48 protein-coding genes, 1 pseudogene and 1 riboswitch (2 of these 50 only partly in view) are annotated in these 56,805 nt (G+C 63.7%); of the genes and pseudogenes, 29 read left to right on the top strand and 20 right to left on the bottom strand.

Annotated elements, in window-relative coordinates; genetic code table 11:
• On the top strand, positions 1-747 hold the 3' portion of the coding sequence (gene tilS, locus NKH02_RS10350) for a tRNA lysidine(34) synthetase TilS (RefSeq protein ID WP_352878414.1). 627 nt of this gene lie to the left of the window's left edge; only the last 747 of its 1,374 coding nucleotides appear in the window; its start codon lies beyond the left edge, outside the window; it ends in the stop codon at positions 745-747.
• 124 nt (positions 748-871) lie between these two features.
• Positions 872-2,800 carry an ATP-dependent zinc metalloprotease FtsH gene (gene ftsH, locus NKH02_RS10345; RefSeq protein WP_352864859.1) on the top strand — a complete coding sequence of 643 codons (1,929 nt, stop codon included), beginning with the start codon at positions 872-874 and terminating at the stop codon, positions 2,798-2,800.
• Between the two features lie 454 nt (positions 2,801-3,254).
• Here ftsH and NKH02_RS10340 read toward each other — a convergent pair whose 3' ends face one another.
• Positions 3,255-4,118 carry a hypothetical protein gene (locus NKH02_RS10340; protein ID WP_352878411.1) on the bottom strand — a complete coding sequence of 288 codons (864 nt, stop codon included), beginning with the start codon at positions 4,116-4,118 and terminating at the stop codon, positions 3,255-3,257.
• 367 nt (positions 4,119-4,485) lie between these two features.
• On the opposite strand from NKH02_RS10340, the gene glmM reads away from it, so the two are divergent.
• The 5 genes from glmM (at position 4,486) to serA (ending at position 11,053) form a co-directional block, all read left to right on the top strand.
• Complete coding sequence (glmM, locus tag NKH02_RS10335; protein ID WP_352878408.1) at positions 4,486-5,838, top strand: phosphoglucosamine mutase; 1,353 nt, start codon at positions 4,486-4,488, stop codon at positions 5,836-5,838.
• A gap of 254 nt (positions 5,839-6,092) precedes the next feature.
• Positions 6,093-6,929 carry an outer membrane protein gene (locus NKH02_RS10330; protein WP_352864854.1) on the top strand — a complete coding sequence of 279 codons (837 nt, stop codon included), beginning with the start codon at positions 6,093-6,095 and terminating at the stop codon, positions 6,927-6,929.
• A gap of 208 nt (positions 6,930-7,137) precedes the next feature.
• A complete protein-coding gene (locus NKH02_RS10325; protein ID WP_352864852.1) occupies positions 7,138-7,902 on the top strand; it encodes an outer membrane protein in 765 nt (254 codons plus the stop codon).
• 200 nt (positions 7,903-8,102) lie between these two features.
• Positions 8,103-9,278 (top strand): phosphoserine transaminase, encoded by a 1,176-nt coding sequence (locus NKH02_RS10320; RefSeq protein WP_352878406.1) that lies wholly within the window; start codon positions 8,103-8,105, stop codon positions 9,276-9,278.
• A gap of 176 nt (positions 9,279-9,454) precedes the next feature.
• On the top strand, positions 9,455-11,053 hold the full coding sequence (serA, locus tag NKH02_RS10315; protein WP_352878403.1) for a phosphoglycerate dehydrogenase: 1,599 nt from the start codon (positions 9,455-9,457) through the stop codon (positions 11,051-11,053).
• Between the two features lie 55 nt (positions 11,054-11,108).
• On the opposite strand, the gene NKH02_RS10310 is transcribed toward serA, so the two are convergent.
• A complete protein-coding gene (locus tag NKH02_RS10310; protein WP_352878400.1) occupies positions 11,109-12,020 on the bottom strand; it encodes a DMT family transporter in 912 nt (303 codons plus the stop codon).
• A 206-nt stretch (positions 12,021-12,226) separates the two neighbouring features.
• On the opposite strand from NKH02_RS10310, the gene NKH02_RS10305 reads away from it, so the two are divergent.
• Both NKH02_RS10305 and NKH02_RS10300 read left to right on the top strand, forming a co-directional pair.
• Positions 12,227-13,525, top strand: a complete 1,299-nt coding sequence (locus NKH02_RS10305) for an adenylosuccinate synthase (protein ID WP_352864843.1) — start codon at positions 12,227-12,229, stop codon at positions 13,523-13,525.
• A 75-nt stretch (positions 13,526-13,600) separates the two neighbouring features.
• Positions 13,601-15,250 carry a hypothetical protein gene (locus NKH02_RS10300; RefSeq protein WP_352878398.1) on the top strand — a complete coding sequence of 550 codons (1,650 nt, stop codon included), beginning with the start codon at positions 13,601-13,603 and terminating at the stop codon, positions 15,248-15,250.
• A 21-nt stretch (positions 15,251-15,271) separates the two neighbouring features.
• Here the strand turns inward: NKH02_RS10300 and NKH02_RS10295 are convergent, their stop codons facing one another.
• Genes NKH02_RS10295 through NKH02_RS10285 form a run of 3 tightly spaced genes read right to left on the bottom strand, consistent with a single transcriptional unit; the run spans position 15,272 to position 18,078 of the window.
• Positions 15,272-15,556 carry a type II toxin-antitoxin system CcdA family antitoxin gene (locus NKH02_RS10295; protein ID WP_352878395.1) on the bottom strand — a complete coding sequence of 95 codons (285 nt, stop codon included), beginning with the start codon at positions 15,554-15,556 and terminating at the stop codon, positions 15,272-15,274.
• Positions 15,557-15,611: 55 nt separating this feature from the next.
• A complete protein-coding gene (locus NKH02_RS10290) occupies positions 15,612-17,432 on the bottom strand; it encodes an ABC-F family ATP-binding cassette domain-containing protein (RefSeq protein ID WP_352878392.1) in 1,821 nt (606 codons plus the stop codon).
• Position 17,433: 1 nt separating this feature from the next.
• Entirely contained in the window at positions 17,434-18,078 is a 645-nt protein-coding gene (locus tag NKH02_RS10285) for a thiamine diphosphokinase (RefSeq protein WP_352864835.1), read from the bottom strand.
• Positions 18,079-18,165: 87 nt separating this feature from the next.
• Positions 18,166-18,280: riboswitch (TPP riboswitch) on the top strand.
• Between the two features lie 43 nt (positions 18,281-18,323).
• Here NKH02_RS10285 and thiB point away from each other — a divergent pair.
• The 4 genes from thiB (at position 18,324) to NKH02_RS10265 (ending at position 23,681) form a co-directional block, all read left to right on the top strand.
• Positions 18,324-19,322: a thiamine ABC transporter substrate binding subunit gene (gene thiB / locus NKH02_RS10280; protein WP_352878389.1), complete on the top strand. Its 999-nt coding sequence runs from the start codon at positions 18,324-18,326 to the stop codon at positions 19,320-19,322.
• Positions 19,323-19,562: 240 nt separating this feature from the next.
• The gene (gene thiP / locus NKH02_RS10275; protein WP_352878386.1) at positions 19,563-21,182 is read left to right on the top strand and encodes a thiamine/thiamine pyrophosphate ABC transporter permease; all 1,620 of its coding nucleotides are present in this window, start codon (positions 19,563-19,565) and stop codon (positions 21,180-21,182) included.
• Positions 21,175-21,951, top strand: a complete 777-nt coding sequence (thiQ, locus tag NKH02_RS10270) for a thiamine ABC transporter ATP-binding protein (protein WP_352878383.1) — start codon at positions 21,175-21,177, stop codon at positions 21,949-21,951. The genes thiP and thiQ overlap by 8 nt, the downstream gene beginning before the upstream one ends.
• Positions 21,952-22,211: 260 nt before the next feature.
• Positions 22,212-23,681 carry a M48 family metalloprotease gene (locus NKH02_RS10265; protein ID WP_352878381.1) on the top strand — a complete coding sequence of 490 codons (1,470 nt, stop codon included), beginning with the start codon at positions 22,212-22,214 and terminating at the stop codon, positions 23,679-23,681.
• A gap of 40 nt (positions 23,682-23,721) precedes the next feature.
• Here NKH02_RS10265 and NKH02_RS10260 read toward each other — a convergent pair whose 3' ends face one another.
• Positions 23,722-24,585: an RNA polymerase factor sigma-32 gene (locus tag NKH02_RS10260; protein WP_352864824.1), complete on the bottom strand. Its 864-nt coding sequence runs from the start codon at positions 24,583-24,585 to the stop codon at positions 23,722-23,724.
• Between the two features lie 324 nt (positions 24,586-24,909).
• On the opposite strand from NKH02_RS10260, the pseudogene NKH02_RS10255 reads away from it, so the two are divergent.
• The 3 genes and pseudogenes from NKH02_RS10255 (at position 24,910) to NKH02_RS10245 (ending at position 27,271) form a co-directional block, all read left to right on the top strand.
• Positions 24,910-25,682, top strand: a pseudogene (locus NKH02_RS10255) (amino acid ABC transporter substrate-binding protein).
• Between the two features lie 138 nt (positions 25,683-25,820).
• Positions 25,821-26,501 carry an amino acid ABC transporter permease gene (locus NKH02_RS10250; RefSeq protein ID WP_352864818.1) on the top strand — a complete coding sequence of 227 codons (681 nt, stop codon included), beginning with the start codon at positions 25,821-25,823 and terminating at the stop codon, positions 26,499-26,501.
• Complete coding sequence (locus NKH02_RS10245; RefSeq protein ID WP_352864815.1) at positions 26,498-27,271, top strand: amino acid ABC transporter ATP-binding protein; 774 nt, start codon at positions 26,498-26,500, stop codon at positions 27,269-27,271. The genes NKH02_RS10250 and NKH02_RS10245 overlap by 4 nt, the downstream gene beginning before the upstream one ends.
• A gap of 87 nt (positions 27,272-27,358) precedes the next feature.
• Here the strand turns inward: NKH02_RS10245 and NKH02_RS10240 are convergent, their stop codons facing one another.
• From NKH02_RS10240 to NKH02_RS10215, 6 genes are all read right to left on the bottom strand, one after another.
• Complete coding sequence (locus NKH02_RS10240; RefSeq protein ID WP_013529179.1) at positions 27,359-27,940, bottom strand: CarD family transcriptional regulator; 582 nt, start codon at positions 27,938-27,940, stop codon at positions 27,359-27,361.
• A gap of 365 nt (positions 27,941-28,305) precedes the next feature.
• A complete protein-coding gene (gene fdxA, locus NKH02_RS10235) occupies positions 28,306-28,644 on the bottom strand; it encodes a ferredoxin FdxA (RefSeq protein ID WP_352864812.1) in 339 nt (112 codons plus the stop codon).
• Between the two features lie 234 nt (positions 28,645-28,878).
• Entirely contained in the window at positions 28,879-29,265 is a 387-nt protein-coding gene (locus NKH02_RS10230) for an RNA-binding S4 domain-containing protein (protein ID WP_352864810.1), read from the bottom strand.
• 15 nt (positions 29,266-29,280) lie between these two features.
• Positions 29,281-32,715: a helicase-related protein gene (locus NKH02_RS10225; protein WP_352864807.1), complete on the bottom strand. Its 3,435-nt coding sequence runs from the start codon at positions 32,713-32,715 to the stop codon at positions 29,281-29,283.
• Positions 32,716-33,436: 721 nt separating this feature from the next.
• Complete coding sequence (phbB, locus tag NKH02_RS10220; RefSeq protein ID WP_352864805.1) at positions 33,437-34,162, bottom strand: acetoacetyl-CoA reductase; 726 nt, start codon at positions 34,160-34,162, stop codon at positions 33,437-33,439.
• Between the two features lie 116 nt (positions 34,163-34,278).
• Complete coding sequence (locus NKH02_RS10215) at positions 34,279-35,463, bottom strand: acetyl-CoA C-acetyltransferase (protein WP_352864803.1); 1,185 nt, start codon at positions 35,461-35,463, stop codon at positions 34,279-34,281.
• A 309-nt stretch (positions 35,464-35,772) separates the two neighbouring features.
• On the opposite strand from NKH02_RS10215, the gene phaR reads away from it, so the two are divergent.
• Positions 35,773-36,384: a polyhydroxyalkanoate synthesis repressor PhaR gene (gene phaR / locus NKH02_RS10210; RefSeq protein ID WP_352864801.1), complete on the top strand. Its 612-nt coding sequence runs from the start codon at positions 35,773-35,775 to the stop codon at positions 36,382-36,384.
• A gap of 88 nt (positions 36,385-36,472) precedes the next feature.
• On the opposite strand, the gene NKH02_RS10205 is transcribed toward phaR, so the two are convergent.
• Positions 36,473-37,612, bottom strand: a complete 1,140-nt coding sequence (locus tag NKH02_RS10205; protein WP_352878378.1) for a citrate/2-methylcitrate synthase — start codon at positions 37,610-37,612, stop codon at positions 36,473-36,475.
• Positions 37,613-37,704: 92 nt separating this feature from the next.
• On the opposite strand from NKH02_RS10205, the gene NKH02_RS10200 reads away from it, so the two are divergent.
• The 3 genes from NKH02_RS10200 to NKH02_RS10190 all read left to right on the top strand — a co-directional run bounded on the left by NKH02_RS10200 (position 37,705) and on the right by NKH02_RS10190 (position 40,972).
• On the top strand, positions 37,705-38,793 hold the full coding sequence (locus NKH02_RS10200) for a citrate synthase/methylcitrate synthase (RefSeq protein ID WP_352878375.1): 1,089 nt from the start codon (positions 37,705-37,707) through the stop codon (positions 38,791-38,793).
• 207 nt (positions 38,794-39,000) lie between these two features.
• Positions 39,001-39,792, top strand: a complete 792-nt coding sequence (locus NKH02_RS10195) for a 3-hydroxybutyrate dehydrogenase (RefSeq protein ID WP_352878470.1) — start codon at positions 39,001-39,003, stop codon at positions 39,790-39,792.
• A 49-nt stretch (positions 39,793-39,841) separates the two neighbouring features.
• Positions 39,842-40,972 (top strand): patatin-like phospholipase family protein, encoded by a 1,131-nt coding sequence (locus NKH02_RS10190; protein ID WP_352864794.1) that lies wholly within the window; start codon positions 39,842-39,844, stop codon positions 40,970-40,972.
• Between the two features lie 33 nt (positions 40,973-41,005).
• On the opposite strand, the gene NKH02_RS10185 is transcribed toward NKH02_RS10190, so the two are convergent.
• Entirely contained in the window at positions 41,006-41,602 is a 597-nt protein-coding gene (locus tag NKH02_RS10185; RefSeq protein WP_352878373.1) for a helix-turn-helix domain-containing protein, read from the bottom strand.
• A 115-nt stretch (positions 41,603-41,717) separates the two neighbouring features.
• Here NKH02_RS10185 and NKH02_RS10180 point away from each other — a divergent pair, with 115 nt between their 5' ends.
• The 6 genes from NKH02_RS10180 to NKH02_RS10155 all read left to right on the top strand — a co-directional run bounded on the left by NKH02_RS10180 (position 41,718) and on the right by NKH02_RS10155 (position 49,902).
• Complete coding sequence (locus tag NKH02_RS10180) at positions 41,718-42,179, top strand: (2Fe-2S)-binding protein (RefSeq protein WP_352878371.1); 462 nt, start codon at positions 41,718-41,720, stop codon at positions 42,177-42,179.
• A gap of 2 nt (positions 42,180-42,181) precedes the next feature.
• A complete protein-coding gene (locus NKH02_RS10175; RefSeq protein WP_352878368.1) occupies positions 42,182-44,455 on the top strand; it encodes a xanthine dehydrogenase family protein molybdopterin-binding subunit in 2,274 nt (757 codons plus the stop codon).
• Complete coding sequence (locus NKH02_RS10170; RefSeq protein WP_352878365.1) at positions 44,452-45,060, top strand: hypothetical protein; 609 nt, start codon at positions 44,452-44,454, stop codon at positions 45,058-45,060. Before NKH02_RS10175 ends, NKH02_RS10170 begins: the two co-directional genes overlap by 4 nt.
• A gap of 155 nt (positions 45,061-45,215) precedes the next feature.
• Complete coding sequence (locus NKH02_RS10165; RefSeq protein WP_352864780.1) at positions 45,216-46,391, top strand: efflux RND transporter periplasmic adaptor subunit; 1,176 nt, start codon at positions 45,216-45,218, stop codon at positions 46,389-46,391.
• A 76-nt stretch (positions 46,392-46,467) separates the two neighbouring features.
• Entirely contained in the window at positions 46,468-49,647 is a 3,180-nt protein-coding gene (locus NKH02_RS10160) for an efflux RND transporter permease subunit (protein WP_352878363.1), read from the top strand.
• Positions 49,648-49,743: 96 nt separating this feature from the next.
• Positions 49,744-49,902 carry a DUF3309 family protein gene (locus NKH02_RS10155; RefSeq protein WP_032908138.1) on the top strand — a complete coding sequence of 53 codons (159 nt, stop codon included), beginning with the start codon at positions 49,744-49,746 and terminating at the stop codon, positions 49,900-49,902.
• A 68-nt stretch (positions 49,903-49,970) separates the two neighbouring features.
• Here the strand turns inward: NKH02_RS10155 and NKH02_RS10150 are convergent, their stop codons facing one another.
• Both NKH02_RS10150 and NKH02_RS10145 read right to left on the bottom strand, forming a co-directional pair.
• Complete coding sequence (locus tag NKH02_RS10150; protein WP_352878361.1) at positions 49,971-50,930, bottom strand: SDR family oxidoreductase; 960 nt, start codon at positions 50,928-50,930, stop codon at positions 49,971-49,973.
• Between the two features lie 69 nt (positions 50,931-50,999).
• Positions 51,000-51,209 (bottom strand): DUF680 domain-containing protein, encoded by a 210-nt coding sequence (locus NKH02_RS10145; RefSeq protein WP_352864773.1) that lies wholly within the window; start codon positions 51,207-51,209, stop codon positions 51,000-51,002.
• Between the two features lie 114 nt (positions 51,210-51,323).
• On the opposite strand from NKH02_RS10145, the gene NKH02_RS10140 reads away from it, so the two are divergent.
• A complete protein-coding gene (locus NKH02_RS10140) occupies positions 51,324-52,232 on the top strand; it encodes a LysR family transcriptional regulator (RefSeq protein WP_352864771.1) in 909 nt (302 codons plus the stop codon).
• On the opposite strand, the gene NKH02_RS10135 is transcribed toward NKH02_RS10140, so the two are convergent.
• The 3 genes from NKH02_RS10135 to NKH02_RS10125 form a co-directional block, all read right to left on the bottom strand.
• A complete protein-coding gene (locus NKH02_RS10135; RefSeq protein WP_352878358.1) occupies positions 52,196-53,371 on the bottom strand; it encodes an MFS transporter in 1,176 nt (391 codons plus the stop codon). The two genes, NKH02_RS10140 and NKH02_RS10135, sit on opposite strands and share 37 nt — an antisense overlap.
• 99 nt (positions 53,372-53,470) lie before the next feature.
• The gene (locus NKH02_RS10130) at positions 53,471-53,779 is read right to left on the bottom strand and encodes a DUF1244 domain-containing protein (protein WP_352864767.1); all 309 of its coding nucleotides are present in this window, start codon (positions 53,777-53,779) and stop codon (positions 53,471-53,473) included.
• A 10-nt stretch (positions 53,780-53,789) separates the two neighbouring features.
• Positions 53,790-54,587, bottom strand: coding sequence for an N-formylglutamate amidohydrolase (locus NKH02_RS10125; protein ID WP_352864765.1), 798 nt, complete (start codon positions 54,585-54,587; stop codon positions 53,790-53,792).
• A 286-nt stretch (positions 54,588-54,873) separates the two neighbouring features.
• Here NKH02_RS10125 and NKH02_RS10120 point away from each other — a divergent pair, with 286 nt between their 5' ends.
• Positions 54,874-55,320, top strand: coding sequence for a DUF1036 domain-containing protein (locus NKH02_RS10120; RefSeq protein WP_352865123.1), 447 nt, complete (start codon positions 54,874-54,876; stop codon positions 55,318-55,320).
• Positions 55,317-56,753 carry a pyruvate kinase gene (pyk, locus tag NKH02_RS10115; RefSeq protein WP_352864763.1) on the top strand — a complete coding sequence of 479 codons (1,437 nt, stop codon included), beginning with the start codon at positions 55,317-55,319 and terminating at the stop codon, positions 56,751-56,753. Before NKH02_RS10120 ends, pyk begins: the two co-directional genes overlap by 4 nt.
• 27 nt (positions 56,754-56,780) lie before the next feature.
• On the opposite strand, the gene NKH02_RS10110 is transcribed toward pyk, so the two are convergent.
• Positions 56,781-56,805, bottom strand: partial view of an alpha/beta fold hydrolase gene (locus NKH02_RS10110; protein WP_352878356.1) — the end only. The gene runs 1,043 nt beyond the window's last position; the window shows 25 of its 1,068 coding nt (coding positions 1,044-1,068); its start codon lies off the right edge, out of view; its stop codon occupies positions 56,781-56,783.

Genomic DNA, 56,805 nt, shown 5'->3' with positions numbered 1-56,805 from the left:
GCTATGCTCGCCGGCCGGGACGGCGTGCGGCGCATCGATGATGCGCTGGCGCTGGCCGCGCACGAGGGCAAGGCGCGCCGGCAGCTTGGCCTCGCAGCCGCGGACTTGATCCGCCGTTTCGCGGCTCAGCCTGGGGCGGGGCTCGTTCGTCTCGATCCGGGTTTTTTGAGCACCGGTGACGATCGGGCAGCCGTCTATGCGTTGCGCATCCTGCTGGCCACCACCGGCGGGATCCCCTTCCTGCCGGATCAGGCCCGCGGCGAGGCGCTGTTCGGCCGGCTCAAGGCCGGATTTCTTTGCGCCACATTGTCGCGGACGGTTGTCGATTTCCGGCGCGCCGGCATCTTCCTGCGGCGCGAGGCGCGCGGCTTGCCCGCAGCAGCTGCCGCCGACAGCACCCTGTGGGATGGTCGCCGGCACATCACATTGAACGACAGCAGCGGCGCATTGTTGATTGCCCCGTTCGGTACGGCGGCGGCGAAGCGGCTGGCAATGGGCGACGGAAAAATCCCGCCGAGCCTAATGCGCGCCGCACTCGCCGCCGAGCCGGCATTGTGGCGATCCGGTGAATGCCTTGGATTGCCCGGGCATGGAACCGTGTCCGCGACGGTTGAAGCGCGGCCGGTCGTTGCGCCCTTCGCCCGCTTTCTGCCGTCCTTCGACCTGGCGCCGGCGCGGGCCGTCGCCGGGCTGATTGGCGCTGCCCCGGTCCCGCCCTTGCCTTTCCGCGGCCACAGTGCCGGTTGATGGTGGGCGAAAGCTTAACCCCGACGTGCTGTTATGCTTGGCAAGGGGAGGTGCTCTCCCTATGTTAGGCGCAAGTTTCCTCTCATGACGCGTGTCCGCCCCGCGGACGCCAACGGGACAATTGATGAATCCGAACTATCGCAACCTCGCGCTCTGGGCGATCATAGCGGTCCTGCTCATCGCCCTGTTCAATCTGTTCCAGACGCCGCAGACGCGAGGGGCCTCCAGCGATGTGCCGTATTCGCAGTTCCTGCAGGACGTCGCGGCGGGCCGGGTCAAGACGGTGACCATCGCCGGAGCCCGCATCACCGGCACCTACACCGACAATGCCAGCGGCTTCCAGACCTATTCGCCCGGCGATCCGTCGCTGGTCTCGCGGCTGCAGGACAAGAACGTCACCATCAATGCGCGGCCTGAGAGTGACGGCTCCAATTCGCTGTTCGGCTATCTGATCTCATGGCTGCCGATGATCCTCATCCTCGGCGTCTGGATATTCTTCATGCGCCAGATGCAGTCCGGCTCCGGGCGCGCCATGGGTTTCGGCAAGTCGAAGGCCAAGCTGCTCACCGAAGCGCATGGCCGCGTCACCTTCCAGGATGTCGCCGGCGTCGACGAAGCCAAGCAAGATCTGGAAGAGATCGTCGAGTTCCTGCGCGATCCGCAGAAGTTCCAGCGGCTCGGCGGCAAGATTCCGCGCGGTGTGCTGCTTGTCGGTCCTCCGGGAACCGGCAAGACGCTGCTCGCCCGTTCGGTCGCCGGCGAAGCCAATGTGCCGTTCTTCACAATTTCCGGTTCGGACTTCGTCGAGATGTTCGTCGGCGTCGGTGCAAGCCGCGTCCGCGACATGTTCGACCAGGCCAAGAAGAATGCGCCCTGCATAATCTTCATCGACGAAATCGACGCCGTCGGCCGCCATCGCGGCGCTGGCCTCGGCGGCGGCAATGACGAACGCGAGCAGACGCTGAACCAGCTGCTGGTCGAAATGGATGGCTTCGAATCAAACGAAAGCATCATCCTGATCGCCGCCACCAACCGTCCCGACGTGCTCGATCCGGCACTGCTCAGGCCAGGCCGCTTCGACCGCCAGGTCGTGGTGCCGAACCCCGACATCGTCGGCCGCGAGAAGATCCTCAAGGTGCATGTGCGCAACGTGCCGCTGGCACCCAATGTCGACCTCAAGGTGATCGCGCGCGGTACGCCCGGCTTCTCCGGTGCCGACCTGATGAATCTCGTCAACGAGTCCGCGCTGATGGCGGCACGCCGCAACAAGCGCCTCGTCACCATGGCCGAATTCGAGGACGCCAAGGACAAGATCATGATGGGCGCCGAGCGTCGTTCGTCGGCCATGACGCAGGCCGAGAAGGAGCTCACCGCCTACCATGAGGCCGGTCATGCCATTCTCGCGCTCAACGTGCCGTCGGCCGACCCGCTGCACAAGGCCACCATCATCCCGCGTGGCCGGGCGCTCGGCATGGTCATGCAGTTGCCGGAAGGCGACCGCTATTCGATGAGCTACAAATACATGATCTCGCGTCTCGCCATCATGATGGGTGGCCGTGTCGCCGAGGAGTTCAAGTTCGGTAAGGAAAACATCACCTCGGGCGCCTCCTCGGACATCGAGCAGGCGACCAAGCTGGCCCGCGCCATGGTCACGCGCTGGGGTTTTTCCGACAAGCTTGGCCATGTCGCTTACGGCGACAACCAGGAGGAAGTGTTCCTCGGCCATTCAGTGGCGCGCACGCAGAACGTCTCGGAAGAGACCGCGCAGATCATCGACGCCGAAGTGCGCCGCCTGATCGACGAGGCCTATTCGACGGCGAAGTCCATCCTGACCAAGAAGAAGAAGGAATGGATCGCGTTGGCGCAAGGCCTGCTGGAATACGAGACGCTGTCCGGCGAGGAGATCAAGCAGTTGATCGCCGGCCACAAGCCCGCGCGCGACCTCGGCGACGACACGCCGCCAAGCCGGGGCTCGGCCGTGCCGAAGTCCGGCGGCCGGCGCAAGAAGGGACCGGAGCCGGAAGGCGGCATGGAACCGCAGCCATCGAGCTGAGTTCGACAAGAAATTGATTTTAGAAACGCCGCGGCATGGTCCGCGGCGTTTTTTTGCTTGGAGGCTTTGCCGCTCGTCTGCCTAGCTTAAAGGTGGGCCAATTGTTGAAGCCGGCGCTGCCCCTCATCTGCCTGCCGGCATCTTCTCCCCGTATAGTGACTGTGTAGTGACGGAGAGAAGTGCGCCGCCTCCCGGCGATTTCGCCAATCACCTGCGTTGCCAGGATGGCGCCGGCGTTGCGGTCAGCTACTTTCTCCCCGCCACTATACGGGGAGTTGAGGGAGTGGTCCGCGAAGCGGACGAAAAGCCAATTGCTTGGCTTTTCGAACGACGAATGCCCGGCAAGGCAATGGGCGGCGCCATCGAGCGCGAATGGCCCGCCCGGCATTTGACAAGAAAAAAGCCCGCGAACCTTGGGCTCGCGGGCTTTTTCTTGTTCAGATGTTGTTGTCGTTCAGCTCTTCAGCTTGGCGTTGCACAGGCTGTAGAAGCCGCCCCCCTTCTGGATCCACTTGAGGCCACCAAGCGCATTGGCGTCCTTGAGGGCATAGTACTGGTCGAGGCAAGTATGCATGCGGCCCTTGCCAGGGGTCTCGCTGGAATATTTCGGCGAGATCGCTGACGGGAACGTGACGCCCTTGGGTGCAACCGTGGTCGGTTTCGCCGGCTCCTTGGTGTAGCTCGCCTCGTCGGCGGCTGGTACGGTGTCGTCATCCGACGCGCTGGCGCCGCACTCGGTCTTGCGGAAGTCGTTCCACTTCATGCCTTTCAGCGTGTCGGCTGTCTTGGCAGCCTGATACTTGGTGCTGCATTCGGCCATGCTCAGACCCTTGCCGCCACTGTCGGCGGGAGCCGCGGCAGCCTTGGTGGTTGCCGGCTTGGCGGCAGCGGCGGATGCACCGGCGGCGCATTCGGACTTGCGGAAGTCGTTCCACTTCATGCCGTTCAGGGTGCCGGCGGCCTTTGCCGCCTGGTACTTGGCGCTGCATTCCTTCGCCGTCAGACCCTTGGCCGTGCTGTCGTCGGCCGTAGCGGCCGCCTTGGCCGGCTTCGTCTCGGCAGCCTTCTTGGTGTCGGCGGTTGCCTTTGTGTCGGCTGCCTTTGTGTCGGTTGCCTTGGTGTCGGTCTTGGCCGCTGCGTCGGTGCCGCACTGGGCCTTGCGGAACTGGTTCCAGGTCGCCCCGGCGAGTGTCCCCGCATCCTTGGCGGCGTTGTATTTCGTGCTGCACTCGGCCATCGTCAGTGCGTTGGCTGGCGCGGCCAGAAACAAGGTCGCGACGGCGAGGCCGGTCAAAGTAGCAAGTCGGTGGATGAGCATAGCGTTTCTCCGTTGCGGCAGCCCATGATACGTCCCGACGAATCAATAACGCTCAACGGCCGGTTGCGCCAGATGCTAAGTAGCGTATATATCGGCGAAAGCTGGGGCTTTGCCGATAAGGTGATGAAATCGTTGTTCGTTGCCGGCTTCAAAGCAAGATTTTCCAGGTGCATCCGCGCTGAAAGTCTCGCATGACTGGTATATTCAGCATGGCAGTCTCAGCATGCCAGGTTGCAGTCATGTTGTGTGCAGTGCACAACAAGGATTTTCTAAGGATTGGTAACATATAATCACACAATGTGATCAAGGCGCCCCGGCCAATTGTGGCATGACGTGCTGGGGAAGAACGTTAAGGAATTGGGCTAGCATGGCAGGGAATTATTTCGGCACGGACGGCATTCGCGGGCGCGCCAACAAGTTTCCGATGACCGCGGAAATCGCGATGCGGGTCGGCATGGCCGCCGGCCTCTCCTTCCAGCGCGGCAGCCACCGTCATCGTGTCGTGCTCGGCAAGGACACCAGGCTTTCCGGCTATATGATCGAGAATGCCATGGTCGCCGGTCTTTGTGCCGCCGGCATGGACGTGTTCCTGCTCGGCCCGATCCCGACTCCGGCGGTCGCCATGCTGGTGCGTTCGCTGCGCGCCGATATCGGCGTCATGATCTCGGCTTCGCACAATCCCTATTACGACAACGGCATCAAGCTGTTCGGACCCGACGGCTACAAGCTCTCCGACGAGATCGAGGAGCGCATCGAGAGCATGCTCGACAAGGATATCGAACTGGCGCTCGCCGATTCCGACGGGCTTGGCCGCGCCAAGCGCGTCGACGGCGTGCATGACCGCTACATCGAATTCGCCAAGCGCACCTTGCCGCGCTCGATGTCACTCTCGGGCTTGAGGATCGTCGTCGATTGCGCCAATGGCGCGGCCTACAAGGTGGCGCCCGAGGTGCTGTGGGAACTGGGCGCCGAAGTCGTCGCCATCAATGTCGAGCCCAACGGCTTCAACATCAACAAGGAATGCGGCTCGACCCATCCCGCCGGTCTGCAGAAGAAGGTGCACGAAGTGCGCGCCGACATCGGTATCGCGCTCGATGGCGATGCCGATCGCGTCGTCATTGTCGATGAGAACGGTGCGATCGTCGATGGCGACCAGATCATGGCGCTGATCGCCGAATCCTGGCACCAGAGCGGGCGGCTCGCCGGCGGCGGCGTCGTTTCGACGGTCATGTCCAATCTCGGCCTCGAGCGCTTCCTCGGCGACATGAAGCTGCAATTGCACCGCACCAAGGTCGGCGACCGTTATGTCGTCGAGCATATGCGCGCGCATGGGCTGAATGTCGGCGGCGAACAATCCGGCCATATCGTGCTGTCGGACTTCTCGACCACCGGCGATGGCCTCGTTTCGGCGCTGCAGGTGCTGGCCTGCATCAAGCGGCAGGGGCGGCCGGTCAGCGAACTGTCGAAGAAGTTCGAACCGGTGCCGCAGCTCCTGAAGAACGTCCATATTTCCGGCGGCAAGCCGCTTGAGGAAGCGCCAGTCAAGGCGGCCATCGAAGACGCCCGCCACCGCCTCGGCAAGGCCGGGCGGCTGGTTATTCGGCCCTCCGGCACGGAACCGCTGATCCGCGTCATGGCCGAGGGCGACGACCCGCAACTGGTCGAGTCCATCGTCAATGGGATCGTTGAGGTTATCTCCGAAACGCGCAGCGCAGCTTAATCACAAGCCCGCCCGCGAGGGTGCCGCACACATATCTTCACCAGCTCGAGCCCGCCCTTCCTGCGGGCTTTTTTGGACGGTCCGGCAGTCGATTCCGGCATCCTGAAGCCGCTCCACCATGCCTCGAACTTTCGGGATTCGTGGTTAAGCAACAGGGTTAAACGCCCTTTAACCTTTGCACTTCATTATCCACGACTGAAAAGCAATTGCATTCGGACACGATAGCCGTTCCGAACTTCTCAGGGGTGACAAGCATGTTCAATACAGCCAGAAAGGTCCTGCTCGCCTTACTATTTGCAGGCCTGGCAGGACCGCTGTTCGCGGCCGACCTGCCGGAACCGGTGGTCGAGGAAGCTCCGCCTCCGGCCGTCTACGAGCAGCCGGTCGAAGTCGGCGGCTGGTACATCCGCGGTGACATCGACTATCACAAGTCGACCCTGCGCGGCATCGACTATATGACCTATACCGTCGATCCCTGTAACTGTACGGTCACGCCCGGCACCAGAAGCTTCGATTTCGGCAAGCTCAAGGGCGGCTTCTCGCTCGGTGCCGGCGTCGGCTACAAGATCAACGACTACTTCCGCACCGATCTGACTGCCGACTATTGGTTCAAGTCGAACTTCAACGGCGGCACGTCGGATATCAACGGGACTTCGACCGAAGTGTCGAAAATGAGCGCCCTGCTGCTGCTTGCCAATGCCTATGTCGATCTCGGCACCTATAGTGGCATCACGCCCTACGTCGGCGCCGGCATCGGCGGTGCGCGCGTCAAGTGGGATACTGTCTACGACCCGAACACCACCGAGACCAACCCGGGAGCCTCCAACTGGCGCTTCGCCTACGCTCTGATGGCCGGCGCTTCCTACTGCCTGACCGACAAAATCATCCTCGACGCGGGCTATCGCTTCAGCCACATCCAGGGCGGCCGCATGTTCGAATGGGATGTCAGCAGCTCCGGACCCGGCTTCGATCGCGGCATCAACACACACGAAGTGCGCGGCGGCCTGCGCTATCAGTTCGGTGGCAACAACGGTTGCGCCGCGCCGGTCGTGGCCTACCAGCCCGAACCCGAGCCGATCTACACCAAGTAACACCAGCATTACCTGAAATTCTCGCGAACCGCCCGGCATCAGCCGGGCGGTTTTCGTTTGCACCGCCCCGATGAGACCCTGCCGGAAATGAATTCGCTAACGCTCTGTTAGCCTTAACCGGCACTTAACCACTATGGTTAACAATGCTTCCTGAAACGATGGCTGCCGTTGCTATTCCTGGCGGCGCCAAATTCGGGAGTCGGGGACCATGAAAATCATTTCGCGTATGACGCTGGCACTTGGCGCCTTAGCCCTCTTGCCGCTGACGCCCGTGCACGCCGCCGACTACGACCCGCCGATCTATGTCGACCAGGCGCCCGATTATGTGCCGGTCGAGGTCGGCTCCGGCTGGTATCTGCGCGGCGATGTCTCGTACCTGGCGCAGAAGAGCTTCAGGAACGACAATTTCGCCTTCACGCCGGCAAGCTTCAGCGACAAGGAAGACCCCATCTTTGCCAGCATCGGCTTCGGCTACCATTTCAACGACTATCTGCGCGCCGATCTCAATCTGGGCTATCTGCCCGGCAACAAGATCGGCGTCGGCTATGACGATTCAGCGACTGCGGCAGAGCCGACCGTGGCATCGGCGTCCCTGAAGAACTACGCCTTCTCGGGCATGCTCAATGGCTATGTCGATCTTGGCACCTATGTCGGGATCACGCCTTATCTCGGCGCCGGTATCGGTGTCGTCCGCAGCAAGCGCAGCCTCTCGGCTAGCTACTTCACCGACAACAGCGATCCCAGCGATGATTTCGTACTGAATGACAGCAAGACCCAGTACTCCCTGGCCTATACGCTGAATGCCGGCCTTGCCTATCAGGTGACGAAGAACGTTTCCGTCGATCTGGGCTATCAGTATTTCTCCGCCCCGGATGCCGAATATGTGACAGCCGAAAGCCTGACCTCCTATCCGATCAAAAAGGGGATCAGCAACCACCAGGTCAAGCTCGGGCTGCGCTACGATCTCTGGTAGGCGCCGCGAGCACGAGGATCAGGACGGCGGATCTTCGGGTCCGCCGTTTGCGTTTGAAGTCACGCCATCCTGATCACAGATCGCCAGTATCCCGCCAGCGACAAAAACTTTCCTCTTGACGCCCGAAGCCTGAACGCATATCGCCGTCCGTGGGCCACCCCTCCCCAACGAGGGGCCACTATCTGGAAGGATAGACCACGATGACGACGCATACGAAGCCCGGACTCCGTCCGGCAAACCCCAATTTTTCCTCAGGTCCCTGCGCAAAGCGCCCCGGCTGGTCGGTCGAGGCGCTGAACAATGCCGCGCTCGGCCGTTCCCACCGCGCCAGGATCGGCAAGGCCAAGCTCGAACAGGCGATCGAGCTGACGCGGGAAATTCTCCAGGTCCCGGCGGACTACCGCATCGGCATCGTACCGGCGTCGGACACCGGCGCGGTCGAGATGGCGCTGTGGTCGCTGCTCGGCGAGCGCGGCGTCGACATGGTCGCCTGGGAGAGCTTTGGCTCCGGCTGGGTCACCGACGTGGTCAAGCAATTGAAGCTCGCCGATGTGCGCAAGATCGAAGCCGGCTACGGCGAACTGCCCGTCCTCACAAAGATCGATTTCGACCGCGATGTGGTCTTCACCTGGAATGGCACCACGTCCGGCGTGCGCGTGCCGAATGGCGATTTCATTCCCGCGGATCGCAAGGGCCTGACCATCTGCGACGCGACTTCGGCCGCCTTCGCACAGAGGCTCGATTTCGAAAAACTCGATGTCGTCACCTTCTCCTGGCAGAAGGTGCTGGGCGGCGAGGGCGCGCACGGCATGCTGATCCTGTCACCCCGCGCGGTCGAGCGGCTGGAGATCTATAAGCCTTCATGGCCGCTGCCGAAAATCTTCCGCCTGACCTCGGGCGGCAAGTTGATCGAAGGCATCTTCAAGGGCGAGACCATCAACACGCCGTCGATGCTGTGCGTCGAGGACTATCTCGATGCGCTCAACTGGGCGAAGTCGATCGGCGGCCTCGAAGGGCTGATCGCCAGGGCGGATGCCAATGCGGCCGTCCTCGATCGCTTTGTCGCCAAGTCCTCATGGCTCGGTCATCTCGCCGTCCAGCCGGCGACGCGGTCGAACACGTCCGTGTGTCTGTCCTTCACCGATCCGGATGTGTCCGCGCTCGACGCCGATGGGCAAGCGGCCTTCGCCAAGGGCTTGGTCTCCACGCTCGACAAGGAAGGTGTCGCCTACGACATCGGCGCCTATCGTGACGCACCGCCCGGCCTGCGCGTCTGGTGCGGCGCGACCGTCGAGACGTCGGATCTCGAAGCATTGCTGCCCTGGCTCGACTGGGCCTTCGCCGCGCAGAAGGCGTCGCTTAAAGCGGCTGCCTAATCCCTCCCCCTTGAGGGGAGGGGTGGCCCGAATGGCCGGGTGGGGTCCTCTCCACCCAGCTCCACGTTACCAACATCAACAGATTAGGCCGCGTCCGGCCGTACCGATCCCACCCCGGCGCTTCGCGCCGACCCTCCCCTCAAGCGGGAGGGACGCCAATCGCAAAGGACCAAACTATGCCCCGCGTTCTCGTCTCGGACAAACTTTCTCCCACCGCCGTGCAGATATTCAAGGATCGTGGCGTCGAGGTCGACTATCTGCCCGATCTCGGCAAGGACAAGGAAAAGCTGCTCGAAGTGATCGGCCAGTATGATGGCCTCGCCATCCGCTCGGCGACCAAGGTCACCGAAAAGTTGATCAACGCCGCCACGAAACTCAAAGTCGTCGGCCGCGCCGGCATCGGCGTCGACAATGTCGACATCCCGGCGGCGAGCCGCAAGGGCATCATCGTGATGAACACGCCCTTCGGCAATTCGATCACGACAGCCGAACATGCGGTGGCGATGATCTTCGCGCTTGCCCGCCAGATCCCGGAAGCCAACGCTTCGACCCATGCCGGCAAATGGGAGAAGAACCGCTTCATGGGCGTCGAGATCACCGGCAAGACGCTGGGCGTGATCGGCTGCGGCAACATCGGCTCGATCGTCGCGACGCGCGGCGTCGGGTTGAAGATGCATGTCATCGCCTTCGACCCGTTCCTATCGGACAAACGCGCCGAGGAACTCGGCGTCGACAAGGTCGAGCTGGACGAGCTTTTCGCCCGCGCCGACTTCATCACGCTGCATACGCCGCTGACCGACAAGACGCGCAACATCATCGACGCCGCGGCCATCTCCAAGATGAAGAACGGTGTGCGCATCATCAACTGCGCCCGCGGCGGGCTGATCGTCGAAGCCGATCTGGTCGCGGCGCTGAAGAGCGGCAAGGTGGCGGGCGCGGGCGTCGACGTGTTCGAGGTCGAGCCGGCCGAGCAGAATGCGTTGTTCGGCATGGAGAATGTGGTGGCGACGCCGCATCTCGGCGCCTCGACGGCGGAAGCGCAAGAGAATGTTGCGCTGCAGGTCGCCGAACAGATGGCCGACTATCTGATCAAGGGTGCCGTCTCCAATGCCATCAACATGCCGTCGATCACCGCCGAGGAAGCCCCGCGGCTGAAGCCCTTCGTCAAGCTCGCCGAAGTGCTCGGCGCCTTTGTCGGCCAGGTCACAGAAGACCCGATCAAGGAGGTCGAGATCCTGTTCGACGGCTCGACGGCGACAATGAATACCCGCGCGCTGATCAGTGCCGCGCTTGCCGGGCTGATCCGGCCGCAGGTCTCCGACGTCAACATGGTGTCGGCGCCGATCATGGTGAAGGAGCGCGGCATCATCGTTGCCGAGGTCAAGCGCGACAAGTCGGGCGTGTTCGACGGCTACATCAAGCTGACGGTGACGACCGAGCACAAGACGCGCTCGATCGCCGGGACCTGCTTCTCCGATGGCAAGCCGCGCTTCATCCAGATCAAGGGCATCAATCTCGATGCCGAGGTCGGCCAGCACATGCTCTACACGACCAATGCCGACGCGCCGGGCATCATCGGCCTGCTCGGCACCGTCTGCGGCGAGAACGGCGTCAACATCGCCAACTTCCAGCTTGGCCGCAACCGGCCGGGCGGCGATGCCATCGCGCTGCTCTATCTCGACGCGCCGTTCCCGGAGGCCGTGCTGGAAAAGGTCAAGGCGCACAAGTCGATCGATTCGGCCAAGCGGCTGCAGTTCGACATCAACGCGATGTGACCCAGGAGTTGCTGTGAAAGATCGAAGGGCGCGGCCTGGGCCGCGCCTTTTGTGTTCAGCGTGTCCTGGCTGATGGCAGGTTCGCTGCCTTGCGCCCGCTGTATTCGGCAAGCCCGATGCCGCCCAGCACGAGCACCAAAGCCAGTGCCTGGTAGAGCTGGAACGTCTCGCCGACGATCAGCACCGACAGCAGCGTGCCGAAGATCGGCACCAGATTGATGAACAGGCCGGCGCGGTTGGCGCCGATCAGCTCGTTGCCCCTGATGTAAAAGATCTGCGAGATGACCGAGGCGCCGATCGCGGTATAGACGATGACCGCCCAGCCGCGCGCGTCGGGCACGATGACCGTGCCGGCGGCGATCTCCCACAGGAAGAAAGGCACCGAGGTGACGAGAGCGGCGACCGACAGGGCGAGCATCAGGCTCTGCCAATGCATCATCGGTTTCAGCCGCAGCCCGACCGAATAGCCGCTGTAGAGAAACACGGCGGCCAGCATTATGGCGTCGCCGAAATTGAGCTCCAGCGTCAACAGCCGGCGCGGGTCGCCGTGGCAGGCGGTCAGGATCACGCCGGCGATGGTCAGCACGACGCCGACAATCTGCGCCCAGTTCACGCGCAGGCGGAAGAAGACGAAATTGGCCGTCATGATCAGAATCGGCATCGCCGCCTGTTCGATCGAGACGTTGATCGCAGTCGTATAGTTGAGGGCCGTGTAGAAGATGGTGTTGAACAGGGTGAAACCGCTGGCACCGAGGGCCGAGAGGATGAGCCAGTGCTTGCGCACCACCGGCCAGTCCTTGCGTATCGTCTTCCAGCCGATCGGCAGCATGATCGCCACGGCCAGCACCCAGCGCAGGAAGACGAGCGTCATCGGCGAGACGTGATCGACCGCCAGCTTGCCGGCCACCGAGTTGCCGCCCCACAGCAAGGTGGTGAGCAGCAGGACTATGTAGGCGCTTCGATACATCGCGGGATTCCGGCCGCGGGCCGCGGTGTTTGTCGGCCTATTGCCCCCGTGCGTCCAAGTAAATGATGTCAAAGCCGAAAATTGTTGTGCCTCAGGGCATTTTCGGCGGCAAAGAAAGGTCGCACTCGCGAGGTCTTGACGTTATAGAGGCCTGTCGTTTCGAACCATATTCAAGCCGCTTGGCGGCGTCTCAAGGGAAAAGAAACATGGCCAATGTGGTGGTCGTCGGCTCGCAGTGGGGCGATGAAGGCAAGGGCAAGATCGTCGACTGGCTGTCGGAGCGCGCCGATGTCGTGGTGCGTTTCCAAGGCGGCCACAATGCCGGCCATACGCTGGTCGTCGATGGCAAGGTCTACAAATTGTCTTTGCTTCCGTCGGGCGTCGTGCGCCAGGGCAAGCTGTCCATCATCGGCAATGGCGTCGTTTTCGACCCGCACGCTTTCGTCGCCGAAGTGGCCAAGCTCAAGGCTCAAGGTGTCGAAGTGGCGCCGGATCGCCTGAAAATAGCCGAAAACACAGCGCTTATCCTGTCCCTGCATCGGGAACTGGACGGATTCCGCGAGGACGCAGCTTCCAATTCCGGAACGAAGATTGGCACGACCCGTCGTGGCATCGGCCCCGCCTACGAGGACAAGGTGGGCCGGCGTGCGGTCAGGGTGATGGATTTGGCGGATTTGGAAACGCTGCCCTTGAAGGTCGATAGGCTGCTGACGCACCACAATGCGCTGCGTCGCGGGCTCGGCCACGCGGAAGTCACACATGATGCGATCATGCAGGAGCTGACTTCGGTCGCGCACGAGATCTTGCCCTATATGGACCGGGTATGGAAAATCCTCGACGACAAGCGCCGGGCTGGCGAGCGCATCCTGTTCGAGGGCGCGCAAGGCACACTGCTCGATATTGACCATGGCACCTATCCGTTCGTCACCTCGTCGAACACGGTCGCCGGGCAGGCGGCTGCCGGCTCCGGTGTCGGCCCGGGCGCCATCGGCTATGTGTTGGGCATCACCAAGGCTTACACGACGCGCGTCGGCGAAGGTCCGTTTCCGACCGAGCAGAAGAACGAGATCGGCGAATTCCTCGGCACGCGCGGACATGAATTCGGCGTCGTCACCGGCCGCAAACGCCGCTGCGGCTGGTTCGACGCCGTGCTGGTGCGCCAGGCCGTCGCCGTCAACGGCATCAAGGGCATCGCGCTGACCAAGCTCGACGTGCTCGACGGGCTGGACGAGATCAAGGTCTGCACCGGCTATCGCCTCGACGGCGAGATGATCGACTATCTGCCGGCCAGCCAGGGCGCGCAGGCGCGTGTCGAACCGGTCTACGAGACGCTGGAGGGCTGGAAAGGCACCACCGCCGGCGCGCGCAGCTGGAACGATCTGCCGGCCCAGGCGGTCAAATATGTCCGCTACATCGAGGAGCTGATCGGTGCCCCGGTCGCGCTCCTTTCCACCAGCCCGGAACGGGACGACACGATACTTGTGACCGATCCGTTTCAAGACTAGTTTCTGAAGCCTTTCCGGGCATCGCGGCTGATCTGCGGGGGCCGGCGCGGAAACAAAATACAGGTCGACTGAAGCATGGCAGATTTCGTTTTTGTTCTGAAGAAAGCGATAAACGGTCTCGGCGATCAGTCGCCAGGGATGCGGGCGAAGGTCTACGAAAAGGCCCGCTCCACGATCGCAGCGAAGATTGCCCAGCGCGATCCGCCGCTTTCGCCGGAGGATGTCGCCAAGCAGAAACGTGGTCTGGAAGATGCCATTGCGAGTGTCGAGCGGGACTATGCCAGGAGCGAGCCGGAGACCGACCCGCTCGCGGAACTGGAAAACATCTTTTCCTCGATCGATCGCAACAAGAACCAGCCGAGCCACACACGGCAACCGGCGAAGGCGGAACCGGCCTGGCCGGCACCGCCCGCGGCCAAGCCTGAACCTTATCAATCCGCGCCCACACCTGCCGCCAAGGTCGAGCCAAGCTGGCAAAGGCCAACGCCGGGGCCTGCCCAGCCGGCTCGCGCCGACACGCCTCTTGCAGCGATGGACGCCGAGGAGGCGGACGACGGTGTCGATGTCTTTTCCAGCAACGAAGAGCCGGTGTCGGACACTTTCCAGCGCCGGCGCCCGGCGGAGCGCAAGCGCAGCTATGGCGGGCTGATCGCCGCCGTCGTCGCGCTTCTGGTCATCGCCGGTGGCGGCTACGGCATCTGGCTGAACAAGGACGCCTTCGACAAGATGCTCGGGCTCGACGGCACCAAGGTCGCGACAAAGACCGAACCCGTGAAGCCGGCACCTGCCAAGCCAGCAACCGATGCCGCTGCGCCGCCGCCGGCGCCGGCAGCTGGCGGCACGGAAGCCGAAAGCACGAAATTCACCCAGCGGCTGACGCCGCAAGGCAGTGAAGTCGACCCCGGCCCGGCCGGCGGACAAAGCGGCATCGGCGAAGGCGAATCGGTCGCCGCGCTGACCACGCCGCCCTCGGCGACCAACGCGCCGCCGATTTCCGCACCGACCGCCGGCACTCCTCCCGCGGCTACGCCTCCGGCGGCAGGTGCCGCCCCCGCAACGCCGCCTGCCAACGGAGCCCCGGCGGCGCCGGCCAATGCCGCCGCCACTCCGCCAGCACCGGCGGGTGCCGCGCCGGCGGCCCCAGCCACCGCGCCCGCGGAAACCGCGCTGCCGGTCGGCCAGAAGGCGATCTTCTACGAGGAGCGCACCAGCACCGCACAGGGTTCGGCGGAGCCGGGCAACATCGTCTGGTCGCTGGTACAGGAATCGCCCGGTGGCGACCTGCCGCCGGAGCCGGCGATCCGCGCCGAGGCGACCATTCCCGGCAAGGACATCCAGTTGCGCATGACCATCCGCCGCAACACCGACCAGACACTGCCGGCCAGCCATATCATCGAGATGATCTTCCTGACGCCGGACGGCTTTGAAGGCGGTGGCGTCGACAACATCCTGCGCGTCGCCATGAAGGGTTCGGAACAGGATGCCGGCAGCCCGCTGATCGGTATTCCGGCCAAGATCGCCGACGGCTTCTTCCTCGTCGCGCTAAACGACACCAAGGCCGACGAAGACGCCAACATGACCTTGCTGCGCGGCCAGGACTGGATCGACGTGCCGGTCGTCTACAAGACCGGGCGGCGGGCATTGCTGACCATGGAAAAAGGCATTCCCGGCGAGAAGGTGTTCGACGAGGCGATCAAAGCCTGGCAGGCGAAGACGGCGGGCTGAGAAGGGCGCCGTTGGCGCCTCTCAAAAGTCTGTCAGGAGTCTGGATAGGGTCGGTAGCGCCGCGTCAAACAGCCTATGTTTTGCCAACGGAAGTCCGTTGCGCCTGACATAAGCATTGGAGCTTTCGATGGCTTCCTTGTTTTCTTCTTGCCATTGATGCGTCTTTTCCGCAGCAATCGCTTTGGCGATACTCACCTCTGCGGCGCCGGAGAGGTTGACGTCCAACGCTTTGGCGTCTTCGATCAACTGTGAGCTGATGGATATGCTCACTGATTTTCGCTGAGGTTTCGGCTTTGGCTGAAGCATGGAGTTCGCCTCCTTTTATGCGTCCAATATAGATGCATAAAACTTGCACACACCACTACCCCTCCATTTCTTCGCGCAGCATCTCCAGTTCCAGCCATTCCTCCTCCAGCGCTGCCAGCGTGGCGCGCTCCTTGTCGAGGGCGGCGATGGTCTTCTGGAAGGAAGCCGGATCGCGCTCGTAATAGGCCGGATCGGCGATGTTGTTTTCAAGCCTCGAGATCGACGCCATCACCGCTTCGATTTTCTTGGGCAGCGATTCCAGCGCGAACTTCTGCTTGAACGACAGTTTTTTCGGCGGCCCCTTTGGCGCGGCTGCCTCGCTCCTACCCGGTGCCGACGCTTCGCCATTTTCGGCTTTCGCGCGCGCCTTACGGTCGTCGAGCCTGGTGCCGCCGCGTTGCGCCAGCATGTCGGAATAACCGCCGGCATATTCGATCCAGCGGCCGTCACCATCCGGCGCGATCAGGCTGGTCACGGTGCGGTCGAGGAAATCACGGTCGTGGCTGACCAGGATGACCGTTCCGGCAAACCCGGCGACCAGTTCTTGCAGCAGTTCCAGCGTCTCCATGTCGAGATCGTTGGTCGGCTCATCGAGCACCAGCAGGTTTGCCGGTCGGGCCAGCACGCGCGCCAGCAAGAGCCGCGCTCGCTCGCCGCCGGACAGCTCGCGCACCGGCGTGCGCGCCTGTTCCGGCTTGAACAGGAAATCCTTCATGTAGGAGACGACATGGCGCTGCTCGCCATTGATGACCAGGTTCTCGCCGCGCCCGTCGGTGAGATACTGCGCCAGTGTCTCCTGCGGGTCGACGGCCTCGCGCTTCTGGTCGAGCGTGGCGATCTCCAGATTGGTGCCGAGCCGCACCGAACCGGCGTCGGGCTTCATCTCGCCGGTCAGCATCTTCAAGAGCGTCGTCTTGCCGGCGCCGTTCGGCCCGACCAGACCGACCCGATCGCCGCGCTGGATGCGGGTCGAAAACCCCTTGACCACGGTGAGATCGCCGAAACTCTTCTCGATGTTCTTGGCCTCGATCACCAGCTTGCCGGATTCGGCGGCGTCGCTCGCCACCATGGTGGCCGAGCCTTCGGCGCCGCGATGTCCGCGAAAACGCTGGCGCATGGTTTGCAACTCGCCCAGCCGGCGCATGTTGCGCTTGCGCCGCGCCGTCACGCCGTAGCGCAGCCAGTGCTCCTCGCGCACGATCTGGCGGCCAAGCTTGTGCTGCTCGCGTTCTTCCTCTTCCAGCACCAGGTCGCGCCATTCCTCGAAATGGCCAAAACCCTTGTCCAGCCTGCGCGTCTGGCCGCGATCGAGCCAGACGGTGGCGCGCGATACACGCTCGAGAAAGCGGCGGTCGTGCGAGATGACGATCAGTGCCGATGAGGTGCGGACGAGCTCCTCTTCCAGCCATTCGATCACCGAGAGGTCGAGATGATTGGTCGGCTCGTCGAGCAGCAGGATGTCGGGTTCGGGCGCCATGACGCGGGCAAGGGCCGCGCGCCTTGCCTCGCCGCCGGACAGGTCGTTCGGCCGCTCCTCACCCGAGAGGCCGAGATGCTCCATCAGATAGCTGGCGCGGTACGGGTCGTCGGCGGGTCCGAGTCCGGCCTCGACATAGGCGCGGACACTGGCAAAACCCTCCATGTCGGGCATCTGCGGCAAATAGCGGACGGTCGCCGAAGGCTGGCGGAACACCTCGCCGTCCTGCGGCTCGATCAGGCCGGCGGCGATCTTCAGCAGCGTCGACTTGCCCGACCCGTTGCGGCCGACCAGCGCGATCTTGTCGCCGGCAGAAGCGGTCAAGGCGGCGCCATCGAGTAGCGGCGTGCCACCGAAGGTCAGTTTTATCCCGTCGAGGTTGAGAAGGGGCGGGGCCATGTCAGCTTTCAGGTAAGGGAAAAGGATGAGCGAGCAGCATCGCGCGGCCGTGGCCGAGCGCGATTTCGAGGCGGCCCTTGACCTCATTGGAAATGGTCAGCGACGAACCGAACGCCACCTTGACGTGATTCAGTGGCCATTTGGCGCCATTGACGGTCAGGCCGGCGAGTTCGGAAAAGCCGAGCACCGAAAACAGCGTGCCGTCGGCATAGTCGAAACCGGCCCTGCCGTGGAGCAGGGGAACGCCCTCCTGGGCGCCGCTGGTCAGCAGCACCTCCGTTCCGGCCTCGGCAAGGCGCAGGGCAAGCGCAAGATGCAGGAAAGCGTGGTCGGCGCGCTTGCCGCCGAAGGCGCCGGCGAGCACCAGGCTGGTCGCGCCGAGCTCCAGTGCGGCTGCGATGGCCAGTTCGCCATCGGTTTGGTCCTTTTCCGCCGAGAAGGTCCGGCGGGGGACAGTGGCGAGATTTTCCGGCAGGTTGGCCGGCACGGAATCGAAATCCCCCACCCACAGTTCCGGGACTAGGCCGAGCAGCCGCGCATGGCCGATGCCGGCGTCGGCGGCAATCACGCGGGAGCCTTCGACCTGGCGGTCGAGCCGTGGCGTGCGGATGAGGTCGCCGCCAAGCAGGATGGTGAATGTGCTCATATCGTGTGGCCCTTACCAGCCTGGCACCGGAAACGGAAGGCGGCAAACTCCCACTTGCGTGAGGGATCGGCCGGGCCTATGTGTCGAAACGCTCTAACGGGGTGCCGGACGCGATCTTCGCGGACCGGCTGAGAGGCAGTCTCGCCAACCCGCTGAACCTGATCCGGTTTGTACCGGCGGAGGGATTAGACGTTTCGGACAGTCCGACGCCTCAATTCCTTTCAATTCGAACGAAGGAGGCGCCGATGCGCACGCTTTTATACGCTCTTGTCTCAGCCATGACCGTGGTCTTGTCCGGGCCGGCCTTGGCCAAGGACAAACTCACCGTCTACACATATGAGAGTTTCACCGCGGACTGGGGTCCGGGTCCGGTGGTGAAGAAGGAATTCGAGGCCGAATGCGGCTGCGATGTGGAGTTCGTCTCGGTCGCCGATGGCGTCGCGCTGCTCAACCGCGTCAAGCTGGAAGGCGCATCAACGAAGGCCGATATCGTGCTTGGCCTCGACACAAACCTTACCGCCGATGCCAAGGCCACCGGCCTGTTCGCGCCGCATGGCGCGGTGGCGGATGCCACTGTGCCGGGTGGCTGGAGCGACGACACTTTTGTCCCCTTTGACTACGGTTACTTCGCTGTCGTCTATGACACGGAGAAGCTGAAGAGCCCGCCGAAGAGCCTGAAAGAACTGGTAGAAGGCAGCGCCGACGACAAGATCGTCATCCAGGATCCGCGCACCTCGACGCCGGGCCTCGGCCTGCTGTTGTGGGTCAAGTCGGTCTATGGCGACAAGGCGCCGGAAGCCTGGGCCAAGCTGAAGGCGAAAGTGCTGACCGTGACGCCGGGCTGGAGCGAGGCCTACGGCCTGTTCACCAAGGGCGAGGCGCCGATGGTGCTGTCCTACACGACGTCGCCGGCCTACCACATGGTGGCGGAAAACACCGAGCGCTACCAGGCGGCCTCCTTCGAGGAGGGCGAGTACCTGCAGATCGAGGTGGCGGGCATCACCACGACAGGGGCGAAAAACCCACTGGCTGAGAAGTTCATGGCCTTCATGACCGGACCGAAGTTCCAGGATGCCATCCCGGAGACCAACTGGATGTTCCCGGCAGGGAAGACCGACAAGCCGCTCAACCCGGCCTTTGACAAACTGGTCAAGCCGACCAAGACCTTGCTGTTCAGCCCCGAAGAGGTCGCCACCAACCGCAAGGCCTGGGTAGATGAGTGGCTGACGGTGATGAGCAAGTAATTTGGTCCTATGATCGAAAGATGAGTGCCCTACGGCGCCCCCCTCTGTCCTGCTGGACATCTCCCCCACACGGGGGGAGATTGGCTGTCGTCGGCGATTTCGCCAATCGCCAACGTTGCTGGAATGAGCGAGGCGCGGAAACTGCCAATCTCCCCCCTTGTGGGGGAGATGTCCGGCAGGACAGAGGGGGGCGCGAAGGAACGCGGCCTTCGCTAAGAACCTCAAGTCAGGTGGTCCAGCGTGCAACGCGCGTCTGACCCCCGCATCAGCGCCGGCATCCTCGCGCTCGCCGCAATCGCGCTGCTCATCGGTGGCGCGTTTGCCGGCCTGCTTTTCGAAGGCGGCCACGACCTCTCGGGCGCCTGGGCAGCCTTCGATCCCTATCTGCTGCGCGTCGTGCGCTTCACGCTCTGGCAAGCGGCATTGTCGACGCTCCTCTCCGTCGTCCCTGCGCTGTTTGTCGCGCGGGCGATGTCGCGGCATCCACGCTTCCTTGGCCGCGCCTTCATACTGCAGATCTTCGCCATACCGTTGGCGCTGCCGGCCATCGTCGCGGCACTCGGCGTGCTGGCGCTTTATGGCCGCGCCGGCTATTTCGCTGGCGTGTTCACGGTGATCGGCGGTGGAAGCTGGCCGGGCATCTACGGCCTGTCGGGCATTCTCGTCGCCCATGTCTTCTTCAACCTGCCGCTGGCGACAAGGCTGTTCCTCGAGTCGCTGCAGACTATACCGGCCGACCAATGGCGGCTGGCGAGCCAGCTCGGCATTGCAGCGCGGCCGGCGTTCAGGCTGATCGAATGGCCAACGCTGCGTGCGGCATTGCCGGGTGTCGCCGGGCTAGTCTTCATGCTCTGCATCACATCCTTCACCATTGTGCTGACGCTCGGTGGCGGGCCGGCAGCGACGACGCTGGAGGTCGGCATCTACCAGGCGCTGCGCTTCGATTTCGATCCCGCGCGGGCGGTGACGCTGACGCTGCTGCAGATCGCCCTGACCTTTATCGTGGTGCTGGCACTGACGCGGCTGGGCGCCAATGTGGTCGGCGACACCAACCTGCCGGTTGCGCAACGCCGCTACCTCTCGGTCAAGAGGAGCGAGACCTGGCTGAACGCCATGCTCATCGTCTTGGCGCTGCTGTTCGTCGTCGGGCCGATGGCGGCGACGGTGACGGCCGGGTTGGGTGCCGATCTCGGCCGGCTGGCCGGCGAGGCCACCGTGCGGCAGGCGGCTCTGACCAGTGCGGGGCTGGCCTTCCTGTCCGCACTGCTCTCGGTGATGCTATCGCTGGCGTTGACCGTGGCGCGCCGGGCGCTGGCGTTGAACCGCTCGGCTGGCCCCCGGACAATGCTTGAGCATGCCACCGATACAGGCGCCGGCTTCGTCCTGGTCGTGCCGCCCATCGTCGTCGGCGCCGGCTGGTTCCTGTTGCTGCGCCATGTCGGCGATGTCTTCGCCATCGCCCCGGTCATGGTCGTCACCGTCAACGCGGTGATGGCGATGCCGTTCGCCCTACGGGCCGTCCGTCCCGCCTATGATGCGGCGAGCGAGCGTCACGAACGGCTCTGTGCACAGCTCGGCATTGCGGGCTGGAACCGGTTGGTGCTGGTCGACTGGCCGTCGCTGCGTCGGCCGCTCGCCACCGCCTTCGCTTTCGCCATGGCCCTGTCGCTCGGCGATCTCGGCGTCATTGCCTTGTTCGGCAGCGATTCCGTGCAGACATTGCCCTACCTTCTCCTGGCGCGCATGGGCAGCTACCGCACCGAGGATGCCGCCGGCCTGGCACTGCTGCTCGGCCTCGTCTGCCTCGCCCTGATCGTGGCGGCGCACTCGCTGGGAAGGGAGAGGATCCGGGATGCTTGATGGAAAGGCCAGCGGGCTTGAAAAAGGCGCGCCGGTGCGGCTGGACAAGGTGGCGTTCAGCTACGGCGAGACGCCGCTGGTCTTCGATGTCGAGTTCGCCACGTCGAAGATCACCGCGATCATGGGGCCGAGCGGGTCGGGCAAGTCGACGCTGCTCAATCTGGTCGCCGGCTTCGAGATGCCACAGTCGGGCCGCGTGCTGATCGGCGGCGCCGATGTCAGCGCCGAGCCGGCCTCGGTGCGCCCGGTATCGATGGTGTTCCAGGAGAACAACCTCTTCGCCCATCTTTCCGTCGAGCAGAATGTCGGGCTCGGCCGCTCGCCAGCCTTGCGGCTGACCGAAACGGACCGCGCCGCGATCGCCGAGGCGCTTGCGCGAACCGGCCTTGGGGGCAAGGAAAAGCGCCTGCCGCGCGAACTTTCCGGCGGGGAGCGCCAGCGCGTCGCATTGGCCCGCGTTCTGGTGCGCGACCGGCCGGTGCTGCTGCTCGACGAACCCTTCGCCTCGCTCGGGCCCGCTTTGCGCGACGACATGCTGGATATGGTCGCCGCCGTTCATGCCGAGCGGAGCATGACGGTGCTGTTTGTCACCCACCAGCCTGAAGACGCCCGCCGTATCGGCGAACACATAGTGTTTCTCGACAACGGGTTGGTGGCGGCAGTCGGCAAAGCGGATGATTTCTTCACCGGGGCTGGTCCGGAAGCGTTCCGGCGCTATATGGGCGCGAGTGGCGGTGTATCACGAGATATTGCCCGGAAGCGGACATAATTTACGGTCAAACCGACTCCAGGCGATGTGGCGCTTGCTTGCCATGACTGGAGGAGTGTGGCTAGGTCCGCCCTACTGGTCCGGCACAGGCCGTGATTTGCCTGCAGCATCCGCCGCTCGTGCCCTAAGGGACGGGCAACGGATGCTGCAGCCGTTTGAGATAGCGCATGACATGTTCCGAAAATCGCCCCCGGTTTTCGTGGTCATGCGCCGGGACCCGAAAGGAAGCCGTTCTGGCGATCGGCGTTGATAGACTACGAATGAATCCGCTGGCGCGTTTTCTTGCGTTGGCCGGCTTTGCCGTGGCGCTGGCGAGCTGCCAGATGTTCATGCCGCCGGAAGTACAGGAGTCCGGCTTCCAGCCTTCCGACAAGCCGATCACGGTCGACAATGTCGGCGCCAACAACAAGCTCGCCGAACTGGCCAAGGCGCAGCACCCGCGCATTCTGGCGACTTATGGCGGTGAATATTCCGATCCCAAGCTTGAGCGCATGGTCGCCAAGGTGGTCGGCAATTTGACCGTGGTGTCGGCCAACCCGACGCAGACCTATCGCATCACCATCCTGAATTCGCCCAACGTCAACGCCTTCGCGCTGCCGGGCGGCTATCTCTACATCACCCGCGGCCTGCTGGCGCTGGCCAATGATTCGGCGGAGCTTGCCGCTGTCATCGCGCATGAGATGGGCCACGTCACCGCCAATCACGGCCTGCAGCGACAGCAACTCGAGGCCGAGGAAGGCCTGGCGACCAAGGTGGTTTCCGATGTGCTCGGCGGCAGCCCGACCGCCAAGGCGGCGCTGATTCGGGGCAAGCTGAGGCTGGCGCAGTTCTCGCGCAACCAGGAGCTGGAAGCCGACGCCATCGGCATCAAATCGATCGGCGAAGCCGGTTACGATCCTTTCGCCGCCGGCCGCTTCCTGCAGTCGATGTCGGCCTATACGGACTTCCGTTCGATCAGCGGCGCCACCGACGCCAGCCTCGACTTCCTGGCCACGCACCCCAACACGCCGCAGCGCATCGATCTGGCGCAGCGCCTTGCCCGCCAATTCGGCGCGCCCGGCGTCGGTACGCGCGATCGCGATTCCTTCCTCGCCGGCATAGACGGCCTGCTCTATGGCGACACGCCCGAGGAAGGCTATGTGCGCGGCGAAACCTTCATGCATCCGGGCCTCGGCGTATCCTTCTCGGTGCCGCAGGGCTTCATCATCGACAATTCGGCCGCCGCGGTGACCGCAACCGGCCCCGGCGATATGGCGATCCGCTTCGACGGCGTCTCGATCGACAAGAACCGCGCGCTCACCGACTATATCCGCAGCGGCTGGGTGGCCGGCCTCGACGACAGCAGCGTGAGGCAGGAGACGATCAACGGCAACGAGGCGGCGACCGCGCATGCCGGCGCCGAAGGCTGGCAGTTCGACATTGCCGTGATCCGTGCCGGTGGCCAGGTCTACAGGCTGCTGACCGCGGCACCTTCGGCCAGCACCACGTTGGACACCGTGGCGCGTTCGGTCAGCGGCTCGTTCAGGATCCTCAGTGCTGCCGAAAAGGCTGCTTTGAAGCCACTGCACATCCGCGTCGTCACCGTCCAACCGGGCCAGACGATGGGTTCGCTTTCGGCCCAGATGGTTGGCGTCGACCGCAAGCTCGACCTGTTCCGCGTGCTAAATGCGCTGTCGCCGGGTGCCGCGGTTTCCGCCGGCGACAAGGTCAAGATCGTCACCGACAAGTAAGAGCCAGCCGGAAATTCATCCGCTGGACGTCTGTTGCGGATCAGGCGGCGGTCGCCATGAACTCCGGGTTCTGTTTCACCAGCGCGACCTTGAGCTTTTCCATGGCGCGGGCCTCGATCTGGCGGACACGTTCCTTGGAGATGCCGAGGGTTTCGCCGAGCGCTTCGAGTGTCGCGCCCTCGTCGTTCAGCCGACGTTCCTCGATGATCCGGAGCTCCCGCGCGTTGAGCGCGCGTAGCGCCTCCCTAAGCCAGAGCGAGCGGCGCGCGACATCGATCTTGTCGCCGACGATCTCGTCGGGCAGCGGATCGTCCGAGACCAGGAAATCCATGCGCTCGGTCGAACCCGCATCGTCGGCAACCGGCATGTTGAGCGAGGAGTCGGGCGCCGACAGCCGCGAATCCATCATCGCCACATCGGCTTCGGAGACGCCGAGTGCCTCCGACACTTCGCGGTAAAGCGTTGCGTTGGACAGCGGCTCGGTGCCATTCGCCAGTCGCGCGCGCAGACGCCGCAGGTTGAAGAACAGCGCCTTCTGCGCCGAACTGGTGCCGCCGCGCACGATCGACCAGTTGCGCAGGATGTAGTCCTGCATCGAGGCGCGGATCCACCACGTCGCATAGGTCGAAAACCGCACCTCGCGCTCCGGCTCGAAGCGGGCAGCGGCTTCAAGCAGGCCGACGTGGCCCTCCTGGATCAGATCGCCGAGCGGCAGGCCGTAGTGGCGGAATTTGGAAGCCATGGAAATGACCAGCCGCATATGGGCGACGGTGATGCTGTGCAACGCGTTCTGGTCGTTGTCCTCTTTCCAGAGCAATGCCAGCCGGTGCTCTTCGTCACGTTCGAGGTAGGGAGCCTTCATTGCCGCGCGGACCATGATCCGTCCTGCCGTGTCTTCCATCATGAGGCGCTCCCTGGGCGATGCGGATGACTTTGCAAACTCGGCTGGCGCCCGGGTTGAAATGGCGGCGTCGTGCCCTAGAACAGCCAGAACGTGCGGTGTGCGGGAATGGTTCCCTGGTTGTTGCCAGGCGGATCGTGTTGCTCGAACCATGTCCGCACGGGCGGGTAACGACTTCGAGTGCCGCCAAGAAACGCCATTTCGAGAATCTGATTTCAGAAATGTGCCATTTTTGAAATCATGTTCCTTATTTTTTCCGGTTGCATCTGTCAGTTTCCAGCTCTCACAACGTGCCGGATATCAGGCCAAGGACGGGATCACAGAAAAATGAAATGGCTCAAGTCGCTCATCGTCGCCGGAACGCTGCAGGCTCTGGCCGTCACCGCGGGCCATGCCGGCGCAATCTCGACCAGATCAAGCATGCCGGGGTGATCAAGGTCGGTACGGAAGGCACCTATGCGCCATTCACCTATCATGACACTTCCGGCGCGCTGGTCGGCTTCGATGTCGAGATCGCCAAGGCGATCGGCGACAAGCTCGGTGTCGAGGTGGAGTTCCTCGAAGGCAAGTGGGACGGGCTGATCGCCGGCCTCGACGCCAATCGCTATGACGCTGTGATCAACGAAGTCGGCATCACCGACGCCCGCAAGGCCAAGTACGATTTCTCCGATCCCTACATCGCCTCCAAGGCGGTGCTGATCGTGCGCGGCGACAATACCGACATCAAGACGTTCGCCGATCTCAAGGGCAAGAAGTCGGCGCAGTCGCTGACCTCGAATTTCGGCAAGCTGGCCGAGGCGAACGGCGCCGAATTGGTCGGCACCGATGGCTTCGACCAGTCGATCCAGCTGCTTTTGACCGGCCGTGCCGACGCCACCATCAATGACAGCCTGTCGTTCCTCGACTTCAAGAAGCACAAGCCCGACGCCAATGTAAAGATTGCCGCGCAAGAAGAAAACGCCGACTATTCCGGCGTCATCGTGCGCAAGGGCGATCCGGAACTTGTTGCGGCGATCAACAAGGCACTGGCCGACATAAAGGCCGACGGCACCTATCAGAAGATCGCAGACACCTATTTCGGCCAGGACGTTTCGAAGTAATCCTGTGAGGCGGGCCGGTCTCCCGGCCCACCAGACATATCAAGCGGCGGACCGTCTTTGACCGGCCGCCGCTTTTGTCGTGATATGTCCGACGCATTCACGCCTCGATGAGCCGCCTCGACCATTGGAGAATCTTACGTGACGCACTGGCTGCAACTGATGCTGGAGTCGCTGTCTTCGCTGTTGTGGGCGGCGCTGATCTTCACCGTGCCGCTGACGCTGTTGTCCTTCGCTCTCGGCTTGACGGTCGGCCTGGGTGCCGCGCTCGCCCGGCTGTTTGGACCGAAGCCCCTGGTCGCGCTGGTGCGCTTCTATGTCTGGATTTTTCGCGGCACGCCGCTCCTGGTTCAGCTGTTCCTGATCTTCTACGGCCTGCCGTCGGTCGGCATCCTGCTCGACGCCTTCACGGCGGCGTTGATCGGCTTCACGCTCAACATCGGCGCCTACACGTCGGAAATCATCCGCGCTGCGATAGGCTCGGTGCCGAAGGGCCAGTGGGAGGCAGCCCATTCGATCGGCATGACTTGGAGCCAGGCGATGCGGCGCACGATTCTCCCACAAGCGGGCCGCGTCGCGGTGCCGCCGCTCTCCAATACTTTCATCTCGCTGGTCAAGGATACGTCGCTGGCGGCCGCGATAACCGTGCCGGAAATGTTCCAGGCGGCGCAGCGCATCGTCGCCACCACCTATGAGCCGCTGATCCTCTATGTCGAGGCGGCGATCCTCTATCTGGCGATGAGTTCGGTGCTGTCAGCCTTGCAGACGCGGCTGGAAACCCGGCTCAACCGCTATGGCGGCTTCCTGGAGGCGCGCTCATGATCGGCCTCACCAACATCGAGAAACGCTTCGGCGACAATCTTGTGCTGAAGGGCGTGACGGTCACCATTGCCGAAGGCAGCGTCACGGCGCTGGTCGGGCCGTCGGGCGGGGGAAAAAGCACTCTTCTGCGCTGCATCAACCTCTTGGAGATCCCGACCTCGGGCACGGTGCGCATCGGTGACGAGGCGCTGGAATTCCACCCCGGCGGCAGGGTTCCGTCCAGGGATATCCAGCGCCTGCGGCTGCAGACCGGCATGGTGTTCCAGAACTTCCAGCTGTTTCCGCATCGCACCGCGATCGAAAATGTCATGGAAGGGCTGGTGACGGTGCTGAAATGGCCGCCGGAGAGGGCACGCCAGCGGGCGCTCGCCCTGCTGGAAAAAGTAGGGATGGTGCACAAGGCGGATGCCTGGCCGGCGACACTGTCGGGCGGCCAGCAGCAGCGCGTGGCGATCGCTCGTGCCTTGGCGCCGTCGCCGAAAGTGCTGCTCTGCGACGAGCCGACCTCGGCGCTTGACCCGGAACTGGCGCAAGAGGTGGTCGACGTGCTCGGCAAGCTCGCCAGCGAAGGCACGACCATGGTGATGGCGACGCATGACCTGCGCCTCGCCTCCAAGATCGCCCAGGAAGTGGTGTTCCTCGATGCCGGCGTCATTGTCGAGAAGGGGCCGGCGGAGGTGCTGTTCGGCAATCCGGAGCACCAGCGGACCAAGCGGTTCATTGCGACGCTGAAGCAGGAGGCGATGAAGGAAGCTGGCGGCGAGCCGTAAGCGCGGTCCTCGCTTCAGCCTTATCCTCCCAAAAGCAAAAAACCCGGCGCAAGGCCGGGTTTTTCATGAATTTAAAGGCGGAAAAGCTCAGGCAGCTTCTTCCTGCTCGGCTTCCTCATTGTCGGCCTTGGCGCCACGCTTAGGGCCCTTGTTGAGGTTGACCTCGATCAGGCGCACGGCTTCGGTTTCCGACATGCGGTTGACGGCCGCGATCTCGCGGGCCATGCGGTCGAGCGCCGCCTCGTAGAGCTGGCGTTCGGAATAGGACTGCTCCGGCTGGTTGTCGGCGCGATAGAGGTCGCGCACAACTTCCGAGATCGAGATCAGGTCGCCGGAATTGATCTTCGCATCATATTCCTGGGCGCGGCGCGACCACATGGTGCGCTTGACGCGGGCGCGGCCCTGCACGACCTTCAGCGCGCGCTCGACATAATCCTCTTCCGACAGCTTGCGCATACCGATGGAGGTCGCCTTGGCGACCGGCACCTTCAGGCGCATCTTGTCCTTCGAGAAGTCGATGACGAATAGTTCCAGCTTATGTCCAGCAACTTCCTGCTCGTCGATCGACACGATCTGGCCGACCCCGTGCGCCGGATAGACGATGTACTCGCCGGTCTTGAAACCGTGACGCGCAGCGGTGGACTTCTTCTGCGGGGTGATCGTAGCCATTACGCCCTGAACTCCTTGTTGTGGTACCGGCGTCCTGCCGGCCCGAACTCGCGCGATCGGGGGAGCCGATCGTTTGCCGCACAACAGATGACCCATCGGAAAAACCGGACCGGCAAACGCAATATTGCGGCCGCCTGGCCCAGATCGCTCTGGTCCGAATGGGATTTTCACCTTTCAGTGATTTGGGGCGTCTGCGCCATAAATCGACGTTGTGTCACCGGCATGTTTGGTTGATGTAACACAAAAAGTCGGAAGAATCAAGGTTTTGCTGCATAAGCGAAGGCCACAGGTCAGCGCCGCCTGTCAAGGCGGTTATTGTGACGTGCTTCTTACCCTGCGCAGTACCGGCCTTTGCGGCCGTGTTGTCAATCGCCTTCGCCGGGCTCGGCCGAGAAGTATTTCTCGAACTTGCCGGCCTCGCCGTCGAAGGATTTGGCGTCTGCCGGAGGCTCCTTCTTTGCGGTGATGTTGGGCCATTTATCGGCGTATTCGGTGTTGATCCGCAGCCATTTGTCGAGCCCCGGCTCGGTGTCGGGCTTGATCGCGTCGGCCGGGCATTCCGGCTCGCAAACGCCGCAGTCGATGCACTCGTCGGGATGGATGACGAGCATGTTCTCGCCTTCGTAGAAACAGTCGACCGGACAGACCTCGATGCAGTCCATGTATTTGCATTTGATGCAATTGTCGGTCACGACATAGGTCATCGGTCGGCTCCGGGAGTCCCATTTTGTTGGGCTTTTTCCGTCAGGTAACGCCTTTATCGGCCGCTTGCAAGGGCAGCCATTGCGGCCGGTGCCGGTGTTTCCGGAATGGAATTCCAGACGGCGGGCCCGGCGGAAGTCGGTCATGTCCCGTAGAGCGTCTTGTTTGCTGGGTTCAGTTTTGCCTCAAGCGTGTCGTTGTCCCAAAACAGCCGCGCGTGTTAGGTGCGACAGGCATCAGTCTTCACCAAGCAAGCGGTCGGTCTGGCGGCGTTCCTTCTTGGTCGGGCGGCCGCTGCCGGCCTCGCGCAGCGCCGGTATCGCATCGGCAGGGGCTTCGCCCTTTGGCGCGGGCGGCGGCGAGATATCCTCGTACAGCGTGCGTGCCTCCTCGGCCGGGCCACGCCGCACCCCGGCGCCGAGCACCTTCCAGACGAAGATGCGCCGCTCGAGCGTGATGGTCAGCACGTCGCCGGGCTTGACCAGATCGGAGGCCTGCGCTGCTTTGTCGCGATTGATGCGAACCCGGCCGGCGACCACCAGTTTCGCCGCCAGCGAGCGTGATTTCACCGCGCGCGAGAAGAACAGCCATTTGTCGATGCGTTGGCGGCCTTCGACGACCATCGAGGCGAGCCGAGGCTACTTCTTCAGCTGGTCGCGCAAAGCGGCGAGCTTGGCAAAGGGCGAGTCCGGATCGAAGCGCACCGGGCGCTCCTCGCGCGGCTTCGGCTGGAAAGCGGGCTTGCCGCCTTGCGGACCACCCTTGCCATCCGGCCTGCCGCCCTTCCAGTCGGGACGGCCTTCGCGGCGGTCGGGGCGCTCGCCTTGCGGCCGGCCGTCACGCCGCTGTTCGCCTTCGGCCTGCGGCTTGGGCTTGAACTTCGAGCGATCGAAGCGCGGCTTGCCGGCACCGTCGCGCCGGCCCTCATGGGCCGGACGTTCTCCGGGTGCAGCCGTAGCCGATGCGCCGGCGGCATCCGCGGGCGCATCGCTTCGGCCGCGCGCTTGTCCGTTGCGTGGGCGATTGTTCCTGCGGTTGTCGTCGCGGTTGCGCGGGCGCTGTTCGAAACGACCCTGACGCCACAACAGGATGGGTTTTGGCGCTTCGGCTTCCGGCACAGGTTCGCCGACCGCTGCTTCTGCCGTCGCGGCAGGTTCGTCTGGCGCGGCGTCCGTTACGAGCGCGGCATCCGACGCCAGCTCGGCCGGTGCGGCTTCTTCTGCCGGCGCGGCTTCAATCTCGGGAGTTTCAGCCTCTGCCCGCGGCTCAGCCGGCGCGGGTTCGGCGTTCCCTGCAACAATCTCGGCTACCGGCGCTTCGTCCTGCTCGGTTTCGGCCGGAGTATCCGCCTGTTCTGCCACCTCGGGCACGGCAGGTTCCGCCGCGGCGTCCGCGACGATTTCGGCGGGACTTTCGGCCGCGGTTTCCGAAGCGGCCACTGCGTCCGATGCCGGCTCCGAACCTCCGACCGCTGCTTCCGCGGCCGCATCGGTTGCCGCTGCTTCCGCCGTCTTGGCCTGCTCCGCGCGCGCTGTCTCTTCAGCTGCAAGCTTCGCCGCCGCGGCCTCGCGTGCGGCAATGTCCTGTGCCTCGAGCCGCGCCTTCACTTCAGCCGGCGGCTTCGGCTCGGCACGGTAGCCGAGACCCTTGAGGATTTCTTCCATGTCGTCGGCGGTGGCGCCGAGGATCGACATCATCGGCGGCGTCACCATGAAGGACTGGCCATCATAGGCCCCGTCCGGACGCTGGCCGAGGCCGGGCTTCCAGTTGGTCGCGGGACGGATCAGGTCGGCCAGCCGTTCCAGGATGTCGATACGCACGGCGCGGCGGCCGAGATTGCGGTAGCCCGCCAGCTTGTAGAAGGTCTTGTCGAAGGCTGGGTCGATGACCACGGAGGTGCGGCCGGAGGCGAGGGCGTGAACCACGTCGCCAAAGCCGGGCTTGTCCTTGCCGTCATTCTTCAGCGCCCACAGCAGCGTCACAAGCCCGGCGGGTGCCGGCTTGATCAGCGCCGGCACGAAAACATGGTAGGCGCCGAAGCGCACGCCGAGCCGGCGAAGCGCGGCGCGACCTTCCTGGTCGAGCGACTTCATCTCCTCGGCGATGTCGCGGCGGTTGATGAGGCCGAAATTCTCGACCAGTTGGAAGGCGATGCCACGGCCGATGCCAGAAATCTGGTCGGCATTCTTCAGGTCGACCAGCGGCTTCAGCAGCGACTCGATCTGGAAATTGACGAACCGCTCGGCACGCGCGGCGACCTTGTCGCGCGCCGGGCCGGTCAGCTGTTCGTCGGCCAGCAGCACTAGGCGCGGCTTCAGCGCGTCTTCGCCCGCGACCAGTGTGCCGATCGGCGCGCCGATCCAGCGCAGCGTGCCATCCGAGCCAAGCGCGATGTCGCCATTGGCCGAGGCGCCGAAGCGTTCGGCGCGCGCCTCGAACTCGGCGGCCAGCGCCTTCTGGGCGGCGGTGCGCACCGCCTTGGCGTCTTCACCGCCGGCGGTTTGATCAGCGGTGAAGCGGAACCCTTGCAACTCGCCGACATGGTGGCCTTCGACAAGGACGGTTCCGGTAGGACTAATTTCGGCTTCAGGCATGGTATTTTCTCTAAGGCGCCGCATGAGGACGGAAGTCCTGCGGTCTACGAAGCGTTTCGTCAACCGCTCATGCAGCGCATCCGACAATCTGTCTTCGATTTCGCGCGTCTTTTCCTGCCAGTGTGCCTGATCGGCCAGCCAACCGGGCCGGTTCGACACGAATGTCCAGGTGCGGATCTGGGCAATGCGATGCGACAGCGTGTCGATGTCGCCCTCGGTGGTGTCGGCGCGGCGCACCTGCTCGGCCATGTAATTCTCGTCGACATGGCCATGCCGTGCAAGGTCGGTGTAGATCGAAGCAACGAGGTCTGCATGTTGGGCCGGCGCGATCCTGCGGTAATCGGGCAGTGCGCAGGCTTCCCACAGCAGCGCAACGCGTTTGGCATTGCTGGCAAGAGCGCGGATGTCTTCATCGCGGGACAGATATTCAAGCGCCTGCGCGTCGACCGCGGGCAGCGCGCGCGTCAGCCCTTCGACCGGGGCATTGGTTTCGATCGAGCGCTTCAGCGCATCGAGGCTGGCGAAGTCGAAACGCGCGGTGCGCCATTGCAGCACCTTCGCCGGATCGAAATCATGGCCTTCGATCTTCTTGACCAGTTCCTCATCCAGCGGGTCGACCTGGCCGGTGACGCCAAAGGTGCCGTCGCGCAGGTGCCGACCGGCGCGGCCGGCGATCTGGCCAAGCTCGGCCGCCGTCAGGTTGCGATACTGATAACCATCGAACTTCCGGTTCTGGGCGAAGGCGACGTGATCGAGATCGAGGTTGAGGCCCATGCCGATGGCGTCGGTGGCGATGAGATAGTCGACATCGCCGGACTGAAACAATGCCACTTGGGCGTTGCGGGTGCGCGGGCTTAGCGCGCCGAGCACGACGGCGGCACCGCCCTGTTGGCGGCGGATCAGTTCGGCTATGGCGTAGACCTCGTCGGCCGAGAAGGCGACGATCGCAGTGCGCCGCGGCAGCCGTGTCAGTTTCTTGGGGCCGGCATAGGCAAGATGCGACAGCCTCGGCCGCGTCACCACAGAGACGCCTCTCAGCAGGCGCTGCAAAATGCCGTGCATGGTGGCGGCACCGAGCAGCAACGTTTCCTGGCGGCCGCGCAGATGCAGGATACGGTCGGTGAAGATGTGTCCGCGCTCGAGGTCGCCGGCAAGCTGCACCTCGTCGATGGCGACGAAGGCGGCATCGGTCTCGCGCGGCATGGCCTCGACGGTGCAGACCGAATATTTCGCGCCCGCCGGCTGGATCTTTTCCTCGCCGGTGATCAGCGCGACCTTGTGAGCGCCAACCTTTTCGCAGACGCGGGCATAGACCTCGCGCGCCAGCAGCCTGAGCGGCAGGCCGATGATGCCACTCTCATGAGCCACCATGCGCTCGATGGCGAGATGGGTCTTGCCGGTGTTGGTGGGCCCAAGCACGGCGGTCACGTCGCGGCCAGACAGGATTAGCGGCTCAGTGTGTTTCGGCTGGATGTTCATCGACCCTGGGAATAAGGCTTTCTGGCCTCTGGTTGTCGGGAGCGTGCCTCACGTGGCGCGTATGACAGGCGACACATAGGGATTTCGGGCGCGAAGCGAAAGCGGAATGTTCCACCGCCGGCCAGAAGGTGTTTTTGTCAAGCTCTCAATCGGCCGCGGATTAACGGATAGAACGAGTCTGGAACGAATCGGCGACGAATCAGTGACTCGGCCAGATTCAGCTTTTGTTCACGGCTACATGTGGATTTTGCGACCAGGAGTCGCACCACATGCTGAATCGCTGAACTGGCCCGTTTTATGCTAAGAGGGTGCAAGGGGGCGTTGCTGTTAACCTTTGCCGAGAAACGATCATGATGGCTTGGTATGCCTCGCTCAAGCTTATGAAATTGTTGATCTTTCCTAATCCGCGTTAAGGAATTGGCAGGCGATTCCAGCTGTCGCCGTTAACGTTCCGGTCAAAGCCGGAACGAATCGGCGACGAATCAGGATGCCGGAATATTCTTGGTTTGTTCACCCCAATATCTTGTGTTGTGAACAGCTTATCCACCGAGAATCCACAGGCTTGGGAACCGGTTTCGCACAGGGCGGCCAGCCGCTATTAACCTCTGCGTACCGGATTGGGTCAGCACCCGACGAGGGCATGTCGAAAGGATCAGGCCCGGCAACGAAAAAACGGGCCGGCGGGCTGGCCCGTCGGTCTGTCCGCCCGCACCGCCCGTCATCAGACGAAATACTGGCCGCCATTGGCCGTGATGGTCGAGCCGGTGATGAAGCCGGCATCCTCGGAAGCGAGGAAAACGACGCAGCGCGCGATTTCTTCGGGCTCGCCGAGGCGGCCGACGGGGATCTGCGGGATGATCCGCTCGTTGAGCACCTTCTCGTCGATAGCCTTGACCATCTCGGTGGCGATGTAGCCGGGGCAGATGACGTTGACGGTGATGCCCGCGCGCGCCCCCTCTTGAGCCAGAGCTTTGCTGAAACCGATGTCGCCGGCCTTGGCGGCGGAATAGTTGACCTGGCCGGCCTGGCCCTTCTGGCCGTTGATCGAGGAGATCGTGATGACGCGGCCGAACTTGCGGTCGCGCATGCCGCTCCACAGCGGATGCGTCATGTTGAAGACGCCGGACAGGTTGGTGTCGATGACCTCTTTCCACTGTTCGCGCGTGATCTTGTGGAACATGGCGTCTCGGGTGATGCCGGCATTGTTGACCAGCACCGAGACCGGGCCGAGATCGGCCTCGACCTGTTTGATGCCGGTGGTGCAGGCATCATAGTCGGCGACCGACCATTTGTAGACCGGGATACCGGTTTCGGCCTTGAATTTCGCCGCCGCGTCGTCATTGCCGGCGTAGTTCGCGGCAACCGAATAGCCGGCGGTCTTCAATGCGATCGAGATCGCCGCGCCGATACCGCGCGATCCGCCCGTGACGATTGCTACCTTGGTCATAATGTTCCTCCCTTTGGTCGGGAGCGAATAGCGAGTGGCTAATAGCGAGTAGGGATTTGATGTCCCGTCGCGCTGACGCCATTCTTCCCTATTCGCTACTCGCTATTTGCTTTTCTTCAGATTGCCTCCACGCACATGGCGACGCCCATGCCGCCGCCGATGCAGAGCGTAGCGAGGCCCTTCTTGGCGCCACGGCGGCGCATCTCGAAGACCAGCGTGTTGAAGATGCGGGCGCCAGATGCGCCGATCGGGTGGCCGATGGCGATGGCGCCGCCATTGACGTTGACGATCGAGGGATCCCAGCCCATGTCCTTGTTGACGGCGCAGGCTTGCGCCGCAAAGGCTTCATTGGCCTCGATCAGGTCGAGGTCGCCGACCGACCAGCCAGCCTTTTCCAATGCCTTGCGCGAGGCAGGAATAGGTCCGGTGCCCATGATCTGCGGGTCGACGCCGGCGGTTGCCCAGGACACGATACGCGCCAGCGGGGTGATGCCACGTCTCACCGCTTCCGCTTCGCTCATCAGCACAGCACCCGCAGCGCCGTCATTGATGCCGGAGGCGTTGGCGGCGGTCACCGTGCCGTCCTTGTCGAAAGCCGGCCTCAGCTTGGTCATGGCGTCGATCGTGGCACCGTGGCGGATGTATTCGTCCTGGTCGACAATGGTGTCGCCCTTCTTGCCCTTGATAGTGACGGCGACGATCTCGTCCTTGAATTTGCCGGCCTTCTGCGCGGCCTCGGCCTTGTTCTGCGAGGCCAGCGCGAACTGGTCCTGGTCGTCGCGGGTGATCTGGAACTGGCGCGCGACGTTTTCGGCGGTGTTGCCCATGTGATAGCCGTTGAAGGCATCCCACAGTCCGTCCTTGATCATAGTGTCGATCAGCTTGAAGTCGCCCATCTTGACGCCTGCGCGCAGGTGCTGGGCATGCGTCGAAAGCGACATCGATTCCTGGCCGCCCGCGATGATCACCTTAGCGTCGCCGGTGGCGATCTGCTGCATGCCGAGCGCAATGGCGCGCAGACCCGAGCCGCAAACCTGATTCAGGCCCCAGGCGGTGGTTTCCTTGGGCAGGCCGGCATTGATCGATGCCTGGCGGGCCGGGTTCTGACCCTGCGCCGCGGTCAGCACCTGACCGAGGATGACCTCGTCGACCTCGCCTGGTTCGACACCGGCGCGCGACAGCAATTCCCTGATGACGACGGCACCGAGCTCATGTGCCGGGGTGGCGGCGAAGGCGCCGTTGAAGGAGCCGACCGGCGTGCGTGCGGCGCTGGCGACAACGATGGAATTGGCAGAGGTCATTTTCTTCTCCGGACTTCGAGCTGTCGTTTTTTTGGGCGTTGTTGGCGACTTTTCTTGCCCTTTCCATGATCCAAGTCAAACCGGAAATGGGCATGGCGCCCATGCGCCACAAGCGGGTCGTGCCTCGCCGGGGCGGCAGTTCCCTCATTGCTGCGCAGCATATTTTTTGCCCGCTATGCAGCATTTAATGATCCCGCACTGCACAAACTGCTTGGAATTGTGAGGCTTTTGCGCATATCCTCAAAAAAAAGGCACAATCGCTATCGGCGGCTTACTCAGAGGCGCGCCGGTGTCCCCGGGAGGATGTAGATGGCCGCTAAAGACGATCCGATCATCATCAAGAAATATGCCAATCGCCGCCTCTACAACACCGGTACCAGCACCTATGTGACGCTCGAGGACCTCGCCGAGATGGTCAAGAAGGGCGAGGAGTTCACCGTCCAGGACGCCAAGACCGGTGACGACATCACGCATCCGGTGCTGACCCAGATCATCTTCGAGCTGGAGAACAAGGATGGGCAGAACATGCTGCCGATCCCGTTCCTGCGCCAGCTGATCGCCTATTACGGCGACCAGATGCAGATGATCGTGCCGAGCTTCCTCGAGCAGTCGATGCTCGCCTTCTCCAAGGAGCAGGAACGCTTTCGCGAGCAGATGAAGGGTGCGCTCGGCAAGTCGCCGCTGGACATGATGAAAATCACCACGCCGATCAAGGCACTGGAGGAGCAGACGCGCCGCAACATGGAAATGTTCCAGAATGCGATGCGGCTGTTCACGCCGTTTCCGCCCGCGGGCACCGCGCCAGGGGCTGCACCGACGCCCGAGCCGGCCAGGAAGGAAACGCCTGACAAGCCCGACGACCTGCAGGAGTTGAAGGACCAGATCGCGGCCATGCAGCGCAAGCTCGACACGATGTCTTGACGCGTTCGGATCGAAAGATCCGATAGCTGCGGCGCGTCGGGTCGCTGCCCGTTCCATCTTTTCCGAAGACCGGTACCCCTTTTCGGCCCTATGGCAGCACTCCCACATAACGGCCGCGCGGCCTGATAAGGCCTCCGCTTGTTATCTGTTCGACCGTGTGCGCGGCCCAGCCGACGCTGCGTGCGAGCGCGAACAGGCGGAACGGTGCATCGCGCGGCAAGCCAAGGTTGCGCGTCAGCGCGGCCAGCCCAAAGTCTATGTTGGGAAGCGCGCCGGTCGCGGCAAGGGCAGCGTCGCGCAGCGACGATAGTGTGCCGTCGACCTCGATCACCGACAGCAGCGCCTCCGCCCGTGGATCGCCGTCGGGATAAAGCTGGTGACCGAACCCCGGCAACGGTCGGTCATGGCTGAGCCAGCGCCGGATCGTCGCATCGGCGCCATGCCGTGCCGCATCCTCGGCCAGTTGCATCACCGCCTCGCCGGCGCCGCCATGGCGAGGGCCTGACAGGGTCGCAAGCCCAGCGAGCAGGCAAGCGGCCAGCGGCGCGCCGGTCGAGGCCGCGACGCGGGCGGCGAAGGTCGACGCGTTCAGTTCGTGATCGGCAAGCAAGACAAGCGCTCGGCGGATCGCATCCGCCCCGCCACCATCCACCGACCAGCGCTGTGCCAGCCGTTGATGGATTGGCTCTAATCCCGCCGACGTGCCCAAGGCACTGGCCAGCACGCCGACCACGTGCGCGGCATCGGCATGCAGCGACGCGGCGCTGCGCCCGAGCGACGGGCGCCCTTGGCCGGCAAGCACCGCAAGTCGCGCAAAGGCCGCGGCCCGGCCAGCTTGATAGGGCTCCTCCAGCAACGGCGCTTCGAAAGCCACCGGTTTGGGCAGAGCCCAGAGCACCGCGGCTGTTTCTTCCAGCGTGGCATTCTCGGAAAGCGCGGCGGCGTCCTGGCCACGATAGACAAGGCGACCGTGCGAGACGGTCGAAATCGCCGTAGCGATCGACGGCTCGCCCCAGGCGATCGCACTTTCGGCGATTGCCGAGGGACTTCTTCCACGTGCCCTCCGCGTTGCCAGCGCCGCTATGTCGTCGGCACGATACTGGCTGCGGCGCGGATCGGCGCGGTCGGGCCGCATGCCGATGCGCCCACGGCTGACATAGGCGTACAGCGTCTGCGCCCGCACCTGGAGACGCTCAAGCGCTTCCTCTCGCGACAGCCACTCGGACATATCGAACTCTCATATTGATTCTATTGATCAAGATTGATGGCGGTGTTGCCCAGACTTATCTCCAATCGCGAAATGCTTCAAGGAGACAGGCTATGGCGAATGGGCTCGATGACGTTGTGGCGGCGGAAACAGTGCTCTCCGACGTGGATGGTCTTGGCGGCCGTCTGACGATCCGTGGTCATTCGCTGCCGGAATTGGCCGGCCGTTGGAATTATGCCCAGGTGGTTCGGTTGCTGCTGGATGGCTTTTTCGACGGCCTTCCCGATGATGCGGAACTGACGCGGGCTCTGGGCCAGGCGCGTGCGGACGTGTTCGAGCGGGTTTTGCCCTCGCTGCCCTTGCTTGCATCGCTCGATGTCTACAGCGCCATGCGCGCCGGTGTGGCGCTGCTGCCGGACGGCGACACGCTGACGGACGCCTTGCTGCTGATCGCGGCGCCCGCCGTGCTGACGCCGGCCTTGCTGCGCCTCCGGCACGGCGAGGAGGCGATCGCGCCGGACAGCCGTGCCGATCATGCCGCCGACATGTTGCGGATGCTGAGCGGCAGCGTCGCCTCGCCAGGGCTGGCAAAGGCGCTCGACACCTATCTGGTGACGGTTTGCGATCACGGTCTCAATGCATCGACCTTTGCAACGCGCGTGGTCGCGTCCACGCAGGCCGGCCTGACATCGTCCGTGCTGGCCGGGCTCGGCGCGCTCAAGGGGCCGCTGCACGGCGGCGCGCCTGGCCCTGTCATCGAGATGCTGGATGCAATCCAGGCGCATGGCGATGCGGCCGGCTGGCTGCGCGCAGAGATCGCGCATGGCAAGCGCATCATGGGGTTCGGGCATCGCATCTACCGGGTGCGCGATCCACGTGCCGATGTGCTGAAGGCGGTGGTCCGGCAACTCGGCAACGAGGGCGAAGCCGGCCGCCGGCTGGCCTTCGCGGAGACGGTGGAGCAAGCGGCGCTCGACGTGCTGCGGGTTGCCAAGCCGTCGCGCTCGCTGCAGACCAATGTCGAGTTCTACACCGCCCTGCTGCTGGAAGCGGCGGGCTTTCCCAGCCAAGCCTTCAGCAATATCTTTGCCGCCGGGCGTGTCGCTGGCTGGATCGCGCATGCGCGCGAGCAGCAGACGACCGGTCGGCTGATCCGGCCGCAGTCGCGTTATGTCGGGCCGGTGCCTGACCTGGTTGCCTGAAGCTTTTTTGGGCTCTGCAGGATTTTTGCAGGAAGGTTGCGCCCGCCGATGGGCGGGGCGGTCCGGTCGATGTTGTCGTGGTGAGCGGCTGTGCCGCCGCTCATGACGAAAATTTCATCTCGCCGAAAATTCTGGCCGCTGTTATTGCGTCGCATCGAGCATATATGCTGCACTGCAACATAGACCTGCTTTTGCCGCAACCAGAGGATTCCGCCCTTGGCCACCAGGAAAACCGCAGTTGTCACCGGCTCCACATCCGGCATTGGCCTGGCCATCGCCCAAGCGCTGGCGGCCGAAGGCCATGACGTCGTCGTCAATTCCTTCTCCGACACGGCAGCCGACCACGCCATCGCCGATGCGATCGCCAAACAGCACGGCGTGAAGACTGCCTACATCAAGGCCGACATGTCGAAACCGGCAGAATGCCGGGCGCTGGTCTCAAAGGCTGCAGAAACGTTCGGGTCGGTCGATATTCTGATCAACAATGCCGGCATCCAGCATGTCGCGCCGGTGGAAGACTTTCCAATCGAGAAATGGGACGCGATTATCGCCATCAACCTGTCTTCGGCGTTCCACACCATCGCGGCAGCGATTCCGCTGATGAAAAAGGCCGGCGGCGGCCGGATCGTCAACATCGCCTCGGCGCATGGGCTGGTCGCGTCGCCATTCAAATCGGCCTATGTCGCGGCCAAGCATGGCATCTTGGGGCTGACCAAGACGGTCGCGCTCGAACTGGCGCGTGACAAGATCGCCTGCAATGCCATCTGCCCCGGCTACGTGCTGACGCCGCTGGTCGAGGCGCAGATCCCCGACCAGATGAAAGCTCACGAGATGGACCGCGCCACCGTCATCCGCGAGGTCATGCTGGACAAGCAGCCGACGAAGGAATTCGTCACGGTCGAGCAGATCGCGGCAGCGGCGGTGTTCCTGTGTTCGGACGCGGCGGCGCAGGTCAACGGCACGCATCTGTCGGTCGACGGCGGCTGGACCGCCGCGTGAGGCCCAGAATTTTCTCATCTACCAAACGGGACAGACCGAGGACGACGCCATGACCAAAAACGGCAAGGCGGAGGAGACGAAGAAGATCAATATCGCACTTCAGGGCGGCGGCTCGCACGGGGCCTTTTCCTGGGGTGTGCTCGACCGGCTGCTGGAGGACGGCAGGCTGGAGATATCAGCGGTGTCAGGTACCAGTGCCGGCGCCATGAACGCGGTGGCGCTGGCCGACGGTTTTGTCCGTGGCGGGGTCGATGGCGCACGCCAGAAGCTCGATGATTTCTGGCGCGCGGTGGCGGCGAAGGGCCGGTTCAGCCCGGTGCAGCGCATGCCGTGGGATGTCGCCTGGGGCAATTGGTCGATCGAGAACACGCCGGGCTATGTCTTTTTCGACACCATGTCGCGGGTGTTCTCGCCCTATGCCGCCAACCCGCTGGGCCTCAATCCTCTGCGCGACGTCGTCGCGCGGGAGATCGATTTTAGGAATGTCCGCGCCTGCAAGTCGATGGAGCTATTCATTTCGGCGACCAATGTCGAAACCGGACAGCTGCGCGTCTTTTCCGACGGCGAGATCGACCTCGACACGGTGATGGCTTCGGCCTGCCTGCCCCAACTGTTCCGCGCCGTCGAGATCAAGGGCGTGCCCTATTGGGACGGCGGCTATGGCGGCAATCCGGCGCTCTATCCGTTCTTCAAGACGGCGGCGACCGAGGACGTGCTGCTGGTGCAGATCAATCCGGTGGTGCGGGAGGGAACACCAAGGAGCGCCAATGAGATCCAGAACCGCATCGACGAGATCACCTTCAACGCTGGGCTGCTGCGCGAATTCCGTTCGATTGCCTTCGTCAAGGAACTGATCGCCGCCGGCCGTCTGCCGCATGGCGAATACCGCGACATCCGCATGCACCGTATCGATGCCGACGAGGCGTTCAAGGACCTGTCGGCATCATCGAAGGTCAATGCCGAATGGGCGTTCCTGACCTATCTGCGCGATCTCGGCCGCACCGCCGCGACCGATTGGCTGGAAGAGAATTACGACGCCGTCGGCAAGCACCCGACACTCGATCTCTCGGGCGAACTCGATGACGGTTTCAAGCCGGTGCGCGGTCCCGCACCTGGCCGGCGGGTCAAGGAATTCCTTGCTGCGCGCAAAAATCCGGAGGTGGTTCGCCGTCGGGCGTGAACGGCCAATCGATGTTCATCGATTGGCCCGCGATCATGCTTTCAGAGTGAGTTCGATCACCCTGATCAGGGCGGCGGCCGCTTGCCGCTGTCCCTGGGGATCGCTGATCCGCGCCTTCATGCCTTCCAGCCCGTCGAGCAGCATGTCGGCAAGCAGTTGCGTCGACAGGCCCCTGGCCGCCAGATCGACGCCGTTCCTGGCTGCTTCGCCCTCGATCGCGGCGGCGATATGTTTGCCAAGCCCGCCGCGCCAGCAGCCCACCAGATCGCCAAGGCTCGATTTCATGTCCAGCAGTTCGGCGCCATGCGGCGAGGCAACGACGGCGCCCATCATCGAGATGAATGCCTCGTCGATGGCTCGCATCATGCGCTCGGTGAAAGCGCCGTCGCCGGCCAGAGCCAGCTTTGCCGCCTCGACCGAGCGCGACAGGATCATCATGGCGATGGCGCGGAAAATGTCGGTCTTGTTCTTGAACAGGAGATAGAGCGCCGGCCGCGACATGTCGGCGGCGCGGGCGATGTCGTCCATGGTGGTGCGGGAGAAGCCATAAGCCAAAAACACCTTCATCGCCCCATCCAGGATACGGACGCGTTTGGGGTCGGCGGTGGCGATGTCTTCGATCTGATTCATGGAGCAATTCTATCCTGCGAAATCTTTATTGACAAAATGACGTAATTTGTCAATCTGTATTGGACGAAGCGGACGCTTCGCCCTTGGGCAGTGAACGACAACAAAGGGTATCCCCATGCGCCTCACCGTCGACGGACAATCATTCGATATCAATGCCGATCCGGACATGCCGCTGCTATGGGCGCTGCGCGATCTCATCGGCAAGACCGGACCCAAATTCGGCTGCGGCATTGCCGCCTGCGGCGCCTGCACGGTTCATGTCGACGGTCAGCCGGTGCGTTCCTGCTCGCTTCCGGTTGGCCAGGTCAGCGGGGCTGTCACCACCATTGAAGGCATCGGCACGGCGGGCAGGCTGCATCCGGTGCAGCAGGCATGGCTGGCGGAACAGGTCGCGCAATGCGGCTATTGCCAGGCCGGCCAGATCATGAGCGCGGTGGCGCTGCTTGACGAGGTCGCCGACCCGAGCGACGCCGACATCGACAACGCCATGGGCGGCAATCTGTGCCGCTGCGGCACCTATCCGAGGATCCGCTCGGCCATCAAGAAGGCCGCGGCGCTCAAGACGGCGGGGCTCTGACCATGGCCAGTGTCGGAAAGATCGCCCGCCGCACGTTCCTGATGGGCGCGGTCGCTGTCGCGGGCGGCGTTGCCGTCGGTTACTACTATTATCGCAAGCCTTTTGCGAACCCGCTCGAGGCCGATCTCGGCAAGGGCGAGGCGACCTTCAACCCCTATGTGAAGATCGGCGCCGACAACACCATCACCATCGTCGCGCCGCGCGCCGAGATGGGGCAAGGCATTTCGACGACGCTTGCCGTCATGGTCGCCGAAGAACTCGATGTCGGCCTCGATCGGGTCAAGGTCGAACACGGGCCGGCCTCCCATGCCTATTACAACGCCGCGATCCTCGAAGAGGGCGGCCCGTTCGCCTTCTTCGACGAAAGCATGACCGCGCAAGCGGTGCGCTCGGGTCTCGGCGTGGTCGGCAAGCTCCTTGCCCTGCAGGGCACGGGTGGTTCGTCTTCGACACGGGATGGCTTTGACAAGATGCGGCAAGCGGGTGCCGCCGCCCGGCAGATGCTGATCGCTGCCGCGGCGCAAAAACTGGGTGTCGCCGCCGCCGATCTGGAAACGGCCTACGGTTCGATCCTGCACAAGGCGTCCGGCAAGTCTCTGACCTATGGCGCGGTCGCCGCGGCCGCCGCGGCGATGGCGCCGCCGGACGAAGTCAAACTCAAGGACCGGGCCGACTGGAAACTGCTGGGAAAACCGCAGAAGCGCATCGACATGCTGGCCAAGGTCACCGGGGCGCCGATCTTCGGCATCGATGTCCGGCTGCCCGACATGCTCTACGGCACGGTCAAGATGAGCCCACGCTTCTGGTCGAGGCCGATCAAGGCGGACCTCTCCAGGGCCGAGAAAATGCCCGGCGTGACCAAGATCGTACCGCTCGAGACGAATTACGGCCATGGCTTCGGCATCATCGCCGACAACACATGGACGGCGTTCAAGGCTGCCGAGGCGATCGACGCCGAGTGGTCAGATCCCGAATATCCGCTCAGCAGCGCCGCCATATCCGATGTGCTGAAGCAGGCGCTTGGCCCCAAGGGTTCGGTGATGCGCGACAATGGCGATGTCGACAGCGGCTTTGCCGATGCGCCGCGCGAAAGGATCGTCGAGGCCGACTATGCCGTGCCCTATCTGGCGCACGCGACGATGGAGCCGATGAACGCGACGGCGCAGCTCAAGGATGGTGCCCTCGCCATCTGGTGCGGCAACCAGGCCCCGACCCTGGTGCGGCAGCTTTGCGCCAATCAACTCGGCATCGAGCAGGACAAGGTCACCGTGCACACCACCTTCCTCGGCGGCGGCTTCGGCCGGCGCATCGAGATGGACTATGCGATTTATGCGGCGCTGATGGCCAAGGAAGCGGGCGGGCGTCCAGTCAAGGTGACCTGGACGCGTGAAGAAGACATGCGCCACGACGCCTATCGACCGGCCGCTATCGGCAAGTTCCAGGCGCGGCTCGGCGACGATGGCACGCCGGTCGCCGTCGACATGAGGATGGCCTCGCCATCGGTGATTGCCGGCACGCTGCGTCGGCTGTTCCCCTCGATATCGCCGCTCGGTCCCGACAAGACCATTGTCGATGGCGCCTATGACCAGCCCTACAGCATCCCGAATTACCGGGTCAGCGGTATCGCGGCGCCCGTCTCCATCCCTGTCGGTTCCTGGCGCTCGGTCGGCAGTTCGGTCAACGGCTTCTTCCATGAGGGGTTCATGGACGAGATCGCCGCTGCTGGGAAAGTCGATCCGGTCGAGATGCGCAAGAGACTGATGGCCGCCTATCCCTCGGCGGTGAAGGTGGTGGAGAAAGTCGCCGCGATGGCGAAATGGGGCGAAGCGCTACCAGCCGGCAAGGCCAAGGGCGTGGCCTTCACGCTGTCCTTCGGCAGCTGGGTCGGCGAGATCGTCCAGGTGGCGGATACGCCAGCCGGCATCCGTATCGAGAAGGTGTGGATCGCCGCCGATGTCGGCACCGCGCTCGATCCCGGCATCATCGAGGCGCAGCTGATTTCCGCCGCCATCTACGGTCTTTCGGCAGCGATGGGCCAGGAGATCACCTTCGCCGACGGCATGGTCGAACAGTCGAACTTCCACGATTTCGATGCCATGCGGATCTTCCAGTGCCCGGCCTTCGAAGTCGCCATCCTGGAAAACTTTCACAAGATGGGTGGCGTCGGCGAGGTCGGCACACCGCCGGCGGCACCAGCTTTGGCCAACGCCATCTTCGCGTTGACCGGCAAGCGCATCCGGACGCTGCCCTTGTCCAAGCAGGTGGCCTTCGCATGAAGAAGCTCCTCATCATGCTGACGCCTGCTGCCATGCTTGTCCTGGCAGTGCCGTTCGCGATCGCGCAAGAGAGCCAGACGCTGGCGCCGGCGTTGGCCGGCGCCGCAAAAAGCCTGGCCGAATGGGACAAGGTCTATGCGGTGTTCTCGCATCCACGATGCGCCGGCTGTCATGTCGCGGACGACCGGCCGCGCTGGTCAGGCGCGCATTATGGCGGCACGCGCGTTCACGCCTTCAATGTCCAGCGCGGTGCTGACGGGTCTGGCTTCGGCAATCCGGGCTTGCGTTGCACGACATGCCATTTCTCCAGCAATTCCAATATGTTGCATGGGCCGCCCGGGGCCGAGAACTGGCATCTGGCACCGACCGAGATGGTCTGGTTCGGAGAGTCCTCGCCTGAAATCTGCGCGCAGATCAAGGATCCCGCCCGCAATGGCGGGCGCAGCCTGCAGGATGTGGCGCTGCATGTGCGCGACGACAAATTGGTTGCCTGGGGCTGGGCCCCCGGTGGAGATCGCGAGTCGGCGCCGGGCTCGGCGAAAGAGACATACGAGGCGATCGAAAACTGGATAGCGGCGGGCGCATCTTGTCCGGTGGCGCAATGATCTTGCAACTTTCGGACTATATTGCGGTACAACTTTGATGTAGAAGCACGCTTCGCCGATCACGGCAAATTGAACACGGCTTGGCGCGCACCCATATCGGCGACGCGCCCGCGTTATGAGGACGCCGGCCGAACCCGCAGTGGAAAACAACGAAGATGCCGAGAATCAGGTTTCACAAGCTTGCAGCCATTGTTGTGCTCATTGGTTTCGCGGCCTGGATGGCGACAGGCGAGTTTTCGTCCGTCGGCAGCGTGGCCGCCAACAAGGCCAAGGCAGCCGAAGTCGAGCAGGCCAAGGCGCCGGACGCCAACAAGCCCAGAGCGGCGGAAGCCGAGCCGAAGGCACCGCTGCGCACCGTGGCGGTGGTGACGCCGCCGCGCAAGACCTATGCACGCGCCATCCGCGTTTCCGGGCTGACCGAAGCCGACAAGCGGGCGGTGCTGGCGACGCGCGTCGCCGGCGTCATCGACAAGCTGCCGGTCAAGCAGGGCCAGCACGTCAAGACCGGCGATCTGGTGCTGATGCTTGCGGCGGAAGAAAAGATCTCCATGGTCGACAACGCCAGGCAGCTCGTGGTGCAGCGCCAGGCCGAATTGGACGCGGGTTTGCGGCTGATGAAGACTGGCAATCTGCCGAAGCTGCAGCTCGACACCGCGCGCTCGAACCTGACCTCGGCGCAGTCGCTGCTGGAAACCGCACAGGCCGAACTCGACCGCAATGAGGTGAAAGCGCCTTTCGACGGCGTCATCGACCGGGTGCCGGTGGAGCTCGGCAGTTCCATCATGCAGGGCGGCGAGGTGGCAACCATCCTCAAGCTCGATCCGGTGATTGCCCGCGGCGAAATCAGCGAGCGCGACCTCGGCTACCTCAAGCTGGGCGACAAGGCCAATGTGCGACTGGTCAGCGGTCAGACCGTCGAAGGCACCGTGCGCTACATCAGCCGCGACGCATCGTCGGCGACCCGCACCTTCCGCGTCGAGGTGGCGATCCCCAACGGCGACGGCTCCGTGCCGGCTGGCATGACGGCCGAAATCGCGCTCAACGCACAACCGACCGACGCGGTCCTGCTGCCGCGCTCGGTGGTGACGCTGGGCGACAAGGGCGACCTCGGCATCCGTGCCGTCGGCAAGGACAACAAGGTGGCGTTCTTCCCGATCGACCTCGTCGACGATACGCCGACCGGCCTCGTGCTCGGCGGCATTCCGGCCGATGCGCGCATCATCGTCGCCGGCCAGGAACTGGTGAAGGAAGGCGATCTGGTCAATCCGGTCGAGGCCGACCAGGCGACCATCAAGAAGCTGCTGGGCGAGGCAACGGCCGGCACGCAGTAATATCGCGATGGACTAGCCCTGGACGGGGACAATCGGCTGCGACGCAGCTCCTGAAATTCAAAAACAGGCGTTAGCCATGGATATCGTCAGACTCGCAATCAACAATGCCCGGCTGACCATCTCGGTCCTGGTCTTCCTGATCCTTGCCGGGGCGGTCGCCTATCAGTCGACGCCGAAGGAAGCGGAGCCCGACGTTCCGATTCCGATGATGTATATCAGCCTGATCTATCAGGGCATTTCGCCTGAGGATTCGGAGCGGCTTCTGCTGCGGCCGATGGAAAGCAAGCTGAAAAGCTTGAAGGGCCTCAAGGAAATGCGTTCGGCCGCCTTCCAGGGCGGCGGCTACGTGCTGGTCGAATTCCAGCCGCAGACCAATCTGGCCACCGCGCTGCAGGACACGCGCAGCAAGGTACAGGACGCCAAGGCCGACCTGCCACAGGCGGCCGAGGAACCGACAGTCAACGAAGTCAACATTTCCGAGTTTCCGGTGCTCGTCGTCACGCTGTCGGGCGAATTGCCCGAACGCGTGCTGACCGCCGCGGCACGCGAACTGCGCGACCGCATCGAAGAAGTGCCCGGCGTTCTCGAAGGCTCGCTGCAAGGTGCGCGCGACGACCTGGTCGAGGTCGTCATCGACCCGATGAAGCTGTCTTCCTACGGGCTGCAGCTCGATCAGCTGATCGGTGCGGTCGGCAACTCCAACAGTCTGGTCGCCGCCGGCAACATCGAAGGCTCGGAAGGCAAGTACGCCGTCAAAGTGCCTTCGCTGATCGAGACGCCGGAGGATGTGGCGGCACTGCCGGTGGTCGCCGGCCCCAATGCCGTGGTGCAGGCCAAGGACATCGCCACGATTCGCTCGACCTTCAAGGATGCGGAAACGGTGACACGCCTCAACGGCAAGCCGGCCATCGCCATCGAAGTCAAGAAGCGCATAGGCTCCAACCTGATCGATACCATCGCCAAGGTGCGGACGGTGTCCGACGAGTTCGTCAAATCCATGCCCGCGGGCATGAACGTCACCTACACGCAGGACAAGTCCGTCTTTGTCAACCAGTTGCTGGGCGATCTGCAGAACCACGTCATGATCGCCGTCATCCTGGTGTTCATCGTCATCCTCTATGCGCTGTCCGGCCGTGCCTCGCTGCTCATTGGCCTGGCCATTCCGTCGTCCTTCCTGATCGGCATCCTGCTGCTGGCGATGATGGGCTACACGATCAACATGATCGTGCTGTTCAGCCTCATCCTGGCCGTCGGCATGCTGGTCGACGATGCCATCATCGTCACCGAGTTCGCCGAGCGACGGATGAGCGAAGGCATGCCGAAGGAGGAAGCCTTCGCGCTCGCCGCCAAGCGCATGGCCGGTCCGGTCATCGCGGCGACGATGACGCGTATCGCCGCCTTCTCGCCGCTGCTGTTCTGGCCCGGCATCATCGGCGACTTCATGAAGTACATGCCGATCACCCTGATCGTCACGCTGTCGGCCTCGATGCTCTACGCGCTGGTCTTCGCGCCGACGCTGGGTGCGATCTTCGCCAAGGCGCCGCCGCATCACGAGGATGACAATCGCGACGGCTGGTACATGGCGATCGTCAAGCAAGCGGTGCGCTTCCCGATCACCGTGCTGGTGCTGACCGTCGCGCTGCTGTTCGGCGTCGGTTTTGCCTATTCGAAATACGGCGCCGGCGTCGAGTTCTTCCCGAATGTCGAGCCGGATTACGGCCTGCTTTACGTGCACGCGCGCGGCAATCTTTCGCTGGCCGAAATGGATACGGCGACCAAGATCGCGGAAGACAGGCTGCTCGGCTGGCCGGGTGTGAAGTCGGTCTACACCCGCGTCGGCAAGACGCAAGGCGGCGGCCAGGACATTCCCGAAGACGTCGTCGGCGTCATCCAGTACGAGTTCATCGACTGGCGCGAGCGCAAGTCGGCGAACCATATCCTGGACGATTTGCGCGGCGTCATGGCCGGCATTCCCGGCGTCGATGTCGAGGTGCGCGTGCCGGAGGCCGGCCCACCGACCGGCAAGCCGATCCAGATCAGGCTTTCGGCCGTCGACCCCAAGGGGCTCGACGACAAAGCCCGTGCGGTCGCGGCGCGCATCGGCAAGGTTCCTGGCGTCATAGATATCTCCGATGGTTTGCCTCCGCCCGGCGTCGACTGGGCGCTCGAGGTCGACCGCGCCAAGGCGGCGCAGTACGGCATCAGCCCGACCTCGGTCGGCACCGTCGTGCAGCTGGTGACCAACGGGTTGAAACTTTCGGAATACCGTCCGGCCGGCGCCGATGACGCCGTCGACATCCGGCTTCGCCTGCCCGAAGACCGGCGCACGCTGTCGACGCTCGACGAATTGCGGGTGCAGACCTCCCAAGGCTCGGTACCGATCTCGAACTTCGTCGTGCGCAAGCCTGAACCGACGGTCGGTATCCTCAACCGCATCGACGGCGCCCGTACGGTGGTCGTCCAGGCCAACGTTGCCGCCGGCGCCCAGGTCGCGGCAGTGCAGGAGCAGGTCACCAAGGCCGTCTCCGATATGGATCTGGGCAGCGGCATCCGCTGGAAGCTGGCTGGCTCGAACGAGGACAGCGCCGAAGCCAGCGCCTTTCTCAGCAAGGCCTTCGGAGCGGCGATCTTCCTGATCTTTCTCGTGCTTTTGGCGCAGTTCAACAAGTTCACCAGCGTCTGGCTGGTGCTGTCCTGCGTGGTCATGGCGACGATCGGTGTGTTCCTCGGACTGCTGATAACAGGCGAGACGTTCGGCATCGTCATGTCGGGCATCGGCGTCATCGCGCTGGCCGGCGTGGTGGTGAACAACAACATCGTGCTGATCGACACCTATGACAGGCTGCGCGAAGAGGGTTGGGACAAGGTCGAGGCGGTGCTGCAGACCTGCCGCGAACGCGCCCGCCCGGTGGTGCTGACGGCGGTGTCGGCCATTCTCGGCGTGCTGCCGATCGCCTTCGGCCTCGGCCTCGAAATCTTCCATCACGAGACGACGATCAACGCACCGTCGACGCAATGGTGGATTTCGCTGTCGTCGGCGATCGTCTTCGGCCTGTCCTTCGCCACCGTGCTGACGCTGGTGGTGACGCCGTCGATGTTGATGGTGTTCACCCGCGCCAAGGTCAAGCCCGGCACGCGGCGCGGCTGGTTCAGCCGGCTGTTCCGGCGCGGCAAGGGCGAGATTTCTTCGACCGATGCGCCGGGACAAGATGTCGGAGCGGAGCCGGAGATCGCCTTTCCAAAAGCCGCCGAATAGACCCAATGCCGATTTGACCGGCAAAGGCCGCCCGGAACAACCGGGCGGCCTTTCGCATTGTTCTCTCCAAGAGCAATGCCGTGCAGGGAGTTTCCCATGCCGATCACCACCATTATCATCATCGTTCTGGTCCTCGTCCTCATTGGCGCTGTGCCAGCCTGGCCGCATTCGCGTTCCTGGGGCTATGGGCCGTCGGGCATTGTCGGGGTGGTGCTGGTAGTGCTCCTGGTGCTGGTGTTGATGGGGCGGGTCTAGCCGCCCTTCCAGGAGACCTATCGATGTAAAGAGATCGGGCAGGCCGCCATGGCTGCCCGCCGGGCCTGTCAGGCAGCTTTCGCAGCGCCATTCACGGTGGCGATGCCGATATCCTCAAGAGCTTCAGTGACCGCCTGATCCAGCGGCGTGTGGGGGATCGCACCGATGATGCCTTCCAGCCGCGTCGAAACCAGTTGATGCGGCTCGAAGCGCAGATAGGACATCGATACGATCTCGCGCCACATCGCCACGAACGGGCTGCCGGCGCGCAGCACCCACCACGGCATGGAGGTCAGTTTGAGCGGGCGACCGAGTGACTTCTCTGCCGCGGCCTTGAGTTGCCGGTCGGTGATTGCATGGCCGGGAAGGTTCAGAGCTTCATAGGTGCCGAGCTTATCGAGGTTTTCCGCCAGGCCGACGAAGGCCTTGGCGAAGTCCGGCAGGTAGGCCCATTCATGCACCAGATCGACTGGACCAGGTGCGGTGTAGATGCCCTTGGCCATCTTGGCGGCGACGACCAGGTCGAACCATGAACCGCTGCCGGTGCCGCCGAAGAAGTCGCCGGCGCGCAAGAGAATGGTACGCACCCGGCCGGCGTCGGCCTCGCGGCGAAACAGGTCTTCCATCGCGGTCCGAATGCGGCCCTTCTCGGTCGTCGGGTGAAAGGGCGTGTTCTCGGTGATCACCGCCGGCATCGGCGAGCCGTAATTGTAGACGGTGCCGGGGAAGAGGTGCAGCGTGCCATTCGCATGGCAGGCGGCCATGACGTTCTCGGCCATCGGCAGGCACTTGCCCCAGTCGGTGTAGATCGGGTTGAGGCCGTTGAAGATGATGTCGACGCCTTGCGTGGCGCGGATCAAGCCTTCACGGTCGAGCGCGTCGCCGGCGACCGCCGTGGCGCCGTTGAGCTCGGCCGGCACCTTGCCGCTGCGGGTGATTGCGCGGACATCGTAGCCGGCATCGATGAAGGCCTTGGCGACCACGCGGCCGAGCCGGCCATTGGCACCGAGAATTGCGATCTTGGTCATTGGAAATACTCCTGATTTGGAATTTGCGTGGTCGTTGGGGAGGGGCGATCAGCGACAAGCGCGATCGGATCAGCGGTTGCCGAAGATCTCGCGGTTGCTGCCTTGCGTCGCCGGCTTCTGGACGGCCGCGTCCGGGTTGCCGATCGACGTGGTGGTCGTGTTGTCGATGCTGGCCACAGTCGGCTGGCTGGCGTCGTTCGAGCCAAACTTGTCGCTGCCGGCAAAAGCAGCGCTGGCGGAAATGAGGATGGCGGCGGCGGTGAGAGCGATCTTGGTCATTTGAGTTCTCCAGGTTGGTGTTTGCAGTCCGTGTTGGTGTCTGCAGCCGGAATATGGTCGCCTCGAATGCGAATGGAAATTGACTATCGCTGGAGCTTTGTTATTCATAAATGAATGACTGAAATCGACTGGAACCTGATCAAGAGCTTCGTCACCGTTGCGGAAACCGGCAGCTTGTCGGCCGCGGCGCGAAAACTCTCGGCAAGTCAGCCGACGCTCGGTCGTCACATCGGCGAGCTCGAACAGGCGCTGGGTGTCACGCTGTTCCGGCGCGGGCGGCGCGGCTATGAACTGACGGAAGCCGGCAGCACGTTGTTCGAACGCGGCAAGGCGGTCAGCGAGCAGGCAAGCGCCTTCTCACTGCTGGCGCTGGGATCGGTCGAGGCAATCGAAGGCACGGTGCGCATCGCCGCCAGCGAAGTGGTGGCTGCCTATGTGCTGCCGGCCATGATGGCGCGGCTTGGGCTCGAGGAGCCGGGTATCGAGGTCGAGATCGTTGCCTCGAATCAAGTCGAAAACCTGTTGCGCCGCGATGCCGATATCGCCATCCGTATGGTCAAGCCGGCGCAGAACGAGCTGACGGCGCGTAAGGTCTGCGATATTCCGCTTTGCGCCTGCGCGGCCAAATCCTATCTCGACCGGCGCGGCCGGCCGCTGGAGCCTGCCGACCTTGTCGACCACGATTTGGTCGGCTTCGACCGCAGCGACGACATCATTAGAGGCTTTACCCAGTATGGCATCCCTGTCACCCGGAGCAGTTTCCGCTTCAGGGCCGACAACCAGATCGTTTTGTGGGAGGCGGTGCGGGCGGGAAACGGCGTCGGTCTCGGCCAGGAGCCGCTGGTCGACCGTGATCCATCGGTGGAGAAGCTGCTGCCTGGCCTGCCACTGCCTGTCTTACCAGTGTGGCTGGCCATGCATCGCGACGTGCGCACCAGCGTGCGCATCCGCCGCGTCGCGGATTTCCTCTACGAGGAACTGCAGCGCTATTCGGCCGGCGCGGCGGCGAACTCCGCGCGGTGAGCAAGGCCGGCCATCAGCAGAACGACGATCAGCAACCCCGACATGGCGACGAAGATCGGGCCGAAGCTGGAATGCTCGGCAACGAAGCCGATCGCCGAGGGCGCCACCAATATGCCGGAATAGCCCATCGTGGTGACGACGCTCATTCCGATGCCCGACGACATGCCTTCCTGGTTGCCGCCGGCCGAGAAGATGATCGGCACCATGTTGGCGATGCCGAAGCCGCACAGGGCAAAGGCGGCGATTGCGAGCCAGGGCGAGGGCGACAGCCCGGCGATCAGCATGCCGGCGGCCGCGACAACCGCCGAGCCGCGTAGGGTCGCGACCGCGCCGAAGCGATTGCGGACGCCGTCGCCGAAGAAGCGCATGATCGCCATGACACCGGAAAAGGCAGCGTAAGCGAGGCCGGCGATGGCAAGGTCGGCGCCGAGTTCCTGCCTGAGATACAGCGCCGCCCAGTCGAGCACCGCGCCTTCGGAGATCATCGTCAGCAGCGCCATCAGGCCGACCAGATAAACCAGCGGGTTTGCCGGCAGCGTGAATTTGTGATGCTCGGCCGCCCGCGGCCTATCCTCGCCGACCAGATGGCGAACCGCCACCGCGATCACCGCGAGGGCGAGAGCGGTGACCACCGCCGCGTGGGCGAGATGGCCGTAGGTCTGAATGGCAAAGCCGCCGAGGCCGCCGCCGGCGAAACCGCCGAGGCTCCAGAAGCCATGCGAGGACGACATGATGGCGCGGGAGAGCCGCCGTTCGACCACCACCGCATTGGCGTTCATGGCGACATCCATGCCGCCGATCGAGCCGCCGAAGATGAACATGGCGATGGCCGCCAGCGGCACATTAGGCGCCAGCGCCACGACCAGCAGGCCGAGGCTGCCGCAAAGGCCGAACCAGCGCAGCACGGTGCGCGAACCATGCCTGAAGATCAAATGGCCGCACCAGGTCATGGCGGTGACGGCGCCGGCGCCAAACAGCAGGATCAGCAGGCCGAGCGTGAACTTCGAGATGTCGAGCCGGGTCAGGAACACCGGGATCTGCGGCGCCCAGCTGCCGGTCAGAAAGCCGTTGGCGAGGAAAATGGCCGCGACGGCCCATCGTCCGCGAATGGCAGTCTGCATGGCGTTTGACGCGTTCATAAGGCGAATCCGGTCAGAAAATGGCTTCGCGCGGCAAATTAGATCGATTCAATTTTCAGTCAAGCGCTCTATTTCGAAAGCGCTTGGGCCAAAGCGGGCTTAGTGGTCCTTGGGACGCCTTGCCTCGAATTCGGCCTTCTTGGCGTCGGAGGCCTCGGTCTGGTTGAGTGCCTGCCATTGCGCGTAAGGCATGCCGTAGACGATCTCGCGCGACTGGTCCTTGCTCAGGTCGACGCCCTCCGCATTGGCCGCCTCGCGGTACCAGTTCGACAGGCAGTTGCGGCAGAAGCCGGCGAGGTTCATCAGGTCGATGTTCTGCACGTCGTTGCGCTCGCGCAGATGCCCGACCAGCCGGCGAAAGGCGGCGGCCTCGAAATCGCGTTGCTGTTCGTCGCTGAGTTCGGTCATCGAAACCTCCTTACAGCGGCCCGGTGCGGGAGCCGAATTGCTTGACGACATGTATATCGGGACGACGGTTGATCGCGTCAACGATCGGCGCCAACCGTTCGGCCCATGCCAGAGCGCCTTTCTGGTCTGCTATCAGATCCTGGCGGATCTCGATCAGCGCATGAGCAAAACCGTTGACGATGGCGTGCTTGTACATGGTGTCGCCGCGCAGCGCGCCGTCGTAAGGTTCGTTGTCGCCGACGGCCAGGCTCTTGTCCTCGGCCAGCATGTCGATCAGCGGCCGTGCCACCCGGTCGTCCCGGTCCCACAGGATACCAACATGCCAGGGACGCTGTATGCCTTGCATGACAGGCGTGAAGGAATGCACGGAGAAGATGAAGGGCGTCCACGCGGAAGCCCGTGCGACCGAGGCTATCATGGCGCCGACAGCGTCGTGATAGGGCCGGTAGAAGCCATCGAGCCGCCTTTCACGCTCCTCGGGAGCGATGGGGTAATTCCCGGGCACGACGGTGCCGTCATAAAGCTGGCGAATAAGCGTCGGATCGTCCTCGCCGCGATTGGGATCGATCAGCAGCCGCGAAAAATTGGCGAGCACCGCCGGTACGCCGAGCAAGGCGGCCAGTTCGCGCGTTACCGTTTCGACCCCGATGTCGTAGGCGATGTGGCGGTCGAACTCCGCCGCCGGCAGGCCGAGCCTGCCATAATCGTCGGGTAGGTCGCGGCGGGCATGGTCGCACAAGAGCACGATGCCTCGCTTGCGGTCGCCTTCGACAACGTCGAAAGGCGCGAAAACTGTGGATCGGGTCATTGGCGGGAAATGGTCTGTTCGCTGGCTTCCGGGGAGGGTGCTATCGTCATTCCACGAAGACGACGCTTGCGCAATGCCGTTGTTTGGCCAAGGTTTCCCGGGAAATCTGGCGGAGCTCGGCGAATCGTGCGCCGGAGCCTTCTAAATCGATTGGAATTGAACAAAACGGTGCGTTGACATGCGCCCGGACTTTTCCGAAAAGGGGCGCAGAGAGATGCTGATGTGGTTCTTGAGGGGTTTTCGGATGAGTTCCGCTGGCAGGCAGCGCATGCGCTCTGCCTTTGCCATGCCGCTCCTGATCCTTGCCGTCGGCCTGTCGGCGGTGGTCATGGCCTCGCCGGCGCGTGCCGATTTCCGCGTCTGCAACGCCACGCAGAACCTGGTCGGTGTCGGTATCGGCTATCGCGCCAAGGCCGGCTGGATCACCGAGGGCTGGTGGCACATCGAGGGATCGAGCTGCAAGACGCTGATCGAAGGGCCGCTGTCATCAAGGTTTTACTATCTTTATGCAGAAGACGCCGAGCGCGGCGGACGCTGGGACGGCCCGATCAACATGTGCGTGGCTGAAAAAGAGTTCAAGATCGCCGGCGTAACCGACTGCGTCGCCCGGGGCTTCCAGCGCGCCGGATTCCAGGAATATGACACGGGCGAACAGGCAAGCTGGATGGTCCAGCTGACCGATGAGTCCACAACGGGAGGCGCTCCAGCCGCCCCGGGAACAAACAGTCAATGAGACGTAGCCGCAAGGTCAAGATCCTAGCCACCATCGGTCCGGCCTCCTCGTCGGAGGAGATGCTGAAGAAACTGTTCGAAGCTGGCGCCGATGTGTTCCGCATCAATATGAGCCACACCGATCACGAGCTGATGCGCACGCTGGTCGGACGCATCCGCACTGTCGAGGAAGCGGTCGGCCGGCCGATCGGCATCCTGGCCGATCTGCAAGGACCAAAACTGCGCGTCGGCAAGTTCGCCAATGGCAAGGAAGTGCTGACTGTCGGCCAGACCTTCACGCTCGACGACAATCCCGAGCCCGGCACCTCGACCAGGGTCTATCTGCCGCATCCCGAAATCCTGACCTCGGTCGAGGCCGGCCATCGCCTGCTGATCGACGACGGCAAGCTCGAGCTGAAGGCGGTGAGAAGCGACGGCAAGTCGATCGTCTGCACCGTCGTCGCCGGCACCACGATCTCCGACAAGAAGGGCGTCAGCCTGCCCGACACCGACCTGCCGGTCGGCGCGCTGACCGAGAAGGACCGCAAGGATCTCGATGCCGTACTGGCCACAGGCGTAGACTGGGTCGCGCTGTCCTTCGTGCAGCGGCCGGAGGATCTTGCCGAGGCGCGCAAGATCGCGCGCGGCCGGGCGCTGATCATGGCCAAGATCGAAAAGCCGCAAGCCGTCGCCCGGCTGGCCGAAATCATCGAGCTGTCCGACGCGCTGATGGTCGCCCGCGGTGATCTCGGCGTCGAGATGCCGCTCGAGGCGGTGCCCGGCATCCAGAAGCAGATCACGCGCGCGGCTCGCCGCGCCGGCAAGCCGGTGGTGGTAGCCACGCAGATGCTGGAATCGATGATCACAGCACCGGTGCCGACCCGTGCCGAGGTGTCGGATGTTTCGATCGCCGTCTTCGAAGGCGCCGATGCCATCATGCTGTCGGCGGAATCGGCGGCGGGCGCCTATCCCGTTGAAGCCGTGGCGATGATGAACCGTATCGCCACCAAGGTTGAAACCGATCCGACCTATGCCGGCATCATCAACGCCCAGCGTTCCGAGCCGGAAGCGACCGGCGCCGACGCCATTTCGCTGGCCGCCCGCGAGATCGCCGAGACGCTGAAACTGTCGGCGATCATCACCTACACGGCGTCCGGCACCACGGGCCTGCGCGCCGCCCGCGAACGTCCGCAAGTGCCGATCATCGCGCTGTCGCCGATCGTCAACACGGCGCGGCGGCTGTCGCTGCTATGGGGCACGCATTGCGTCGTCTCACCCGACGCAATCGATCTTGACGACATGGTCGACCGCGCCTGTCGCATCGCCTTCGAGGAAGGCTTCGGCAAGCCCGGCGACCGCGTCATCATCACCGCCGGCGTGCCGCTGAGGACGCCGGGCTCGACCAATATGCTGCGCATCGCCTATGTCGGATCGGACGTGCAGACGAGCCGTTAGATCGACCGTCCGAACCGTTAGGCGTGATCAGGTCGGCGCGAGTTCGGCCTGC

The organism is Mesorhizobium sp. M1396 (assembly GCF_040317725.1).
In the GTDB taxonomy this organism is placed as follows: domain Bacteria; phylum Pseudomonadota; class Alphaproteobacteria; order Rhizobiales; family Rhizobiaceae; genus Mesorhizobium.
This window is presented reverse-complemented; position numbering and strand designations above follow the sequence as displayed.

Coding starts and splice junctions, on each gene's coding strand:
- ftsH (WP_352864859.1), top strand. CDS start 872: ATGAATCCGAACTATCGCAACCTCGCGCTCTGGGCGATCATAGCGGTC.
- NKH02_RS10340 (WP_352878411.1), bottom strand. CDS start 4,118: ATGCTCATCCACCGACTTGCTACTTTGACCGGCCTCGCCGTCGCGACC.
- glmM (WP_352878408.1), top strand. CDS start 4,486: ATGGCAGGGAATTATTTCGGCACGGACGGCATTCGCGGGCGCGCCAAC.
- NKH02_RS10330 (WP_352864854.1), top strand. CDS start 6,093: ATGTTCAATACAGCCAGAAAGGTCCTGCTCGCCTTACTATTTGCAGGC.
- NKH02_RS10325 (WP_352864852.1), top strand. CDS start 7,138: ATGAAAATCATTTCGCGTATGACGCTGGCACTTGGCGCCTTAGCCCTC.
- NKH02_RS10320 (WP_352878406.1), top strand. CDS start 8,103: ATGACGACGCATACGAAGCCCGGACTCCGTCCGGCAAACCCCAATTTT.
- serA (WP_352878403.1), top strand. CDS start 9,455: ATGCCCCGCGTTCTCGTCTCGGACAAACTTTCTCCCACCGCCGTGCAG.
- NKH02_RS10310 (WP_352878400.1), bottom strand. CDS start 12,020: ATGTATCGAAGCGCCTACATAGTCCTGCTGCTCACCACCTTGCTGTGG.
- NKH02_RS10305 (WP_352864843.1), top strand. CDS start 12,227: ATGGCCAATGTGGTGGTCGTCGGCTCGCAGTGGGGCGATGAAGGCAAG.
- NKH02_RS10300 (WP_352878398.1), top strand. CDS start 13,601: ATGGCAGATTTCGTTTTTGTTCTGAAGAAAGCGATAAACGGTCTCGGC.
- NKH02_RS10295 (WP_352878395.1), bottom strand. CDS start 15,556: ATGCTTCAGCCAAAGCCGAAACCTCAGCGAAAATCAGTGAGCATATCC.
- NKH02_RS10290 (WP_352878392.1), bottom strand. CDS start 17,432: ATGGCCCCGCCCCTTCTCAACCTCGACGGGATAAAACTGACCTTCGGT.
- NKH02_RS10285 (WP_352864835.1), bottom strand. CDS start 18,078: ATGAGCACATTCACCATCCTGCTTGGCGGCGACCTCATCCGCACGCCA.
- thiB (WP_352878389.1), top strand. CDS start 18,324: ATGCGCACGCTTTTATACGCTCTTGTCTCAGCCATGACCGTGGTCTTG.
- thiQ (WP_352878383.1), top strand. CDS start 21,175: ATGCTTGATGGAAAGGCCAGCGGGCTTGAAAAAGGCGCGCCGGTGCGG.
- NKH02_RS10265 (WP_352878381.1), top strand. CDS start 22,212: ATGAATCCGCTGGCGCGTTTTCTTGCGTTGGCCGGCTTTGCCGTGGCG.
- NKH02_RS10260 (WP_352864824.1), bottom strand. CDS start 24,585: ATGATGGAAGACACGGCAGGACGGATCATGGTCCGCGCGGCAATGAAG.
- NKH02_RS10245 (WP_352864815.1), top strand. CDS start 26,498: ATGATCGGCCTCACCAACATCGAGAAACGCTTCGGCGACAATCTTGTG.
- NKH02_RS10240 (WP_013529179.1), bottom strand. CDS start 27,940: ATGGCTACGATCACCCCGCAGAAGAAGTCCACCGCTGCGCGTCACGGT.
- fdxA (WP_352864812.1), bottom strand. CDS start 28,644: ATGACCTATGTCGTGACCGACAATTGCATCAAATGCAAATACATGGAC.
- NKH02_RS10230 (WP_352864810.1), bottom strand. CDS start 29,265: ATGGTCGTCGAAGGCCGCCAACGCATCGACAAATGGCTGTTCTTCTCG.
- NKH02_RS10225 (WP_352864807.1), bottom strand. CDS start 32,715: ATGAACATCCAGCCGAAACACACTGAGCCGCTAATCCTGTCTGGCCGC.
- phbB (WP_352864805.1), bottom strand. CDS start 34,162: ATGACCAAGGTAGCAATCGTCACGGGCGGATCGCGCGGTATCGGCGCG.
- NKH02_RS10215 (WP_352864803.1), bottom strand. CDS start 35,463: ATGACCTCTGCCAATTCCATCGTTGTCGCCAGCGCCGCACGCACGCCG.
- phaR (WP_352864801.1), top strand. CDS start 35,773: ATGGCCGCTAAAGACGATCCGATCATCATCAAGAAATATGCCAATCGC.
- NKH02_RS10205 (WP_352878378.1), bottom strand. CDS start 37,612: ATGTCCGAGTGGCTGTCGCGAGAGGAAGCGCTTGAGCGTCTCCAGGTG.
- NKH02_RS10200 (WP_352878375.1), top strand. CDS start 37,705: ATGGCGAATGGGCTCGATGACGTTGTGGCGGCGGAAACAGTGCTCTCC.
- NKH02_RS10190 (WP_352864794.1), top strand. CDS start 39,842: ATGACCAAAAACGGCAAGGCGGAGGAGACGAAGAAGATCAATATCGCA.
- NKH02_RS10185 (WP_352878373.1), bottom strand. CDS start 41,602: ATGAATCAGATCGAAGACATCGCCACCGCCGACCCCAAACGCGTCCGT.
- NKH02_RS10180 (WP_352878371.1), top strand. CDS start 41,718: ATGCGCCTCACCGTCGACGGACAATCATTCGATATCAATGCCGATCCG.
- NKH02_RS10175 (WP_352878368.1), top strand. CDS start 42,182: ATGGCCAGTGTCGGAAAGATCGCCCGCCGCACGTTCCTGATGGGCGCG.
- NKH02_RS10170 (WP_352878365.1), top strand. CDS start 44,452: ATGAAGAAGCTCCTCATCATGCTGACGCCTGCTGCCATGCTTGTCCTG.
- NKH02_RS10165 (WP_352864780.1), top strand. CDS start 45,216: ATGCCGAGAATCAGGTTTCACAAGCTTGCAGCCATTGTTGTGCTCATT.
- NKH02_RS10160 (WP_352878363.1), top strand. CDS start 46,468: ATGGATATCGTCAGACTCGCAATCAACAATGCCCGGCTGACCATCTCG.
- NKH02_RS10155 (WP_032908138.1), top strand. CDS start 49,744: ATGCCGATCACCACCATTATCATCATCGTTCTGGTCCTCGTCCTCATT.
- NKH02_RS10150 (WP_352878361.1), bottom strand. CDS start 50,930: ATGACCAAGATCGCAATTCTCGGTGCCAATGGCCGGCTCGGCCGCGTG.
- NKH02_RS10145 (WP_352864773.1), bottom strand. CDS start 51,209: ATGACCAAGATCGCTCTCACCGCCGCCGCCATCCTCATTTCCGCCAGC.
- NKH02_RS10140 (WP_352864771.1), top strand. CDS start 51,324: ATGACTGAAATCGACTGGAACCTGATCAAGAGCTTCGTCACCGTTGCG.
- NKH02_RS10135 (WP_352878358.1), bottom strand. CDS start 53,371: ATGAACGCGTCAAACGCCATGCAGACTGCCATTCGCGGACGATGGGCC.
- NKH02_RS10130 (WP_352864767.1), bottom strand. CDS start 53,779: ATGACCGAACTCAGCGACGAACAGCAACGCGATTTCGAGGCCGCCGCC.
- NKH02_RS10125 (WP_352864765.1), bottom strand. CDS start 54,587: ATGACCCGATCCACAGTTTTCGCGCCTTTCGACGTTGTCGAAGGCGAC.
- NKH02_RS10120 (WP_352865123.1), top strand. CDS start 54,874: ATGCCGCTCCTGATCCTTGCCGTCGGCCTGTCGGCGGTGGTCATGGCC.
- pyk (WP_352864763.1), top strand. CDS start 55,317: ATGAGACGTAGCCGCAAGGTCAAGATCCTAGCCACCATCGGTCCGGCC.